Genomic DNA, 44,549 nt, shown 5'->3' with positions numbered 1-44,549 from the left:
GGTGGCAGGGGTGTGAGCGGCATGGATGCCGCGACCAAGCCCCCATGGTCGGGTTTACGGCGTCCCCTGCCACCGGATCCACCCCGCCATCCCACGCGAAGCCCGCTGTTGCTGTGGCAGTTGAAGTTGCTTGAGGCGGGTGCAGGGCGCAGCCCTGCCGATACCCTCCCCCCGCCCGGGCTGGCAGAATAGGGATCTCTGCCGTAGACCGAAGCCGACGATGCGCCTCTCCCAGTTCCACCTGCACACCACCAAGGAAACCCCCAGCGACGCGGAGCTGACCAGCCACCGCCTGATGCTGCGTGCGGGCATGATCCGCAAGCTCGCCTCCGGCCTGTACACCTGGTCGCCGCTGGGACTGCGCGTGCTGCGCAAGGTCGAACGCATCGTGCGGGAGGAAATGGATCGCGCCGGTGCCGTGGAGTTCCAGATTCCGACCATCCAGCCCAAGGAGCTGTGGGAGCAGACCGGCCGCTGGCAGAAGTTCGGGCCGCAGCTGCTGAAGATCAAGGATCGCAAGGACCAGGTGTTCTGCTACAGCCCGACCGCCGAGGAAGCCGCATGCGACTTCGCGCGCAGCGAACTGTCCAGCTACAAGCAGCTGCCGGTGAACTTCTATCAGATCCAGACCAAGTTCCGCGATGAGATCCGCCCGCGCTTCGGCGTGATGCGTGCACGCGAATTCCTGATGAAGGACGCCTATTCGTTCCACCTGCACGACGAGTGCCTGGTGCGCGAGTACGAGAACATGAAGGCCGCCTACAGCCGCATCTTCACCCGGCTGGGCCTGGACTTCCGCATGGTGCAGGCCGATTCCGGCGCGATCGGTGGCGACGCGTCGCAGGAATTCCATGTGATCGCCGATTCGGGCGAGGACGCGCTGGTGTTCTCCACCGGCTCGGACTACGCGGCCAACATGGAAGCGGCGATCGCCGCGGAACCGGCACCGCGCGCGGCAGCCGGCGAGACGATGCGCAAGGTCGAGACCCCCACCCAGAAGACCTGCGAGGACGTTGCCGCCCTGCTCGGCATCGCCCTGCAGCGCACGGTGAAGTCGGTGGCGCTGATGACCGCCGAAGGGTTCGTGCTGGTGCTGGTCCGTGGCGACCACGAGGTCAACGAGATCAAGCTGGGCAAGGTTGCCGGCCTGGAAGAGCAGCGCTTTGCCAGCGAAGCGGAGATCGCCGAGTACCTGGGCAGCGTGCCCGGCTTCCTCGGCCCGGTTTCACCGGCCAAGGCGATCCGCGTGGTGGCCGACCGCGAAGTGGCGGCGATGTCCGATTTCGTGGTCGGTGCCAATGAAGCAGGCTTCCACCTGGCTGGAGTCAACTGGGGCCGCGACCTGCCGGAACCGGAAGTGGTCGATATCCGCAACGTGCGTGCCGGTGACCGTGCGCTGGACGGCGGCGAGTTGAAGATCGCCCGTGGCATCGAAGTCGGCCACGTGTTCCAGCTTGGCCGCAAGTACGCCGAAGCGCTGGACGCGACCGTACTGGACGAGAACGGCAAGGCCGCAGTGATGGCAATGGGCTGCTACGGGATCGGCATCTCGCGCGTGGTCGCTGCCGCGATCGAACAGAATCATGACGATGCCGGCATCATCTGGCCGGACGCGATGGCGCCGTGGCAGGTGGTGGTGTGCGTCATCAACCCCAAGGGCGATGCCGCTGTGGCCGAAGCCGCTGCCGGCCTGCTGCAGGAACTGCGCGATGCCGGTCTCGATGCCGCGCTGGATGATCGCGGGCTGCGCCCGGGTGCGATGTTTGCCGACATGGAGTTGATCGGCATCCCGCATCGCGTGGTGGTCAGCGAGCGCGGCCTGGCGGCCGGCACGTACGAGTACCGCTCGCGACGTGCAAGCGAAGCCGAAAGCCTGGATAAGGCTACCCTGCTGCAACGCCTGCAGGGTTGAGTGACCGGACCGGGGCATGCCCCGGTCTTTTTCTTTGCACCGGCGGTGGGCCGGTGAATATGCAGCTGGACATAATCCGGTCAAAATGGTCACGATGCAGTCGGTCCATCGCCATACCCTGACCTGCATGATTTGTACTGGATTTAATTCATCATTATCCTGTGCGCCGACGCCACGGACCGGCTCGTCCCTGTCCCTTATTAGTTTCCGGAGTAACCGTAGATGAGCATCGACCTGACCGGCCTGTCGGCACGCGAGCTGGGCGCATTGATCCGCACCGCGAAAAAGCAGCAGACCATCGTCGCCAAGCGTCGCCCGATCGCCAAGGTGCGGGCCCAGCTGAGCAAGCTGGCCAAGACCGAGGGTTACACCATCGAGGAGTTGTTCGGTACCGCTACCACGGCTGCCAAGCCACGCGCCCGCAAGGCAGCGGCGCCGTCCAAGACCGCCGGCCGCAAGCTGGGCAAGGTCGCCCCGAAGTACCGCAACCCGGCCAACCCGAAGGAAACCTGGACCGGCCGTGGCAAGCAGCCGCGCTGGATGGCCGAGCTGACCGCCAAGGGCAGCAAGAAGCCGGAAGATTTCCTGATCAAGAAGGCCTGAGGCCGGATCGGAAAGAATGAAGAACGCCGGCGCAAGCCGGCGTTCTTCATTCCATCACAACGTCTTGCGCGCCGGCATCAACAGGTTGCCGAACAGCAGGCCCGCCACCAGCGCCATCACCACGTTGAGCACGGTCAGGAACACGCTCTGGCCGGCACCGACATCCTGCTGCTGGACGAGCGTCAGCACGCCACGCAGGCTGGTGCTGCCAGGGACCATCATGATGATGCCCGGCAGGCGGATGATCGCACCCGGACGCCCGGCCAGCCGACCGAACAGGTTGCCGCCGGCGGTCAGCACCATCGCCGACAGGAAGATGCCTGCCGGTGCCCCCCAGGCGTGCCCGCCAAACTTGGAAATGGCATAGCCGGCCACGGACGCGGCAATCACCCAGGGATAATCGCGACGGCTGGCCTTGAACAGCATCGCGAAGGCGAAGGCCGCGGTCAGCAGCGACCCCCACTCCACCCACGGTCCCTGCGGTCGCGAGGCACGGATCACCGGGTCCAGGCCCAGCACATCGGCCAGGGTCACCGCGATCATCGCGCCGACGCTCAGTTTCATGATCGTGGTCAGCGCACCGGCAAACCGCGCGGTGCCTGACACCCAGTGCTGGCTGGCCAGTTCGTTGACCGCATTGGTCAGCGACATGCCGGGCAGCAGCACCACCAGCGAGGCGATGATCACCGTGTTGAGGTTGAGCGCGCCGACAAACGAAGCGACCAAGGTGGCAACCAGGCCGGCCAGAAGCGCGGCCAGCGCCTCGGCGGCCTCGCGGGTCGCCGGGCGACGGTCGGTGACCATGCCGAGCAGGCCGATCATCAGGCCGATGACACCGGCGGTGGCGATGTCCAGCCAGGGCAGCTTCCACATGCCGGCGACACCGGCCGCGCCGAGCGTGAACGAGAGGATGGTGCGGAGCTTGCCGCGACGGCCGGGATCCTTGTCCAGCTGACGCAGCGCGGTGTGCCCCTGCGCGATGCTCATCCGCCCGTTGGCCACTTCCTCGGCGATCCGGTCGGCGACACTGAGCTTGTGCAGGTCGTTCTCGCCCGGTGCCAGGCGGATCACGCGGGTGATGTCGCTGGAGCCGATCGCCTGGGCCGGGTCGCTGAAGCTGAGGATGATGCCGGTGGGGTTAGACCACGGTTCACAATCGAGATCGAGCTGTTTTGCCAGTGCGACCACGGCCGTTTCCAGACGCTGGGCCGTGGTGCCGTAGCTGTGGAGGCGGCCGGCGATCTCGGAAACGAAGGCCACGCGCTGCGCGTAGGTGGCCTGGGGCGTGGGGATCGTGTGAGCGTCTGCGGACATGCGCCGTAGTATTACCTAGGCCGGGCCCCACCGGAGGAATTCATCCTGGTTCAACGCGAAGCACAATACAGAACGGTTATGCTGCGACCCGAATGGCCCATGTGACCCAGAACCTCGCCCCCCAGCTCGAACAGGACGCCCACGACCCCGGGCTGATCCGCCTGTCCGGCCACTGGACCTTGAAGACCGCGCTGGCCGCGGCCGAGGTGCTGCGCGCCGTTCCCGACAGACTGACCGGCATTGACGCCACGGGCATCGAGCAGCTCGATTCGGCCGGCGTACTGCAGCTGTTGCGCGTGGCCCATCGCGCCGACCTCGGTGAGGATGCGCTGCAGTTCCGGCCGGATCACCAGGCACTGGTGTGCACCATCGAGGAAGTGGCCGACGACCGGCCCAAGCCCAAGCGCGACTTCGGCGTGCTGGCCGCGCTGGAACGGCTGGGCGTCAGCATGCATGGCACCGGCCACAACATCGTAGCCCTGGCCAGCTTCCTCGGCGAGGCGATGGTCAAGACCGCTCGCCTGGTCAAGCAGCCGCGGCGCTTCCGCCTCACCGCCACCGTGCATCAGATGGAGCAGGTGGGCCTGGACGCCGTGCCGCTGGTGGCGCTGCTGTCCTACCTGGTCGGTGCGGTGATCGCGTTCCTGGGCTCGACCATCCTGCGCGACTTCGGCGCGGAGATCTACGTGGTCGAGCTGGTCAACATCGCCTTCCTGCGCGAGTTCGCCGTGCTGCTGACCGCGATCGTGCTGGCCGGCCGCACGGCAAGCGCGTTCACCGCGCAGATCGGCGCGATGAAGGCCCGCGAGGAGATCGATGCGATGCGCACGCTGGGCCTGGACCCGATCGATCTGCTGGTACTGCCGCGCCTGTTCGCGTTGCTGGTGACCCTGCCGCTGCTGACCTTCATCGCGATGATTGCCGGCCTGGCCGGCGGCATCACGGTCGGCGCGTTCGATCTGGACATTCCGCCGCAGATGTACATCGCGCGGATGCACGACACGATGGAGGTGCGGCACATGCTGGTCGGCCTGTCCAAGGCGCCCGTCTTCGCGGTGGTGATCGGCCTGATCGGCTGCCTGGAGGGACTGAAGGTGACCGGCACCGCGCAGTCGGTCGGCGAGCGCACCACATCCAGCGTGGTGCAGACCATCTCGCTGGTGATCATCATCGACGCCTTTGCGGCGTTGTGGTTCATGCATATGGACTGGTGACATGAACACGACCTCCGGTTCCGGCACCTTCAAGATGCGTGATGACGATGGCCATGACCTGGCCATCCGCGTGCGTGGGCTGGTCAACCGCTTCGGCAGCCAGACCGTCCATGAGGACCTCGACCTGGACGTGCGGCGCGGCGAGATCCTCGGCGTCGTCGGCGGCTCGGGCACCGGCAAGTCCGTGCTGATGCGCTCGATCCTGGGCCTGCGCGTGCCGGATGAAGGACAGATCGAAGTGCTCGGCCGCGATGCGCGTGCCGACGATGCCGAAAGCCGGCTGCATATCGAGCGCAACACCGGCGTGCTGTTCCAGGATGGCGCGCTGTTCTCCTCGCTGACCGTCGGCGAGAACGTGCAGGTTCCGCTGAAGGAGCATCATCGCGACCTTCCCGAACGCTGGCACTACGAGCTGGCACTGCTGAAGGTGAAGCTGGCCGGGCTACCCGCCGATGCGATCAACAAGCTGCCCTCGCAGCTGTCCGGCGGCATGCGCAAGCGTGCCGGCCTGGCCCGCGCGCTGGCACTGGACCCGCCGCTGCTGTTCCTGGACGAACCGACCGCCGGCCTGGACCCGATCGGCGCGGCGGCCTTCGACCGGCTGATCAAGACCCTGCAGGAAGCGCTGGGCCTGACCGTGTTCCTGATCACCCATGACCTGGACACGCTTTACGCCATCTGCGACCGCGTCGCCGTGCTGGCCGACCACAAGGTGATCGCCAACGCACCGCTTGCGGAAATCGAGAAACTGGATCATCCGTGGATCCAGGAATACTTCCACGGACCACGTGCGCGTGCCGCGCGTGGCGAACAGATCGAGAGTGCCTGAGCCATGGAAACCAAAGCCAACTACGTGCTGATCGGCGCGTTCACCCTGATCACCGGCCTGGCCCTGCTGGCCTTCGGCCTTTGGGCGGCCAAGTACTCATCCGACCGCACCTGGCAGGAATACCGCGTGGTGTTCCGCGAGGCGGTGACCGGCCTGTCGGTCGGCAGCCCGGTGCAGTACAACGGCATCGCGGTCGGCTCGATCATCGAGCTGAACCTGGTACCGGACGATCCGCGCCAGGTGGTGGCGCGCATCCGCCTGAACTCCACCACGCCGGTGAAGACCGATACCCGTGCCAAGCTGGCGATCACCAGCCTGACCGGTCCGTCGATCATCCAGCTCAGCGGCGGCACGCCGCAGTCGCCGGCACTGACCACGGTCAACAAGGACCCGGCGCCGATCATCCCGACCACGCCTTCGGCATTGCAGAACATCACCGATGTGGCCAACCGCATCGTCGAGCGCATGGACCAGATCCTCAGCGATCGCAACGTGGCGTCGATCAACGCGACCCTGGCCAACCTGGAAACCATCAGCGGCGGACTGGCCGACCGTGACCAGGGCACACAGGCGCTGCTGCTCAGCGCGCGCGATGCCGCACGCAGCCTGGACACCACGCTGAAGACCACCAACGGCACCATCGAGCGCCTCGACAGGAACCTGGTGCAGCAGCTGCCGGGCATCATCGACAAGCTCGACGCTACCCTGGTCAAGCTCGATTCGGCTGCCGGCAATGCCGATTCGATCCTTGGCGAGAACCGCGCCGCGATCAACAGCTTCGCCAATGACGGGCTCGGCCAGCTGGGCCCGACCCTGACCGAACTGCGTGGCCTGATCCGCGACCTGCGCCGGGTCAGCGACCGCCTCGAGAACAACCCCGCGCGCTATCTGCTCGGCCGCGATGCCCCGAAGGAGTTCGAACCCAAATGAGCCCGACCCTCTTCCCACGCCTGCTGCTGCCAGGCCTGGCCCTGGCGCTGCTGTCGGGCTGCTCGATCCTCGGCAGCGGCGACAAGAATCCCGTCACCCTGTACTCGCCTGCCGTGCAGGTGAAGGTCGATCCCAGCTGGCCCCAGGTCGCCTGGCAGCTGGTGCTGGCCAAACCCAGCGCGGCGCGCATGGTCGACAGCCCGCGCATCAACGTGCGTCCCACGCCGTCGGAGCTGGAGATCTACAGGGGTGCCAGCTGGGCCCAGCCGGCCACCGACATGATCGAGGACACGCTGCTGCGCGGTTTCGAGGACTCCGGCCGCATCAACGGCGTGGCCCGCACCGCCGCCGGTATCCGCGCCGATTACAAGCTGTCCACGGACATCCGTCGTTTCGAGTCGGACTACCAGGGCCAGGCCACGCCGACGGTGGTGATCGAACTCAATGCCAAGCTGATCCACGTGGCCGACCAGCGCGTGGTCGCTGATCGCACCTTCCGTCAGGCGCAGCCCGTTGGCAGTACCGATGTGCCGGCGGTTGCGGCGGCGTTCGAACGTGGCCTGCAGCAGATCGCGCAGGACGTGGTCGGCTGGACGCTGGTCAGTGGGCAGAACGACAGCGCCGCAGCACCGCGCTGATCCCTCGCTCAGCGCGGCGTGATCCAACGGAATGTCAGGTTGATCCGCTCGCCCTGGGCCCGCGCCATCTTCGGCAACGCGTGCTGATAGAAGCGCTGGGTGCTGCCGGCCATCAACAGCAGATCGCCATGGCCCAGCAGGAACTCCGCCTTGCGTGCCGGCTCGTCGCGTCGTCGCAGCAGGAAACGCCGCGCCGCACCCAGGCTCAGTGAAGCGATCACCGGCGCCGGTCCCAGTTCGGGTTCGTCGTCGCTGTGCCACCCCATGTAATCGCCACCATCGCGGTATCGATTGAGCAGCACGCTGTTGAACCGGCCGATACCCTCTTCCTGCAATCGCACGCGCAGCGCCTGCAAAGCCGGCAGCCAGGGCCGCGGGACGAACTCGGCGCCGGAATACCGGTAGCGCGCCTGCGGATCGCCGATCCAACTGCTCAGCCGCGGCGAATCCACCCAGTGACCGAACATCCGGATGCGGTGCACATCCCAGGCCACCTGTTCGCCCAGTGTCCGCTGCAGCGCATCCGCCCGATCCGGCAGCAGCCAGCCCGGAACATGACGGACGTCGGCATCGGGCAGCTCGTGTGGAAACAGCATCGGGATCGCCAGGCAGTGTCGGGGCGGCACGAGGCCGCCCCGCCGGACTCAGGCACGCCGGAACGGCACGCCGGTCTTTTCCTTCAGTTCGTCCTCGCCAACCCCCGGCGCGGTCTCCACCAGCACCAGACCGGCATCGGTCACGTCGAACACAGCCAGATCGGTGATGATGCGGTCGACCACGCCCACGCCGGTCAACGGCAGCGTGCATTCGGCCAGCACCTTGTGCTCGCCGTTCTTCGCGGTGTGCTCCATCAGCACCACCACGCGCTGCACGCCGGCCACCAGGTCCATCGCGCCGCCCATGCCCTTGACCATCTTGCCGGGCACCATCCAGTTCGCCAGATCGCCCTTGTCGGTCACCTGCATCGCGCCAAGAATGGCCAGATTGATGTGGCCGCCACGGATCATGGCGAAACTGTCATGGCTGCCGAAGTAGCTGGCACCGGCGCGCGCGGTCACGGTCTGCTTGCCGGCGTTGATCAGGTCGGCATCGACCTCGGCTTCGGTCGGGAACGGGCCGATGCCAAGCAGGCCGTTCTCGGATTGCAGCCACACGTCCACGCCCTCGGGAATGTGGTTGGCGACCAGGGTCGGCAGGCCGATGCCCAGGTTCACATAGGCACCGTCGGTCAGTTCACGGGCGGCGCGGGCCGCCATCTCATCGCGGGTCCACGCCATGTCAGTTGCCCTCCGCACGCACGGTGCGCTGCTCGATTCGCTTTTCAGGATGCGCGTTGTGCACGATGCGATGCACATAGATCCCCGGCAGATGCACCTGGTCCGGATCGATCGCACCGACCGGCACCACCTCTTCCACTTCGGCGATGCACACCTTGCCGGCCATCGCGCAGGCAGGATTGAAATTGCGCGCGGTCTTGCGGAACACCAGGTTGCCGGCTTCGTCGGCCTTCCACGCCTTCACCAGGGCAACGTCGGCACGCAGCGCGGTTTCCAGCACATAGTGCCTGCCGTCGAATTCGCGGGTCTCCTTGCCTTCGGCCACCACCGTGCCGTAGCCGGTGGCAGTGAAGAAGGCAGGAATTCCGGCGCCGCCGGCACGCAGGCGCTCGGCCAGGGTGCCCTGTGGATTGAATTCCAGCTCCAGCTCACCGGCCAGGAACTGGCGCTCGAACTCCTTGTTCTCGCCCACGTACGACGAAATCATCCTGCTGATCTGGCGTGTTTCCAGCAGTTGGCCCAGGCCGAAGCCATCGACGCCGGCGTTGTTGGAGATCACGGTCAGGCCCTTGACTCCACTGTCGCGCAAGGCTGCGATCAGTGCCTCGGGTATGCCACACAGGCCGAAGCCGCCGACGGCCAGCGTCTGGCCATCGGCGACCACGCCCTCCAGCGCCTGGGCCGCGCTGGCATAGCGCTTGCTGCGCTTGCCGCCGGTATTGGACTTGTCCATCGCTTTGCTGTCCCACACGGTAAGGATGCCCGCATTCTAGCGGCACACCCGCATCCGGCTGGGATGCGCCGCAGCAATTGCGGCGTGCCCTCAGCCGCGCGCGATCGCGGCCATGACCTGCTTCAGGCCGTCCTGCCACGGCGGCAGCACGATGCCCAGCGCCTGCTGCAGGGCGCTGTTGTCCAGCACCGACCAGGCCGGCCGCCGCGCCGGGGTCGGATACTCGGCACCCGGAATCGCTTCAACCACCGGCACCCTGTGCAGGACACCGGTTGCCAGCGCTTCGGCGAAGATCGCTTCAGCGAAGCCGTGCCAGCTGGTCTGGCCACTGGCGGTGAGGTGCCAGGTACCGGAGAGCGCGGCAGGATGCTGCAGCGCGAGCGCGGTGACATCGGCGATCAGCGCAGCCGGCGTCGGCGTGCCGATCTGGTCGGCCACCACACGCAGATGGTCGCGCTCTGCGGCCAGGCGCAGCATCGTGCGCAGGAAGTTCGCGCCGTGCTCGGCATACACCCATGCGGTACGGAAGATCAGGTGGCGGCCACCGGCAGCGCGCACGGCGTCTTCGCCATCGCGCTTGCTGGTGCCATACACACCCAGCGGCGCGGTCGGCTCGTCCTCGCGATAGGGCGCGGAACCTTCGCCGTCGAACACGTAGTCGGTGGAGTAATGCACGAACGGCACGCCCTGCGCCTGGCACCAGCGCGCGATCACGCCCGGGGCCTGCGCATTGGCGGCGAAGGCGGCCTCGATGTCCCGCTCGGCGCGATCCACGGCGGTATAGGCCGCCGCATTGACCACCACCGATGGCTGCACGCGATCCAGCAGCGCCGGCAGGCTCCCGGGCTGGCCGAAGTCCGCCGTCTCGCAGGGGCTGCCATCAGGCAGCCGGCCACTGCGGGTGGTGGCGACCACCGGCCCCAACGGCGCCAGCGCGCGCAGCAGCTCCTGGCCGACCTGGCCGTTGCCACCCAGCACGAGAACCGTCATGGCGCGAAGACCGGCAGACGTTCCTCGGCGATGTCCTTCAGGAACGGCGCATGTTCGTCCTTGGGCGAGAGCGTCGGTGCGCCCACCGGCCAGTCCACTGCGATGTCCGCGTCGTTCCAGCGCACTCCAGCATCGGCTTCCTTCACGTACACATCGGTACACAGGTAGTGGAACAGCGCGGTGTCGGACAGCACCGCAAATCCGTGCGCGAAGCCTTCCGGAATCCAGAACTGGCGCTTGTTCTGCGCGCTCAGCACCACCGCTTCCCATTGGCCGAAGGTGGGCGATCCGCGGCGGATATCGACGGCCACGTCGTACACCTCGCCTTCCAGCACGCTCACCAGCTTGCCCTGCGGTCGCGGCCACTGGTAATGCAGGCCGCGCAGCACGCCCTTGCTCGATGAGGAGACATTGCTCTGCACGAAGCGGTCGGGCAGGCCCAGCTGGCCGAATCGCGCCGCATTCCAGCCTTCGAAGAAGAAGCCGCGCTCGTCACCGAACACCGCCGGTTCAATCACCACACATCCCGGCAACCGGGTTTCAATCACTTTCACGGAACCACTCCACGCAATGCAAGTGTGTGCAGGTACTGGCCGTAGCCATTCTTGATCAACGGAGCGGCCAGCGCTTCCAGCTGCTCGGCATTGATCCAGCCCTGCCCGAACGCCACTTCTTCCGGACAGCAGACCTGCAGGCCCTGGCGCGTCTGGATGGTCTCGATGAAGTTGGACGCTTCCAGCAGCGACTGGTGAGTGCCGGTATCCAGCCATGCATAGCCACGCCCCAGCGCCTCCAGATGCAGGCTGCCCGCACCGAGATAGCGCTGGTTGAGATCGGTGATTTCCAGCTCGCCGCGCGGCGAAGGCCTCAGCTCGGCCGCATAATCGCTGGCGTTGCCATCATAGAAATACAGGCCGGTGACCGCGTAGTTGGAACGCGGGTTCTCCGGCTTTTCGACCAGGCCGACAACCCGGCCGTCCTTGTCGAATTCGGCCACGCCGTAACGCTCGGGATCGTTGACCCAGTAGCCGAACACGGTCGCGCCATCGGTGCGGGCGTCGGCCCGCCGGAGCACGTCGCGCAGGCCGTGGCCATGGAAGATGTTGTCGCCGAGGACCAGGCAGCTGGGCTTGCCGGCGACGAACTCGCGGCCGATCAGATACGCCTGCGCCAGCCCATCCGGACTGGGCTGCACGGCGTACTGGATGTCCATGCCCCACTGCGAGCCATCACCCAGCAGCTGCTGGAACAGGGCCTGCTCATGCGGGGTGTTGATGATCAGCACTTCCCGGATGCCGGCCAGCATCAGCACGCTGAGCGGGTAGTAGATCATCGGCTTGTCGTACACGGGCAACAGCTGCTTGCTGACGCCCTTGGTGATCGGATACAGCCGGGTGCCGGTTCCGCCGGCGAGGATGATGCCCTTGCGCTGGGTCATGACGTCTCCTGGGTTCAGGCCGTAGTGCCGATGCGCTGCAGGCGGTAGCTGCCGTCAAGCACGCCCTCGACCCAGTCCTGGTTCTCCAGGTACCAGTCAACAGTGAAGGCGATGCCCTGCTCGAACGTGTGCGCCGGCTGCCAGCCCAATTCGTTCTTCAGCTTGCTGGCATCGATCGCATAGCGACGGTCATGGCCGGGGCGATCGGCCACATGGGTGATCTGGCTGCTGCGCGGCTGCCCGTCAGCGCGCGGACGGCGCTGGTCCAGCAGAGCGCAGATCGCATGCACCACCTCGATGTTCTGCCGTTCCGAATTGCCGCCCACATTGTAGGTCTCGCCCACCCGGCCCTTGGCCAGCACGGTGCGGATCGCCTCGCAGTGATCGGACACGAACAGCCAGTCACGCACCTGCCTGCCGTCGCCGTACACCGGCAGCGGTTCGCCGGCCAGCGCCTTGGCGATCACCAGCGGGATGAGCTTTTCCGGGAAGTGGTAGGGGCCGTAGTTGTTGGAGCAGTTGGTGGTCAGCACCGGCAGCCCGTAGGTGTGGTGGAACGCACGCACCAGGTGATCGGACGCGGCCTTGGACGCCGAGTACGGCGAGTTCGGCGCGTACGGGGTGGTCTCGCTGAACGCGCCGGTCTCGCCCAGCGTGCCGTACACCTCGTCGGTGGACACATGCAGGAAGCGGAACGCTGCGCCGCGCTCGGCCGGCAACGCCTTCCAGTAGTCGCGCACCGCCTCGAGCAGGCCCAGGGTCCCCACCACATTGGTCTGGATGAAGGCCCCGGGGCCATCGATGGAGCGGTCGACGTGGCTCTCGGCCGCGAAGTTCAGCACCGCATCGGGCTGATGCTCGGCGAGCAGGCGGGCGACCCGCTCACGGTCGCCGATGTCCCCGTGCACGAACACGTGGTCCGGATTACCTTCCAGGCTGGACAGCGTCTGCAGGTTGCCGGCGTAGGTCAGTGCATCGAGGTTGACGACCTTGACGCCACGGGCCACGGCCTCGAGGACGAAATTGCCGCCAATGAACCCGGCGCCGCCGGTGACAATCCAAGTTGGCACTACCCGTTACTCCTGTTCGATCAAGGCTCCCGCGCCGCCTGGCAGTCGGGTGCAGCGCAGCAGGATACATCGGGCCCACCTTTACCACTGCCTCTGACGGGTGAACAGAGCCCCTTCCCTGAGAGAGCATTAGTGCGCCGCAGCACAACCATACGCATTCGCATGGTTGCCCCAAGCCAGCTAGAATCGGGATCCCACCCCCGAACCGGTTGCTGTCAGGACCGGACGTTCTCCCTGTTACTGAAGGACCCCGTACCAGATGAAAATCCTCGTCGCATACAAGCGCGTGGTGGACTACAACGTCCGCATTCAGGTCAAGCCGGACGGTTCCGGCGTGGTCACCGACGGCGTCAAGCTGTCTCCCAATCCTTTCGATGAAATCGCCCTGGAAGAAGCCCTGCGCCTGCGCGACAAGGGCATCGCCACGGAGGTGGTGGTGGCCACCATCGCCCCGGCCGACGCCCAGGCGCATCTGCGCAACGGCCTGGCCATGGGCGCCAACCGTGCCGTGCACGTGGTCACCGACCAGGCCATCCAGCCGCTGACCGCCGCGCGCACCCTGCTCAAGCTGGTCGAGAAGGAGCAGCCGGACCTGGTGATCCTCGGCAAGCAGGCCATCGACGATGACGCCAACCAGACCGGGCAGATGCTGGCCACGCTCTGGGGCCGCCCGCAGGCGACCTTCGCCAGCAAGCTGGACATCGCCGATGGCAAGGCCACGGTGACCCGTGAGGTCGACGCCGGCCTGGAAACACTGGAAGTGGATCTGCCGGCGGTCGTCACCACCGACCTGCGCCTGAACGAGCCGCGCTTCATCAAGCTGCCGGACATCATGAAGGCCAAGGCCAAGCCGCTGGAAACCCTGCAGCTGGCCGACCTCGGCGTTGAAGCCGCCGACACCTTCAAGACCACCCGGTACGCTGCGCCGTCCAAGCGCAGCAAGGGTGTAATGGTCAAGGACGCGGCCGAACTGGTGGCCGCACTCAAGCAGAAGGGGTTGCTGTAATGAGCAAGATTCTCGTCATCGCCGAGCACCACGACGGCAAGCTCAACGCCGCCACCGCCAAGACCGTCAGCGCCGCCGCTGCCATCAGCGGTGCCAGCATCGACGTGCTGGTGCTGGCCGCCGATCCGACGGCCGTCGCCGCCGAGGCCGCCAGGATCGCCGGCGTCGCCAAGGTCCTGACCGTGGCCAACGCCGCCAACGCACAGGCCCTGGCCCAGGTGCTGGCGCCGCAGATCGCACAGCTGGCCAAGGGCTACAGCCACGTGTTCGGCCCGTCCACCACCTTCGGCAAGGACCTGTTGCCGTGCGTGGCCGCCCTGCTGGGTGTCAACCAGGTCTCCGACCTGATGGCCGTGGAAGGCAGCCACACCTTCAAGCGCCCGATCTACGCCGGCAACGCCATCATCACTGTGGAAGCCCCGGCCGACCAGGTCGTGGTCGCCACCGTGCGTGCCGCGTCGTGGCCGGAAGCCGCGCAGGGCGGCAGCGCTGCCATCGAAGCGGCCAGCGTGGATGCGGCACTGCCGACCCACACCCGTTTCGTCGGCCTGGCCGCCGGTGCCAGCGACCGTCCGGACCTGCAGAGCGCCAAGCGCGTGGTCTCCGGTGGCCGTGGTGTCGGCTCGGAAGAGAACTTCAAGGTCGTCTTCCAGCTGGCCGACAAGCTCGGTGCCGCCGTCGGCGCCTCGCGCGCCGCCGTCGATGCCGGCTACGTGCCCAGCGACCTGCAGGTCGGCCAGACCGGCAAGATCATCGCGCCGGAGCTGTACGTGGCCGTCGGCATCAGCGGTGCGATCCAGCACCTGACCGGCATCAAGGATGCCGGCACGATCGTGGCGATCAACAAGGACGGCGATGCGCCGATCTTCGAGATTGCCGATATCGGCCTGGTCGGGGATCTGTTCACGATCCTGCCGGAACTCGAGGCCGCGCTGGGCTGAGCGCCCGCCCGGGGTGCCGCGTAATCAACAGGTTACGCGGCATTCCCTTCCTTCTGGGGCCCGCAGGGACGCTGGCCTGGCTCACCCGTCCTTGCAGTGCCTGTCGCTATAATCCGGGGTCAACCCGTGTAAGGACTGCATTGATGACGCTCCCGTGTTTCAAGGCCTATGACATCCGTGGCCGCGTTCCGGATGAACTGGATGAACGCCTTGCCCGCCGCATCGGCGCCGGCACTGCCGCGTTGCTGGGCCCGGGACCGGTGGTGGTGGGACACGATATCCGCCTGAGCAGCCCCGCCCTCCTGCAGGCCGCCATCGAAGGCCTGACCGCCAGCGGCCGCGATGTCATCGACATCGGCATGTGCGGTACCGAGGAGGTCTATTTCCAGACCTTCCACCGCAAGGCCGCCGGCGGCATCATGGTCACCGCCAGCCACAACCCGATGGACTACAACGGGATGAAGCTGGTGCGCGAGGAGTCCAAGCCGATCAGCGGCGATACCGGCCTGTTCGACATCCGCGACTTCGCCGCCTCGGAGGCGCCGCTGGGAACCGGTCAGGGCGAGGTCCGCCAGGACACCGACAAGTCCGCCTACATCCAGCACCTGCTCGGCTACGTCGACGTGGCCGGCCTGAAGCCGCTGAAGATCGTCACCAACCCCGGCAACGGTGGCGCTGGCCTGGTGATCGACGAACTGGCGCCGCACCTGCCGTTCGAGTTCATCCGCATCCAGCACGAGGCCGATGGCAGTTTCCCGAATGGCATCCCCAATCCGCTGCTGCCGGAGAACCGTGCGGCAACGCGCGATGCCGTGCGCGCGCACGGTGCCGATTTCGGCATCGCCTGGGACGGCGATTTCGATCGCTGCTTCTTCTTCGACGCCGACGGCAACTTCATCGAGGGCTACTACCTGGTCGGGCTGCTGGCGACGGCGCTGCTGGCCCGCCAGGCGGGCGGCAAGATCATCCACGACCCGCGCCTGACCTGGAACACCGTGGAAATGGTCGAGCAGGCCGGCGGCGTGCCGATCATGAGCAAGACCGGGCATGCGTTCATCAAGGAGCGCATGCGTGCCGAAGATGCCATCTACGGCGGCGAGATGAGCGCCCACCATTACTTCCGCGAGTTCGCCTACTGCGACTCGGGCATGATCCCGTGGCTGCTGATCGCGCAGCTGGTCTCCACGACCGGCAAGTCACTGGGCGAGCTGGTGGCCGATCGCATGAAGGCCTATCCGTGCAGCGGCGAGATCAACTTCCGTGTCGACGATGCCAAGGCGACCGTGGCGCGCGTGCTGGCGCATTTCCAGCAACAGCAGCCGGTACTGGACCACACCGATGGCGTCAGCGCGGATTTCGCCGACTGGCGCTTCAACCTGCGCAGCTCCAACACCGAGCCGCTGCTGCGCCTGAACATCGAAACCCGTGGCAATGACGCCCTGCTGCGCGAACGCATCGCCGAGCTGACCGCCCTGATCGGCGGCACGCCGGCAAACCATTAACCGAAGGACGCACCATGAATCCCATCGTTCCCGTCATTCTCTCCGGCGGCTCTGGCACGCGTCTGTGGCCGCTGTCGCGCGAAGCGTATCCGAAGCAGTTCCTGCCGCTGGTCGGCAACGACACGATGCTGCAGGCGACCTGGAAACGCGTTGCGTCGATTGCCGGCGCGGCACCGATCGTGGTCGCCAACCAGGAACACCGTTTCATGGCGGCCGAACAGCTGCGCGAATGCAAGGTGCTGCCGCAGGCGCTGATCCTCGAGCCGGTCGGCCGTAATACCGCGCCGGCGATCGCCATCGCCGCGCTGCAGGCACTGTCGGCCGGCGATGACGCGCTGCTGCTGGTGCTGCCGTCGGACCACGTGGTCCGCAACGAGGCGGCGTTCCATGCCGCGGTCAAGCAGGCCGCCGTCGCGGCCGAATCCGGCAAGCTGGTCACCTTCGGCATCGTGCCGACGGCGCCGGAGACCGGCTACGGCTACATCAAGGCCGCCACGGGTGAAGGCGTGCGTGCCGTCGACCGCTTCGTCGAGAAGCCCGACCTGGCCACCGCCGAACAGTACGTGGCATCCGGCGAGTACTTCTGGAACAGCGGCATGTTCCTGTTCAAGGCCTCGCGCTACCTGAAGGAACTGGAGACGCTGCAGCCGGCGATCCTCGCCGCCTGCCGCAATGCGCTCGACAAGGCCGCACGCGACAACGACTTCATCCGTCTCGACGCCGAGGCCTTCGCTGCCAGCCCGAACGACTCGATCGACTACGCGGTGATGGAAAAGACCGCCGATGCCGCCGTCGTACCGCTCGACGCGGAATGGAATGACGTCGGCTCGTGGTCGGCATTGTGGGAAGTGTCCGACAAGGATGCCGACGGCAACGCCTGCCATGGCGATGTCATCGCCCTGGACTGCAAGGACAGCTATGCCTATGGCAACCGCCTGATCGCGATGGTCGGCCTGCAGGACGTGGTGGTCGTGGAGACCGACGACGCCGTGTTCGTCGGCCACAAGGACCGCGTGCAGGACGTCAAGGAGATTGTCGGCCGGATCAAGCGCGAGGGCCGCAGTGAAGCTGCCGCGCACCGCAAGGTGTACCGTCCGTGGGGCGCCTACGATTCCATCGACAACGGCGACCGCTTCCAGGTCAAGCGCATCACCGTCAAGCCGGGCGCGACCCTGAGCCTGCAGATGCATCACCACCGCGCCGAGCACTGGATCGTGGTCAGCGGCACGGCCGAGGTGACCCGGGGCGACGAGGTCATCCTGCTGTCGGAAAACCAGAGCACGTACATCCCGCTGGGCGTCACCCATCGCCTGAAGAACCCGGGCAAGCTGCCGCTGGAGTTGATCGAAGTGCAGTCGGGCAGCTACCTGGGCGAGGACGATATCGTTCGTTTCGAAGACCAGTACGGCCGCGCGGGAGGCTGATCGGTGAGTGCTTCGGGTGCCGGCCGTTCGAGGCCGTTGTGTGTTGATCTGGACGGCACCCTGCTGCGCAGCGACCTGTTGTACGAGACCTTCCTGAGGATGCTGGCACGGCAGCCCTGGATGCTGTTCGTGCTGCCGTTCTGGCTGCTGCGTGGCAAGGCGCACCTGAAGCACCAGCTGGCAGTCCACGGTGCCGGTGATCCGGCACTGCTGCCGTACGACCCGCGCGTGGTCGAACTGCTGCGGACCAGCAGTGATCGCAGGCGGGTACTGTGCACGGCATCGGACGCGGCACTGGTGGAGCCCATCGCGCGCCATCTGGGCGTGTTCGACGACGTGTTCTGCAGCGATGGACACACCAATCTTGCCGGCCATCGCAAGGCCGATCTGCTGGTGGAGCAGTTCGGCGAGCGCGGTTTCGACTACATGGGCAACGCGCGGGTCGATCTGGCCATCTGGAAGCACGCGCATTCGGCCTGGGTGGTCAACGCCGGTGCCGGCGTCGCCCGCGCTGCGGCGCACTGTTCGGAGCTTGCCGCCCACTGGCCCCGCGAAGGCGGCGGCCCACGCGCCTGGCTCAAGGCGATGCGTGTCCACCAGTGGCTGAAGAACGTGCTGGTATTCGTGCCATTGCTGGCGAGTCATCGTTTCCTGGAGCTGGAGACCACGCTCAACGCGGTGCTGGCGTTCATCGCCTTCGGGCTGTGCGCATCCGGCGTGTATCTGTTCAATGATCTGCTGGACCTCGACTCGGACCGGCAGCATCCGCGCAAGCGCAAGCGCCCGTTCGCCTGTGGCCGGCTGGATCTGCGTTCGGGGCTGCTGGCCACGCCGGTACTGACCCTGGCCGGCTTCCTGCTGGCGGCCATTGTCGCCCCTGCGTTCCTGCTGGTACTGGCCATCTATTTCTGCCTCACCCTGGCCTATTCGCTGCGGATGAAGCAGGTGGTGATGATCGATGTGGTGATGCTGGCCGCCCTCTACACCATCCGCATCGTCGGCGGTGCCGCGGCAATCGACGTCACGCTTTCGTTCTGGCTGCTGACCTTCTCGATGTTCATCTTCCTCAGCCTGGCCATGCTCAAGCGCTACACCGAACTGCGCATGACGCTGGCCAGCGGCAAGGAGAAGCCCAGCGGGCGTGGCTACCACGTCGAGGACCTGGGACTGGTACAGGCCCTGGGTACCGCGTCGGGCATGGCGTCGGTACTGGTGCTGTGCCTGTACATCAACGCGCCGGAAAGCCAGGAGCTCTACGGGCATCCGCTGTTCCTGCGGCTGCTGTGCCCGGTCCTGCTCTACTGGATCTGCCGCACCTGGCTGCTGGCCCACCGTGGACAGATGCACGACGACCCGGTCGTGTTCGCAGTGAAGGATCCCGGCAGCCTGATCACGGTGCTGGTGGGTGGCCTGTCGGTACTGGCGGCGATCTGAATCAGGCACATCACGGCTGCGCCACCGGCGCGCAGCCGTCATTCGAGCGCGGGGAATGACGGTGCCGTCGCTGCCCGCAGGCAGCGCTGGCAACCCGGCCAGGTGGGATCAGGCCGGACGCTCGGGCCCGGTGCGATCCAGCAGCATGGCTTCCTGCAGGTCGTAGAAGCGCCGCAGCGGATAGGCCTGCAGTGCCTGTGCGCGTACCTCGGCACGGCTTGCCGCATCGCGGCTGGCCATCAGGCGCAGCATCGCTGCCGCCAGTGCCGGTGCATCGCCGACCGGCACCACTTCGCCATTGCCGGTGTTCTGCACGATGGTGCGCACGCCCGGCAGGTTCGACGCGATCACCCGTGAACCACTGAGCATCGCCTCCAGCTGCACCATGCCGAACGCTTCATAGCGGTTGACGCTGGGCAGTACCAGCACATCGAGCTGCGCATAGAACGCCTGCAGTTCCTGTTCGCTGACGCGACCGCGCACGTCGACCGCATCCCCCAGCGCGGCGATGCTGCCGTGGATGGCATCCATGATGCCGCCGCCGGCGATGTTGTGGGTATCCCCGACCAGCACCAGGCGGACACGGTCGCCATGCAGGGCATGGACCTGGCTGAAGGCCTCCAGCAGGACAGGCAGGCCTTTCTCGGCGACGAAGCGGCCCACGAAACCAAAGCGGAACACCCCGTCGGTACTCGCCGGGCGATCCTGCCAGGGCATCGCCTTCATCGGCGCCAGCACTTCATGCTGCTTGTGGCGGATACCGGACAACCAGGCCGAAGAGCTCGCGTAATCGTGGGTGAGCACCCCGACATCACGGGCGCGCCGCGTGGCCAGCCAGCAGGACACACGGGTGACGTTCACCGCCAGCCGGTCCAGCAGTCCACCCACCACGGCCATGTCGCACTGGTAGTTCACCACCAGCTTGCGGGCGGGGACCAGCAATGACAGCAGGCCCGATTCCAGCATCGGCATATGCAGGTTGACCACATCATGCTGCCGCGCCAGTCGGCGGAACCAGGTGATGAACTTCCAGCTCAGGACGCCTTTGTGCATGCGGGCGAACACCGGTGCGCGCACCACGCGCACGCCGTTGATGGTCTCTTCCACCGGCAGGGATGCATCGTGCTGGGTGGTGAGCACGGTGACCTCGTGGCGATGGGACAGGTCCTCGGCGAGCATCCGCGCGAATTCAGTCACCCCGCTCATGTAGGGCGTGTAGTAGGTCAGAACGATCAGGATCTTCATGCTCAGCTCGCGCTCACCAGTACCACGCCCAGCACGATCAGGCCGATTCCGGCCATGCGCAGTGGGCCGATGTGCTCGCCCAGGAACAGCACGGCAAGCACCGGTGTCACCACGTAGGTCAGGGCGATCATCGGCTGCAGCTTGGTCAGTGGCATGTACTTGAGCAGCACCACCCACGACACCAGCGGGATCATCTGCAGGATGAAGCCGGTCACCAGTGGCAGGTTGAACGCAGACGACAGCATGGGCAGGAGGCCGTCGGAATAGGTGACACGCCCTGCCCCGACCTTCAGCAGGACGGTTCCACAGGCGCCGAGGATGACCAGGCCGAAGACGATCAGGAGTTGCATGGGAGACCTCTTGCGCCGTGGCCGTGGCCCGACGCTGTTCGATGGATGATTGCGAAGACCGTCATTCTGCCGGCTCGGCAGGCACGCCGCAGCTGATGCGGGCGTGGGACACGTTGGCGAACAGAGGCCGGGGATCGGTTGATAGACCCAACGCCTGCGGCGACGCAACCGGCCAATCCGGCGCGAGGACGACCACCGAGCTGCCGCCGGCCAGCGACAAACTGACCTCGCCCTGGTGCCCGTCGACGGTTGCTGCTTCCACACCGTTGACGGTCACATGGATACGTCCCTCGGCGGGTGGCTGCAGCAGATCCAGATCAACCTGCAGTCGTGCGCCCGCACATCCTTTGGGCACGAAGGTTTCAAGGCTGAAGGCGCCGCGGGTCCAGCAGTGATCCTGTTCGCAGGTGTGCCAGCCCGTACCCGCCTGGGCCAGCGGCAACTGACCGGACTGCAGCGAGAACAATGCGAATGTGGGATCTTCCAGGAGCGGGGCAGTACCCGGCGGCAGCGCTGGGCCCGTTCCGGGCTGCCTGAGTACCAGCAGCCAATCGGGTGATTCGGCACCGCGCAGGCTGTCATTGAGCAGGGCATCGCTGTACCCCACCGGAGCGTCGCCACGGTCGGCAATGCGCGCGCGCACCCCGCGCCGATGCAGCTCCAGCACAGCAAAGTCCTGCTTGACGTAGCGCTCCGGCCCGTTGACCCCGGACGTGTCGATGACAACCTCATCTCCCTTCTGCGGCAGCCTGATCGCTTCCGAGAGGGCATGGGTGATACCCGAAGGCACATGCGAGACCAGGATTGATCGCGAACGCACGGCGTAGGCCGCCGACAGCGCCCCCAGCGTCGCCATCAGCAGCAGTACCACACCTGTGCGGCCGCGACGGCGCGCATGGCGCAGCAGAAGCCAGCTCAACAGCGCCACCCATGCCGGCCCGAGCACCTGCACCAGCTTGTGCTCGCCGTACTGATAGCCATGGCTCTGCACATAGGCAACCAGCACCATGCTGGCTGCCAGCAAGCCGACGAAGAACCGCCAGCGTCCTTCCCGGATGGAAAGCCATGCAGTGGACGCCATCAGCACCAGCCCGAGCATGATGGCTTCCGGATTCACGGCAGGCTCGCCGGTCATCAACAGGCCGGCGAAGGGAGCCGACAGCCACCAACCCCAGAAGGGCTGCCGGATGTACCAGCTGGGCCACGACGACTGCGCGACGATGCCACTGACCTGGGCATAGGATGCCATCAGCTCGGGCAGCATCCGGTTGAGGACGATCGCGCAGGCCAGCATCGCCAGCAGGCCGCCCAGCAGGAACACCCGCCAGGAACGCAGCCACATGGCCGTCACCAGTACGGCCAGGGCCACGATCATGCACGCATGCACCGCCGCTTCGCCGTATGCCATGCCGGTACAGCCCGCGGCTGCACCCAGCATGATCCACTTTGCACCCAGCGACTGCATCGGCGTAAGCGCCCACAGCACGATCATCATCAGCAGGGCGCCCGCCATCGCCGTACCGATGTTCTCGTTGACCACCGCAAGCATCATGCCGGTACCCAGCATGCACAGTACCGCCAGCAGGAAGGCCACCGCGGTTCCCCGCGGCCAGCGACGCGCGCCGCCGAAGCGGCCTGCCATCGAGGGCAGCATGCCGAGCACCGGGAACAGTGCGGCGGTGCCGATCATCGCCCGCACCTGGTTCGGGCCTGCCTCCGGCACGAAGCTGGACGCCAGTGCCAACAGGCTGTACGCCCCATTGCGCTGCACGATGCAGCCGTTGCCGATGAACTGCATGCCCTGACCGCATTGCCCCAGCGCCCACTCGCGGGCCACCGTGGCCTGCTCGACCCAGAGCGGGTGTTGCATGGCCCATTTGGCACCGCCGTAGAAGAACACCAGATCATGGTTGGTGCCTTCAAGCATCCACAGATGCCGGGAGGCGAACATGAGATTCCACCATGCGACCAGCAGAACGCCCGCAAGCAGACTGATCGTGAACGCCCAGATCGACGCATGGGCGAGCGGATCGGCGAAGCCACGGCGAAGCGCCACGAGGGCTCCCACGGCCCCGCTGATCAGGAAACAGGGAAACACCACGTAGCCGGGCAGCCACGCATTGGCATTCATCAGCAGGGCCAGTACGCACACGCTTGCAAGCAGCAACGCCTGGACCGGCCCGATCCGCCGCAGATGCGGGCTCACGCGGATGCCGGCGACGGCCAGCAGGGTCGAGCTGCCGATGACAGCAAGACACATCGCCAATACCGGCGCAATCAGTTGCCAGACATAATGCACTGCGTGTTCTCCCTGCACTGAAGGCGGGATCCGCCGAAGCGGACCCCGCGCTCTTTCAGGCCTCCGCGCGGGCCTGATACATCCAACGAAGCGTCTCGCCCAGATCGAAGTCCGGCAATGAGCCGACCGCGGCCCGCAGCTTGCCGTTGTCACCACGCAGCGACTTGACCTCGTTGGCGCGGACGAAGGCGGGATTCACTTTCACTTCGATGTCGCGGCCGGAGATGCCACGCATGCGTTCGATGACCTCATGCAGCGAATGCTCCTGGCCGGAGCAGACGTTGTAGGTCTGGCCATTGCCCGGTAGTGCCAGCAGGCCTTCGTAGGCAGCGGCCACGCCCCGCACGTCATTGAAATCGCGCGAGACATCGGTGTTGCCCAGCTCGATCACATCGGCACCGCGGCGGAAGTGCGCCACGATCTTCGGAATCAGGAACTTCTCGTCCTGGCCCACGCCGGTGTAGTTGAATGGACGCACCAGGGTCAGCGGAAGCTGATCGATCCACAGCGCCGCCATGGCCTCCATCGCCATCTTGCTGACCGCGTAGTCGTTCTGCGGCGAAAGCGGCGCCTGCTCGTCGAGCACGCCGGACGCGTTGCCGTAGACATTGGCACTGCTGGCCAGCAGTACATTGCTCGGCGCCTCGTCCAGAGACGCCAGCGCTTCCAGCAGATTGCGCGTACCCACCACGTTGACCCGGTAGATCTCGTCGGCATCACCGTGGGCGACGAACGAGATCGCAGCCAGATGGACCACGCGCTGCGGACGCACTCTGGCGACGTGCTGCTTGAGCGCAGCACGGTCGAGCAGATTGACCGACGTTGCGGTGTCGCCGGAATGCAGATCATGCACATCGCAACCGGCAGCACGCAGGCGCTCGATCACGTAGCGCCCGGTGAACCCGGACGCCCCCGTGACCAGCACGCGCTGGCCTGACAACTCAGAACGAGAAGCCACGCTCGTTCCTCTTGAGGTCAGCCTCGACCATCATCTGGCACAGCTGTTCCAGGCTGGTCTGCGGCTTCCAGCCAAGGATGCGCTCGGCCTTTTCCGGGTTGCCGATCAGCAGATCGACTTCGGCCGGGCGGTGGAACTTCGGATTGATGCGCATCACGGTCTTGCCGGTGGCGGTGTCCACCGCGACTTCGTCCACGTCCTTGCCCTTGAACTCGACATCGATGCCGGCGCCCTTGAACGCCATCGCCACGAAGTCGCGCACGGTCTCGGTACGGTTGGTGGCCAGCACGAAGGTGTCCGGCTGCTCGGCCTGCAGCATGCGCCACATGCCTTCCACGTATTCCTTGGCGAAGCCCCAGTCACGCTTGGCGTCCAGGTTGCCCAGTTCCAGGACGTCCAGCTGGCCCAGCTTGATCTTGGCAACCGAGTCGGTGATCTTGCGGGTCACGAACTCGCGCCCGCGCAGCGGGCTTTCGTGGTTGAACAGGATGCCGCTGGAACCGAAGATGTCGTAGCTCTCGCGGTAGTTGACAGTGATCCAGTGCGCGTAGAGCTTGGCCACGCCGTACGGGCTGCGCGGGTAGAACGGGGTGTCCTCCACCTGCGGCACGGCCTGCACCTTGCCGAACATTTCCGAGGTCGACGCCTGGTAGAAGCGGATCTTCGGATTGACCAGGCGGATCGCTTCCAGCAGGTTCAGTGCACCCACACCGGTGATCTGCGCGGTGGTGGTCGGCTGGTCGAAGCTGACGCCGACGAAGCTCTGTGCGGCCAGGTTGTAGATCTCGTCCGGCTGGATCTTCTGCACCATCGCCAGCGACGTGCCGAGGTCGGTCAGGTCGTACTCCACCAGGTGCAGGTTCGGGTGGTTGGTCACGCCCAGCTCATCCAGGCGCCAGAAATTGACCGAGCTGGTGCGGCGGTAGGTGCCGTGCACTTCATAGCCCTTCTCCAGCAGCAGCTGGGTGAGATAGGCGCCGTCCTGACCCGTGATGCCTGTGATGATTGCCTTCTTCATTGCTTCTCGTCCTGATGATTGAGTGTATTTGCAGCCAGAACCTGCCGACGCGTGCGGAGGATCTGTCGAGCCATGGAGTCCAGACGGCGGGCCAGCGCAGGATACCGGTGTTCGGCGCGCCATTGTGCGGCACGCTGCTGCACTTCGGCCAACACTGGATCGCCGTCACGGCTGGCACGCAGCAGTTGCCGCAGACCGGCCGCAAGATCGGCCGGGGAGGTCCCGGGCAGACGGTGAACGACGTCGCCGACGTTGTCGAAGATCGCCAGCGGCGTGACGGCCACCGGGCGGCCTGAGGCCAGCCCGTAGCGGACTGCCGCGCTGGAGGATTCGCCGGTGCCCTGGTATGGGAACACCACCACATCGGCCTGCACCAGCTCCTGCATGCTCTCCTGGTCACGCAGGAAACGGGTCACCATCCGCACACGCGACTGCAGGCCGTGCTGCACGACGCGCGCCACCGCCTGGTCGATCTGCTGCCGCGAGACATCCACCGGATACTCGGCATTGATCATCGCCAGTTCGACGTCCACGCCCTGGGCGACCATCAACGCAACAGCGTCGATCAGTTCCAGCAACCCCTTGTGCGGCAGGAAGAAACCGTAGGAAACGACGCGCAGGCGTGCGCCCGTGTTTGCCGCCGCCGGCTCAGCCGGTTCCAGGATGCCGTGCGGGAACATCGCGGTGTTGCGCTCCACGCCGATGTCCTTGAGACGGTTGAGGTCGTGTACGGAGTGCACCAGCACGCGATCGCAGCCGGCCAGTGCCGGCCCCAGGTCGCGCAGCCGCTTGCGCGGATTCTCCGCGGCATCAACGGTTGCATGCATCATCACGATCAGGCCCCTGCCGGCCGCCTGCTGCCGCTCAAGGAAGGCCGAGAACGCGGGGAAGTCAAAGAAGCCGTACTGGAACTGGATGATCAGCGTGTCCAGCTTCAGGCGCTCGATCTGCTGTTCCAGCCGCTCGAGCATGTCGCCTTCGCCCTGCCGCCAGCAGCGGACAACCTCTGGCCCATCGCGGAACGTGCGGTCATCGGCCTCGGCCGCCAGGATCGCCACCGGCGTTCCGCCGCTCTCCACGAGATAGCTGGCGTAACTGGCCACGCCGCAGCGCGTATTCCAGGTCGTGATCCAGCCGACGCGCGCATCGGGCAGCGTCGGCTGCGCCGCGAACGCGCGTACGTCCTGCTCCAGTCTCCGCGCGGCATCGGACCACGTGAAGCGCGACTTCAGAAGTCGCCGCGCGGCCTCGACCTTGTCCCGCACACGCGCCGGATCGGCGCCGTGCACCTCACGCATTGCGGCGGCCAGCGCGTCGACATCGGGTTCGGCCCAGACCGAATTGCGCAGATTGAAGTGGGTCTGCGCCGGAACGAAGCGGTAATCCACCATCCAGGCGGTTTCTTCGCTGCAGAAATCCAGCTGCCCCCCCCAGTTGGTGGTGATCACCGGCAGGCCGCCCAGCATCGCTTCGGCCAATGGCAGGCCAAAGCCTTCAGCCCGGCTCGGCGCCAGCAGCGCGTTGCAGCTTGCGTACAGATGCTTGAGCTGGGCGTCGCTCACGTCCTCCTCGATGATGCGCACGTCCGGATAATCCGGGTTGTCGCGGCGTGCGCCAGCCAGCCAGCGATGCACTTCATTGTGTGGATTGGCGAAGGTCTTGATGACGAGGCTGACATCGTCGGCGGCGCTGAACGCCTTGCCATAGGCCAGAAGCATCGCGTCCACGCCCTTGCGCGGGAAGCACGAGGACACGTGGAGGAAGCGGAACCCCCTGCCCGGCACCGGATACGTCGCATCGGCAACAATCTGCTCCCAGTGATCCACGCCGTTCCAGCAGACGCCAAGGGGAACCGACACGCCGTTATCCACCATGATCTTCTCGACATGATGCGAAACGCAGGAGATTCCCTGCAGGCTGTCATTGAACTCCTCGACCCACTCCTGCGGAAAACCGCTCTCCTCCCAGGGATAGGCGTGCAGCAGATTCATCCTTGCGCGTGCATCGGCAACCCGTGGCGGATACAGCAGCCGGCTGGTCACATCGGCCTGGTCGGCCGGGATCGCGGCCACGGCAGCATGCAGCGCCGCCACGCGCGGATTGCGCGCAAGGAACTGCGGTGACGGATCGAAATCACCCGGGCCCTCGGTCGAATGCAGACCCACGCGGTGGCCACGATCGGCCAATGCTTCCGCGAGGCAACGGTTCACCAGGGCCAGGCTGTAGCTGCTGTCGAATGGCCCTTCCACGCGCCAAGACAGCGATGCGGGCAGCTCACCGCCGCGTGCGAGCGCCTCGTTGGCCGCCATTCCGGAGGAGATCAGCGCTGCCGCCTGCTGCAGTTCGAAGGGTTCCGGCTCGCAGCCGACGTCCAGCCCACCCACCGCCTGGACCAGGGTGCGGTAGCCGGCGTCGAGTGCAGGCGACGCGGCGACCCAGCGGCGATCGCGTGGCTCACGACGCGATGCGACCGCTTCCATGGCCTGCAGCGCGGCCTTGGCCGAATTGTCCCACGAGAACTTCGCCGCCTGTCGGGGAGCATGGGCACGCAGGGAATCGGCGAATGCGGTGTCAGTCAGGACGTTCTGCATGGAGCGGGCGATCGAAGCAGGCTCCGTTGGATCGAACAACGCATCTTCACGACCGATCACCTCGGGGATGCTGGTCGTGCCTGAGCCAATGGTCGGTGCTCCGCAGGACATGGCCTCCAGCGCGGGCAGGCCAAAGCCTTCATGCAACGAGGGGAACACGAAGGCCGCCGTCGCGCTGTACAGCGCAATCAGCTCTTCGTCGGTGATATAGCCGGTGAACACCACCTGGTTGCTGACTCCGAGCTGCGCTGCCAGCGCATCGAAATTGCGGCGGTCGTGCTCGGACACTTTGCCGGCGATGACCAGCTGCGTCGACGCACGTACGGCAGGATCCATCAGGGAGAATGCCCGCAGCAGACCCTCTGCATTCTTGCGCGGCTCCATTGCCCCGCTGTACATCACGTAGCGGCCACGCAGGCCGAAGCGCTCGCGGAACAGGGTCTGCTCGCGTTCGCCGATGACCATCGGCACGAAGTGCGGCGAGATTGCCGAGGAGATGTTGACCACACGCGCCGGATCGATATCCAACGCCTGCAATGCCTCCTGCCGCGCGTGCTGGGAGATCGACAGCAGCAGGTCGGCGCGCTTGAGCGACTCGACCTTGTCCATGTACCAGGACCGGACCCAGTCCGATGCCAGATAGACGTCGGGATTGAGCAGCGGAATCAGGTCATAAAGGGTCAGCGCAGTCGCCGCCCGTACGCCCGGCAACTTGCCGATCGAGCCGACCGCACCGCCCTGGGAACCTTCGAACAGGCTGGATACGTGGATGAAGTCGGGCTGGAGGCCATCCAGGAACGCTTCCCACATCAGCTCGGATGCACCACGCCGCCACGCATCCGCGGCGTTCGGCCAGCCTACCCGGCTGAAGGTATCGAACTGACGGATCCGTTCCTGCGGGACCAGGCCATCCAGGGCCTGGCGGATGTCGCCGATGCCATCGGGGAAGGTGCCGTTGACCGCCACCCAGATCTCATGGTCGCCCGCATTGCGGGCCATCGCTTGCGCCAGCGAGGTCGAATAGCGCCCGATGCCCCGGAATCGGCTCTCGGTCTGTGCACCCTGCAGGTCAATCAGCACTCTCATCGGGCAGCCCTTTCATTCCTTGAACGCTTCAGGTCTTCCAGCACGCGCCGGGCCCGTCGATCCAGATGGACGACAGTGACTTCGTGCTCGTTGCCCTCCATTGCAGCCAATCGCGCCCGCTCGATCTCGAACAGCTGTTCGCTGATGGCGATCTTCTGCAGGCGCTGGTGAAGGAAGGGAATGCGCGTAACCAGGGGCTTGGCCAGGCGTCGCAGCCACGGTGCGGCCATGGCGACCTTCAGCGCGCGCACGACCGCCGGCCGCAGCGCACGTTTCATGCGGCCCAGCACGCTGGACGACAGGCGTCGGCGCACTGCCCGGAACGGCCGCGTGAGCTGCCACGAACGGCTGCGTTCGATCGCATCCAGCTGCGCGCGCAGCTGCTCATGCGCCAACCACCAACGATGGGCCTCGTGCTTGCCCTTGGTGACCTGCTCAGTCAGCTCGTGCAGTTCGGTCAGCGCCTTCCTGTCGAGCAGGCTGCGCTCACGCTCATGCTTGCTCACCAGTTCCCGCTGGGCCACTGCCATCGCACGGACCGCGCCTTCGTGCTCGCTGCGCAGCCTTTCCATTGCCCGGGCGTTGTGCTCGGTTGCCTCGGCGGATTCTTCCTGCGCCCGCTGCAGTGCCGCGTCCAGAACCTGGATCCGCTCGTTCAGTTCGACCTCGCGTCGATCCGCCAGCGTCTGCAGTTCGTGATAGGCCAGGTTGATCTGCGAGCAGAACTGCGAGCCCGAACTCAGACTGAAATCATCGAACACATTGGGTCCGCTCTCGAATGCCGCATCCAGTTCGGGATGCTGCGCACTGGCGTAGAACCGGTTGAGGCCGTCGAAATAGACGAACCGGTACCCCTTGTCGAGCAGGATCGGTTCCCAGCTCTGGTGGGATTGTTCCGAACTCAGCGGACGCGTGCTTTCCACCACGACCAGCCAGGGCAAGCGGGTATCGCGCTGCCAGCCGCGCAGCACCAGTTCCTCTGCGCCCTCGACGTCGACCTTCAACCAGTGGATGTCAGTGGCTGGCACCTGCTCCAGCACGGTGTCCAGCGTCAGCGCCGGCACACGCACGTCGGAGACGTTGAAGCCCGCCTCCCGATGTTCGGCAGCGATGGCCGGATCCGTGGTGCTCAGGCCGGTATCGGCGATGTTGAAGAACTGCAGTATCCCGGGTTGATCGCTTACGGCAACCTGCAGCACCACCTCATCCGGCCGGCGATCGCGCAGCAGGTTGGCATACTGCGGCGTGGGCTCCACGTGCACGCCGCGCCAGCCATGCTCGTAGAACATCCGGCTTACCGAGTCGGTATCGGGGCTCTGTGCGCCCACATCGACATAGCAGCCATTGACCACATGTGACAGCGCGCGCCAGAGCATGACGTCTTCGAAATTCTGCGCGTAGGAAATCAGCTTTGACATGGTTGTCCGTCAGTCCGCCTGCACACCATCGGCCGATGCGCGGCTGCGTTCGACGCTGAAGGCAGCATCGAGCCAGTTCGATCCGATGAACGTGGTCCTGTCGGCATTCATCACGTCGAACACCAGCAGGTTGTCCACCCACTCGAAGTTGTCGACCATGTGCGTTTCGGTGCTGACCAGCGCCGGCGACACCGAGTAGGAACCCGGGCCCAGCGTACAGGTGAAGTCCAGGTGGTAGACCACCTGTTCTCCGCCCCGTACATCACGCTGGACCTGACCGGTATGCCAGGTATTGCTGCCCCAGATGATGTGGCCCTGCTTGTCGCGCAGCATGAACCCCAGTACCAGGCTGGGCAGGTCGGCACTGACCTGTGCCTTCAGTTCAAGCCGGAGCTTCTGGCCAACGGTTGCCAGCTTGACCTCCTGGCTGCTTTCGCCATCGAGCAGTCGCAGCGATTCCACGCGGGCCTGGCCGGTCCCGCTCCGGGTAGTCACCCAGCCGGATTTGCCACGGCGCTGCTCGACCGCAAGCGTCTCGTTTTCCTTCTTCGCGATCAGCGCGTTGTAGAAATCGATGACCTCGTCCGGCTCGCCATCCTTCAGCACTCGTCCCTTGTCCAGCAGGATAGCGCGGTCGCACAGTGCCTTCACGTCGCTGAGGCTGTGCGAGACCAGCATGATCGACGTGCCCTCCTCGCGGAAGCGACGCATGCGGTCGAAGCTCTTGTGCTGGAAATAGCTGTCACCGACCGACAGGGCCTCGTCGACGATCAGCAGGTCCGGGGTGAACGCAGTGGCGACGGCGAACGCCACGCGCACCTGCATGCCGCTGGAATAGGTACGCACGGGCTGATCGAAATACTCGCCTACTTCGGCGAAGGCCTCGATCTCCGGCATCGCGGCTTCGATCTGCTCCTGCGAGTAGCCCATCAGGCCTGCGGAGTGGAACGCGTTCTGGCGACCGGTGAGGTCGGGGTTGAAGCCCATGCCCAGCTCGAGAATCGCCGCAACGCGGCCGGTCCGCGTCACCTGGCCCTCGGTGGGCTGGGCGGTTCCGGTGATGAGCTTGAGCAGGGTGCTCTTGCCCGCGCCGTTCTGGCCGATCACGCCCACGGCTTCGCCGGGCGCGATGGTGAAAGACACATTGCGCAGCACCCAGTTCTCTTCCTTGGGCCGCGTCGGCACACCGAACCAGCGGGCCGCGCGCAGCCACTCACTCGTCCAGACACGATACGCCTTGCCGACGTTGTCGACCTTCAGTTCACCACTCATAGCGCATCCACCATTTCCGGGCTGGCACGACGGAACATCACCAGCGAAGCCAATGCCAGCACCACCGTGGCGATCATCAGCCACAACAGGTCACCCCAGACCGGCGGCTTGTCGAACAGCAGCACGTTCTGGTAGCTGGTAACCAGCGGCAGCAACGGGTTGAGCCGGAAGATGGCCTGCACGCGCTCGGGCAGAATGGTGATGTGGTAGACGATGGGGGTCAGCCAGAACAATGCCTGCAGGACCACCGGGACGACCTGGCCGATATCGCGCATGAACACGTTGAGCACGCCCAGCAGCAGGCCCAGCGCCATCGAGAAACCCAGCGTCAGCAGCATCAGCGCCGGCAGCCACAGGGCCTCGGCAGTTGGCATGTGGCCCATCACCGCGAACACCGCGAAGATCGCCACCAGCAGCAGCACGTTGTTGACCAGCATCGTGCCACCGGCGATGAACGGCAGGCAGATGCGGGGGAACGACATCTTCTTCATCAGGTTGCCGCTGTCGACGAACAGGTTCACCGACTTGCCGATGGTCTCGGAGAACATCGTCCAGCACAGGGTGCCGGACATCAGGTACAGCGCGTAACCGTACTTGTCATCGATGCCCGGCAGCTTGGCGGCCAGCACCTCGGACAGGATCGTGGCGAAGATCAGCACCTGCATCAGCGGGTGGATGATCATCCACAAGGCGCCCAGGCGGCTGCGGATGAAGCGCAGCCGCAGCTCGTTCTTGATCGAGGAAAAAATGAAGTAGCGGTAGTTCCACAGGGCTTTCAGCATACCCAGCATGTCGAATCCTCGTGCCCGGTGGTGGTGGTTCTTGGGTTCATCGGTCGTGTCGTTCCAAAGACTGCAATCGAGCGCGCATGGCCGTTGCGGCGGCCTGCAGGCTCATGGTTTCCAGGATGTCGCTGCGTGCCTGCACGCCGATCCGCTGCGCCAGGCCCGGTTCACGGGCGAGCCGGCGCATCCACGCTGCCGCGGCCGGCACGTCGGCCTCGGCCCAGGTGCCGCCATCGGCGAAGGGATACTCCCCCGGGCGGATCGGCACCGTGCGGAACGGCACCAGGCAGCTGTTGCCCTCGTTCATGAAATCGAGATTGCCCGACCAGGCGGTGGCGATCACCGGCTTGCCACGGGCCATGCTCTCGGCCAGTCCGAGCCCCAGCCCTTCCGCGCGGTGCAGCGAGACATAGGCATCGGCAGTTTCCTGCAATGCGTGCAGCTGCGCATCGTCGAGCACCTGGTCGCGTACCAGGATGCGCGGATCGCCGGCAGCCTGCTGCATCAGCTCGCGCAGCCGCTGCGGATGGCGGAAGCCGTTGCTGCACTTCATCACCAGCTGCACGTTGTCCGGTGCGCCATCGAAGGCCGCGCGGAACGCCGCCAGCACCGCCCACGGATTCTTGCGGTGGATCGACGAATTGAAGTCGAAGCTGCACAGGAACACGAACGCGTCATCGTCCAGGCCGAAGCTGGACCGGGACAGGTCCGCGCCGGGCTGCGGCACGATCGGATGCGGAATGCGCACCACCGGCTTGCCGGTCGCGCGCCGGAAGGCATCCTCGACGAAGCGGGTGGAGACCCAGACTTCGTCGACCTGCTCCAGCGTTCGCTGCCATGCGGCCGGCACGGTATCCAGTTCCCAGAACCAGAACGCGATGGTGTAGGTATCGCGCGGCAGGCGGGGCGCCAGTTCACCGAACAGGTCCGGATTCACGAATACCAGGTTGAAGGGATACGGCGCGCCCCGTCCAAGCTGACCGGACAGGCTGTGGTCATTGCACGCGTGCGGGATGCGGAGGGCGGCATCGTTCACCGCAACCGGATATCCCTCACCCAGCAGGGCACGGGCATACATCCGTGCCGCCTGCCCCAGGCCGAACTGGCCGTGGATGTAGCCGTACAGATTGACGCCCGGCCCCAGGGTGGGATCGGTCGGCGGGAAGACCAGCGCTTCACCGCGCGCGTCGCCAGCGGCCGGTGCGGGCAGCGCGGGGAAACGCGCCTGCTCCAGTCCGCGGGCAAGCCACCAACGGCGCAGCCCGCCCAGGCGGGCGCGCAGGGCGTGGACGATGCGACGTGGCGCCCGCGTCCCTCCCCGGCTTTCGTCGTTGCTGGCCATGGTGCGGCTCAACCCAGCGCCCGTTCCAGGTCCAACTGCAGGTCGCCCAGGTCTTCCACCCCCACGCTCAGGCGCACCAGCGCATCGCTGATGCCCAGCTGCTCGCGGCGCGCGACCGGGATCGACGCATGGGTCATCACGGCAGGATGGTTGACCAGGCTCTCCACGCCGCCAAGCGATTCGGCCAGGGTGAACAGCTCGGTCTTCTCGCAGAAGCGCTTGGCCGCCTCGAAACCACCCTTGAGGACGATCGAGACGATGCCGCCGTAGCCGCTCATCTGGCGGGTCGCCAGGTCATGCTGCGGGTGCGAGGCCAGGCCGGGGTAGATCACCTTATCCACCGCCGGGTGCTTTTCCAGCCATTGGGCCAGGGCCAGCGCATTGGCGCAGTGCGCCTTCATGCGCAGCGGCAGGGTCTTCAGGCCACGCAGGGCCAGGAAGCTGTCGAACGGCCCCTGCACGCCCCCCACCGAGTTCTGCAGGAACGCCATCTGCTCGGCCAGTTCGGCGTTGTCGCCGACCACGACCATGCCGCCGACCATGTCCGAATGCCCGTTGAGGTACTTCGTGGCCGAGTGCAGGACCAGATCCGCACCCAGTTCCAGCGGACGCTGCAGCATCGGTGAGGCGAATGTGTTGTCCACCACCACGATCAGGCCGTGGCGCTTGGCGATGGCGGCGACCGCGGCGATGTCCACGATCTTCAGCATCGGGTTGGTCGGGGTTTCGATCCACACCATGCGCGTGGCCGGCGTGATCGCAGCCTCGAACGCGGCCAGGTCGGTCAGATCGACGAAGCTGAAGTCCAGCCCGGCGGTACGACGGCGCACGCGCTCGAACAGGCGGAAGCTGCCGCCATAGATGTCATCCATCGCCACCACGTGGCTGCCGGCGTCCAGCAGTTCGATCACGGTCGAGCTGGCGGCCATGCCGGAAGCAAAGGCGAAACCGCGGGTTCCCCCCTCCAGCGAGGCGACGCAGCGCTCATAGGCAAAGCGGGTCGGATTGTGCGTACGCGAGTATTCGAAGCCCTGGTGCTCGCCCGGGCTGGACTGCGCGTAGGTCGAGGTGGCGTAGATCGGCGGCATCACCGCACCGGTGCTCGGATCGGGCGACTGGCCGCCGTGGATGGCCAGGGTGGCCAGGGCGAGCGCGCGATCCTGGGAAGAAGCGTTGGACATGTTGATTCCTGATGGGCACCGGTGGACGGTGCCGTCGAAGGAGCGGAAGTCTATCAGCGCGGCCTTAACAACCTTTGACGCGAATAAACGTGGATTCAGCTGCGATCGTCTGCGATCTTCGCTTTACTGAACGCGACGCCGCAGGTAGTTGAGCAGATCGATCCGGGTGATCAGGCCAAGGAAGGCATTGCCGTCCATGACGATCGCCACCTGGCCACGGTCGAACACGGGCAGCAGGGCTTCGATCGGCGACTTCACGTCCAGCCGGTCCAGCTTGCTGACCATGGCCGTGGCCACCGGATCCCGGAAGCGCGCCTCGTCGCCGTAGACATGCAGCAGTACGTCGCTTTCATCGACGATGCCGACCAGCTGGTCGCCCTCCATCACCGGCAGCTGCGAGACGTCGTACAGCTTCATCCGCTGGTAGGCGGTGGTCAACAGATCATTCGGGCCGATCACGACGGTGTCGCGCTGGCCGTACGGGCGCAGGATCAGGTCGCGCAGGTCGCCGTGCTGCGGGCGCTCGAGGAAGCCGTTGTCCAGCATCCAGTAGTCGTTGTACATCTTCGACAGGTACTTGTTGCCGGTGTCGCACACCAGCACCAGCACCTTCTTCGGCGTGGTCTGCTCGCGGCAGTACTTCAGTGCGGCGGCGAGCAGGGTACCCGTGGAGGAGCCACCGAGGATGCCTTCCTTGCCCAGCAGTTCGCGTGCGGTGTGGAAGCTCTCGGCGTCGCTGATGGCATAGGCCCTGGTGACACGGCTGAAATCGGAGATCGAGGGCAGGAAATCCTCGCCGATGCCTTCCACCAGCCAGCTGCCCGACTTGTCATTGAGCACGCCATCGTTGATGTACTCGGCCAGGATCGACCCGACCGGGTCGGCCAGCACCAGCTCGGTCTTCGGCGACAGCGTGGCGAAGGCGCGCGACAGGCCGGTCATGGTGCCCGAGCTGCCGCAGCCGAACACGATGGCGTCCAGATCGCCGCCCATCTGCTCCAGGATCTCCGGGCCGGTGCCGAATTCGTGGGCGGCCGGATTGTCGGGGTTGCCGAACTGGTTGATGAAGTAGGCGCCCGGCGTCTGCTCGGCGATGGTCTTTGCCAGATCCTGGTAGTACTCCGGGTGGCCCTTGGCCACGTCCGAGCGGGTCAGACGCACTTCAGCGCCCATCGCCTTCAGATTGAAGATCTTTTCCCGGCTCATCTTGTCGGGAACGACCAGGATCAACTTGTAGCCCTTCTGCTGGGCGACCAGGGCCAGGCCCAGTCCGGTGTTGCCCGCGGTGCCCTCGACCAGCGTCGCGCCCGGCTTCAGGTCCCCGCGCTTCTCCGCTGCCTCGATCATCGACAGGCCGATGCGATCCTTGATCGATCCACCCGGGTTGGCGTTCTCGAGCTTCAGATAGAGCTCGCAGACACCGGTGTCCAGGCGCTGGGCCTTGACGATCGGGGTCTGGCCAATGAGTTCGAGGACGGAAGAATGGATGGGCATTCGCAGGACTTTCGGTTCGCGCCACACAGGGCCGGACAGACGATTATCCGACGGATGGCGCTGAAAGTCAGGTCAGTCCGGGCATGGGCGCGACGCTGCCGGAAAAGGGATGCGGACGGCCCCGGATCGACGAGGAGACCGGTACCGTCCGCATCGATGAGACAGGGACGTGCGGGCCAAGGCACCACCGCCTGTGGTGCCTTGGCGCGGCCGCCGTCATCGGCGGTACCGCGACGCCAGGGCGCGAGCGCCTGGCCGGGCCTTCTGTGGCCGGATCACGCCGTTCCGGGCGTGACGAGGTGCGTCACAGCGTGGCGGACGTCGTTGGGAGCGGTGTTTCGTACATTCGCAGAAGTCGTTGCTTGGCCAGCAGCTTCTCACGCTTCATGCGACCCAGGGTGACATCATCGATCGGGAGTACACCCAACTCCGCGTCCATGCACTTCTTGTTCAACTTGCGGTGCTGGTCATGGAGTGCCCTGAACTCCGGATCACGCGCGCGACGTGCGTCGATCTCGCTCTGGGGCTGATCTTCAAACATGATGGACCTCCTTCGACAGATACGCGAACGCCCCGGCCGCAAGGCACGGGGCGTTGTTCATGGAGGAGCGCCGTTCGATGGCTGCATGGGTGCGCACAACGACCTGCGGCACTGGCCTGCGCACGTCGGTCTGCTGCGGTTCGCGCCCTGCTTGCATCGGCCCGGCCCTCCCATCGTCCGGTCCGCGGCATTGCGTCCCGGACGATTGACCCTACGCCTGCTCCGGGCGGGGTACAAGACCCCTGCGACAAAAAGACCGAACCCCGCCGGGGCGGGGTTCAGGCTGAATGCTCAACGCAACGAAAAACAAACAATATCAATCAATTACGGGGCGATGATGACCTCGGCCGAGCGCGCCCGGGTCGACGCCGCCTTCTTGCCGCTGATCTGGATGCGGTTGCTGGCGACACCGCCCGCCACCAGTGCATCACGCAGCGCCTCGGCGCGCTTCTGCCCGACGCCGTTGGCGCTGTCGTAGGCCTCGATGCGCAGCCGGCCCTTCTTGCCGATGTTCAGGTACTCGGCCAACGCCTTGGCCTGGTTGCGCGCCCCGGCGGACAGACTGGAGCCGCCCGCTCCGAAAGCATCACCGGCGAAGGTGAAGACCTCGCCGCGTCCGTCGAACTTCGAGCCCGGCAGCTTCTGCCCGGACACCAGCTCGGCCTCCTCGCGGGCCAGTTTCGCCGCATTCTGCTGGGCCGCGCTCAATCGCTGCTGCTGCTTGCCGGCCACGCTGGTCAGGGCGTTCTCGGCGTCCTGCCGTGCCAGCGTCTCGGCCTCGGCAGCCTGACGCAGGCGTTCAGCTTCCTCGGCCTGCATCTGCGCCTGCATGCGCAGCTGTTCGGCCTCCTGGCGGGCGCGGGCGGCATCGCGGCGGCTCGCCTCGATCAGCAGGTCACTGCGGGTCCGCTCGAGCCGATCGACCTCACGGGCGGCCAGGGCCGCGCGTACGGCGGTCTCGGCGATCTCGACCCGGCGCTGGGCCAGGTAGGTCGCCAACTCCTGGTCGCGGCGCTTGGCCTTGTCCAGGGTGGCAATGGCCTGCTGGGCCTGCATGCGCTCGAAGGCGCCCAGTTCGGCGGTGTCCGGATTGGCCTGGATGGCCATCAGGCGCTGGCTCAGCTGGGCCACCACGGGGTTGTCGGCCGCCAGGGCAAGGGTCGGCAGAGCCAGCAGTACGGCCAGGGTTACGGCGTTCACGGGTTTCACCGGCGGTCCTCCCCGGTCGAGAGCTGGCGCTGCAGCTGGTTCACCTCGTTGCGGCGCAGCTGCAGCTGCGCGGTGGCAGTGGCCTCCTCGCTGCGGGCGCGGGCCAGGTCGGCATCGGCCGCCGCGCGCAGGGCCATGGCCGGGGCGTTCTTGCGTTCGCGGCGATCGCCAGCGGCGCGCTGCGCCTGCTCCAGGCCCTGCCGGGCCAGATCGATCAGGTCCGGGGCGTACTGGTCGGCATCGGCCTGGGTGGCCTTGTCCACCGCCTGCCGGGCCTGGGCCAGTTCCAGCGCACCGTCCTGCGCCCAGGCGGGGGCAGACAGTGCGAATGCAAACGCCATCACATACAGGCCGTGGCGCATTCGTGCGAAGCTAGGTCGTTTCATTGGGGAGGCCGTACCGGTTGTCGGTTCACGGCCATTGTCGTCAAGCCAGCGCCGTGCTTGCAACGGGCGCCGGCAGTTTCGTTGGGGAAAATTCGCGATGGATATCGGCTACTTCCTGAAGCTGATGACCGAAAAGAACGCCTCGGACATGTTCCTGACCACCGGAGCACCGGTCTACATCAAGATCGAGGGGAAGCTTTACCCGCTGGGCAACACCGGCCTGCCGCCCGGCATGGTCAAGAAGATCGCCTATTCGCTGATGGACGAGGGCCAGGTGCCGCAGTTCGAGCGCGAGCTGGAGCTCAACATGGCCATCGCCCTGGCCGATGCCGGCCGTTTCCGGGTGAACGTGTTCAAGCAGCGGGGCGAGGTCGGCATGGTCATCCGCGCCATCCGCAGCCGGATCCCGAGCATCGAGGAGCTGAACCTGCCGCAGGTGCTGAAGGACGTCATCATGACCCCGCGCGGGCTGGTGCTGGTGGTGGGGTCCACCGGTTCCGGCAAATCGACCTCGCTGGCGTCGATGATCGACCATCGCAACAGCACCACGACCGGACACATCCTCACCATCGAGGATCCGATCGAGTACCTGCACAAGCACAAGATGTCCATCGTCAACCAGCGTGAAGTGGGGCTGGACACCCATGCCTTCCACAATGCGCTGAAGAACGCGATGCGCGAGGCACCGGACGTCATCCTGATCGGCGAGATCCTGGATGCCGAGACGATGGAAGCGGCCATCGCCTTCGCCGAGACCGGCCATCTGTGCCTGGCCACGCTGCATTCCAACAATGCCGACCAGACCATCGAGCGGATCCTCAACTTCTTCCCGGAAAGCGCGCACAAGAACGTGCTGATGAACCTGGCGCTGAACCTGCGTGCGGTGATCAGCCAGCGCCTGGTGAAGAACAAGGACGGCCGCCGTCTTCCAGCCACCGAGGTGCTGATCAACACCCCGATGATCCGCGACCTGCTGCGACGCGGCCAGGTGCACGAGATCAAGGCCGCGATGGAAGCCTCGCTGGAAGAAGGCATGGAGAGCTTCGACCAATGCCTGTTCCGGCTCGCCAAGTCCGGCGTGATCGAGCAGGAGGAAGCCTTGCGCGCTGCCGATTCGCGCGACGGCCTGGCGCTGAAGTTCCGCCTCTCCGAAGGCAGCAGCGGCGAGCACGACCCGTACGCCGACTATTCAGCAGGCCAGCCGAGCATCACCCACGGCTTCTGATCCACCCCCGCCGGGCCATGCCCGGCGGCAGATCCTGAAGAGTTCAGGGGCTGTCTCATCCAATGAGACAGCCCCTGCGTAGCGTGCCGTCATGGACACCCTCCGCAAGCTGGCCATTCTTGCCGACGCCGCCAAATACGACGCCTCCTGTGCTTCCAGCGGGTCCGGCAAGCGCGACTCCCGGACCAGCGGTGGCATCGGCAGCACCGAGGGCATGGGCATCTGCCACAGCTACACGCCGGACGGCCGCTGCGTGTCCCTGCTGAAGATCCTGCTCACCAACTTCTGCGTCTACGACTGTGCGTACTGCATCAACCGCGTCTCCAGCAACGTGCCACGCGCGCGTTTCAGTGTGGATGAGGTGGTCGCGCTGACCCTGGACTTCTACAAGCGCAACTACATCGAGGGCCTGTTCCTTTCCAGCGGAATCATCCGCAATGCGGATTACACGATGGAGCGCCTGGTGGAAGTCGCCCGCCGGCTGCGCGAGGAACATCGCTTCGCCGGCTACATCCACCTCAAGACCATTCCCGAAGCATCGCCGGAACTGCTGGCAGCGGCCGGCCGGCACGCCGACCGTCTTTCGATCAATGTCGAACTGCCCACCGAGGCCGGACTGACGAAACTGGCTCCGGAGAAGACCGTCGGCTCGATCCGCGGCGCCATGGGCGAGCTGCGCTGGCGCATCGAGGAAGCGAAGGAGGCCGGCAAGGCATCGCGCGCGATCACCGCGGGCGCGCCGCGCCGGACGCGAGCGAAAGCCCCGCGCTTCGCACCGGCGGGGCAGAGCACGCAGATGATCGTCGGTGCCGATGGCGCCAGCGACAGGCAGATCCTCTGCAGTGCCGACAATCTGTACGGCAGCTACCGGATGCGCCGCGTCTACTACTCGGCGTTCAGCCCCATTCCCGACGCCAGTCTGCAGTTGCCGGTACAGCCGCCGCCACTGCAGCGCGAGCATCGGCTGTACCAGGCGGACTGGCTGCTGCGCTTCTATGGCTACGGCGTGGAAGAGATCACCGACACCGCGCAGGGGGGCATGCTGGATCTGGACATCGATCCGAAGATGGCCTGGGCGATCCGCCATCCCGAGCGCTTCCCCGTCGACCTCAACCGTGCGCCGAAGGAACTGCTGCTGCGGGTTCCCGGGCTCGGCGTTCGCAACGTGAAGCGCGTGTTGATGGCGCGCCGCCATGGCCGGCTGCGGGTGGCGGACATTGCGAGGCTGAAGGCACCGATGGGCAAGCTGCTGCCGTTCGTGCTGCTGGCTGACCACCAGCCACGCAAGGCGCTGGAGGATCCTGTGGCATTGCGCGCGCGCCTGGCCCCGCCGCCCCGCCAGGGATCGCTGTTCGATGCATCGCCGGCAGCCTGACGCCCAGCGCTGGTCGCTGCGGGTCGATCCCCCGTGGTCGCTCGATGCCTGGCGGGATGCAGCGCGCGAAGCGCTGCTGCGCGGGCTCTCGCCCGAGCAGCTGGACTGGCTGGAAAGCGGCGCCGGGTCGTTGCTGGACGCTCCAGCAGCGACCCAGGCCCCGCTGCTGGAAACGCCCCCCGTACCGCATGTGCCGAGTGCGTTTCTTGAGCTGGCCTCCACCTGCCTGTGCCATGCCGATGCGCAGCCGATGCCACTGCTGTACCGGCTGCTGTGGCGGATCGTGCACGGCGAGCGCGCGCTGCTCTCCAATCCAACCGACGCCGATGTGCTGCGCGCGATGACGATGGCGCAGGCGGTCCGCCGCGACACGCACAAGATGAAGGCGTTCGTGCGCTTCCGCGAGATCCCCGGCGAGCAGGATGCCTTCATCGCATGGTTCGAGCCGCAGCATCGGATCGTCGACCGGGTCGCGGCGTTCTTCGCACGCCGCTTCGCTGGCATGCGCTGGGCCATCCTCACCCCCTACCGGAGCGTGCACTGGGATGGCCAGGCGCTGTCCTTCGGCGCTGGCGGGCACCGCGAGCAGGCGCCGGCGGAGGACGCACGCGAGACGCTCTGGCAGACCTACTACGCAAGCATCTTCAATCCCGCACGCCTCAACACGCGGATGATGCAGCAGGAGATGCCTGCCCGGTACTGGCGGCACCTGCCCGAGGCGCAGCTGCTGCCCGGGCTGATCCGCGATGCTGGCGACCGCGTGCAGGCCATGCACGATCGTCCGGCGCAGCCACCCCAGCGGCGGATTCCATCACGGCAGGCGACATCCCCGGTCCCCTCACCCTCCAGTGATCTGGCTACCCTGCAGCGCCAGGCAGCGGGCTGCCGGCAGTGCCCCCTGTGGGAGTCCACCACCCAGGTGGTGTTCGGTGAAGGGCCTGGCGATGCACGGGTGATGCTGGTCGGCGAACAGCCGGGCGACACCGAGGACCTGTGCGGACGCCCCTTCGCGGGACCTGCCGGCGCGCTGCTGGACCGTGCCCTCTCCGAGCTGGGTATCGCCCGCTCCACGCTGTACCTGACCAACGCAGTGAAGCATTTCCACCACGAGAGGCGCGGCAAGGTGCGCCTGCACAAACGTCCGCAGGGCCGCCATGTGCAGGCCTGCCGTCCGTGGCTGCTCGGCGAGATCGAGCGGGTGCGGCCGGAGATCATCGTGTGCCTGGGCGCAACGGCGGCGTCGGCGGTGTTCGGCAGCTATTTCAGCCTGACGCGTGATCGCGCCCGTTGGCACACCCTGCCGGATGGCACCCGTGGCTCTGCCACGGTGCATCCCGCATGGGTGTTGCGGCAGGCCGACGAGGTCCGTCGAGAAGACGCCTACCGGCTGTTCCGCGATGACCTGCGGCAGTTGCTCATCGGGGATGCGGAATCCACCGGGCGTCGCCCCGCGCTGCCACCGACCAGCGAGGGGTAGCGCCGGACCATGCCCGGCGATCGCAGCGGCAATCAGGCCGCGTCGACCTGGTTTTCGGGGCGCGCACGCTCGAATGCGTCCAGCGCCTGGCAGGCGGCTTCGATGCGGCGCAGGGTCGGATACGGCGACAGATCCAGACCAAAGCGATGTGCGTTGTACACCTGCGGCAGCAGGCAGATGTCGGCCAGGCCGGGCCGGTCGCCATGGCAGAAGGTGCCGGTGTCGCTGCTCCCGGCCAGCAGGGTTTCCAGGGCCGCAAAGCCTTCGGCGATCCACTGCAGCGTCCACTGGGTGCGGACATCGGCGGACAGGTGCAGGCCGCGTTCCAGATGCTGCATCACCCGGAGGTTGTTCAGCGGATGGATGTCGCAGGCGACCAACTGCGCCAGCGCACGGACGCGGGCGCGGCCGGCCGCATCGGCCGGCAGCAGCGGCATCTGCGGAAAACGTTCGTCCAGATACTCCAGGATCGCCAGTGACTGGGTCAGCACCTGCCCCTCGTGCAGCAGGGTCGGCACCCGCTCCTGCGGATTGAGTGCGCGATAGGCTTCGCCGTGCTGTTCACCACCGTCGCGCAGCAGATGAACCGGGCGCGCCTCCCAGCGCAGGCCCTTCAGCTCCAGGCCGATGCGCACGCGGTAGGCGGCGCTGGATCGCCAGTAGGTGTACAGCACGATGCCGTCGTCGACCGGGATCTCCATCGCCGCGTCCATCCTCAGGGCCTGGCCGCCTGCTCGATGCGCTGCTCGATCGCACCGAAGATGCTGTTGCCGGCGGCGTCGAACATTTCAATCCGCACCACGTCGCCGAACGACATGAACGGTGTGCTCGGCTTGCCGTCGCGCAGGGTTTCCACGGTGCGCTGCTCGGCAAAGCACGAAGCGCCCTTGCTGGTGTCCTCGTTGGCGATGGTGCCCGATCCCACGATGGTGCCGGCGCCCAGCGGACGGGTCCTGGCCGCATGCGCCACCAGCTGGGCGAAGTTGAACTGCATGTCCACGCCTGCCTCCGGCGCACCGAACCACGCACCATTGATGTGGGTGACCAGCGGCAGGTGCACCTTGCTGTCCTGCCAGGCGTCACCCAGTTCGTCAGGGGTGACGAACACCGGCGACAGTGCCGAGCGCGGCTTGGACTGCAGGAAGCCGAAGCCCTTGGCCAGCTCGCCCGGAATCAGGTTGCGCAGCGAAACGTCGTTGACCAGACCCACCAGCTGGATGTGGCCGGCGGCCTGCTGCGGGGTGACCGCCATCGGCACGTCGTCGGTGATGACCACCAGTTCGGCCTCCAGATCGATGCCGTACTCCTCGCTGACCACCTTCACCGCGTCGCGCGGGCCGTAGAAACCGGCACTGGTGGCCTGGTACATCAGCGGGTCGGTGTAGAAGCTTTCCGGAACCTCGGCCCCGCGGGCGCGGCGGACGCGCTCGACGTGCGGCAGGTAGGCGCTGCCATCAACGAATTCATAGGCGCGCGGCAGGGGCGCCGCCAGCGTCTGCGGGTCCAGGTCGAACACGCCATCGGCGTCACCGGCGTTCAGTGATTCGTAGAGCGCATTAAGGCGCGGTGCGACACGGCTCCAGTCCTCCAGGGCCTGCTGCAGGGTGGCCGCGATGCCGGTGGCGCGGACGCCGTGGCGCAGATCACGCGAGACGACGATCAGGGTGCCGTCGCGGCCGCCTTCCTTCAAAGAACCAAGCTTCATGGGTGGGTGTCCGGAGTCGTGGGCAAACAAGTTTCAAGTGTAATCAAATATGCGGCGGCGCCAAGCTGCAGCGCCGCATCGCTCCACCCTACCGTAGCGGGGGTCAGGCAGGGCTGCGCCCTGCACCTGCTTCAAGCCAGGGCAACGTCAATGGCAACAGCCGGCTCTGGGTTGTCTGCGGATTTGGCGGGGCGGTGTGGGCGGGCAGGACACGCCGTAAACCCATCCCTGGGGGCTCGATGGCGCCATCCATGGCGCCAACGGTCCTGCCCGCCCACACCGCCCCACCTTTGACAGTTTCCCGGTGACGGTCGGTAGATCCACGCCACGCGTGGAT

39 protein-coding genes are annotated in these 44,549 nt (G+C 66.2%); 14 read left to right on the top strand and 25 right to left on the bottom strand.

Features of this window, described 5'->3' with window-relative positions:
- Nucleotides 1-220 precede the first annotated feature (220 nt).
- Nucleotides 221-1,912, top strand: a complete 1,692-nt coding sequence (locus tag N7367_RS13735; protein ID WP_053516953.1) for a proline--tRNA ligase — start codon at nt 221-223, stop codon at nt 1,910-1,912.
- A gap of 222 nt (nt 1,913-2,134) precedes the next feature.
- Nucleotides 2,135-2,515 carry an H-NS histone family protein gene (locus N7367_RS13730; RefSeq protein ID WP_053516955.1) on the top strand — a complete coding sequence of 127 codons (381 nt, stop codon included), beginning with the start codon at nt 2,135-2,137 and terminating at the stop codon, nt 2,513-2,515.
- A 54-nt stretch (nt 2,516-2,569) separates the two neighbouring features.
- Here the strand turns inward: N7367_RS13730 and N7367_RS13725 are convergent, their stop codons facing one another.
- Nucleotides 2,570-3,829 carry a threonine/serine exporter family protein gene (locus N7367_RS13725; RefSeq protein WP_053516956.1) on the bottom strand — a complete coding sequence of 420 codons (1,260 nt, stop codon included), beginning with the start codon at nt 3,827-3,829 and terminating at the stop codon, nt 2,570-2,572.
- Nucleotides 3,830-3,921: 92 nt separating this feature from the next.
- Between N7367_RS13725 and N7367_RS13720 the strand changes: the two genes are divergently transcribed.
- From N7367_RS13720 to N7367_RS13705, 4 genes are read left to right on the top strand one after another with little or no spacing between them, the layout of a single operon-like run.
- Nucleotides 3,922-5,043 (top strand): ABC transporter permease, encoded by a 1,122-nt coding sequence (locus tag N7367_RS13720; RefSeq protein ID WP_279942589.1) that lies wholly within the window; start codon nt 3,922-3,924, stop codon nt 5,041-5,043.
- Between the two features lies 1 nt (nt 5,044).
- On the top strand, nt 5,045-5,872 hold the full coding sequence (locus tag N7367_RS13715) for an ABC transporter ATP-binding protein (protein ID WP_279942588.1): 828 nt from the start codon (nt 5,045-5,047) through the stop codon (nt 5,870-5,872).
- Between the two features lie 3 nt (nt 5,873-5,875).
- Nucleotides 5,876-6,802: an MlaD family protein gene (locus tag N7367_RS13710; RefSeq protein ID WP_053516959.1), complete on the top strand. Its 927-nt coding sequence runs from the start codon at nt 5,876-5,878 to the stop codon at nt 6,800-6,802.
- Complete coding sequence (locus tag N7367_RS13705) at nt 6,799-7,440, top strand: ABC-type transport auxiliary lipoprotein family protein (RefSeq protein ID WP_180875770.1); 642 nt, start codon at nt 6,799-6,801, stop codon at nt 7,438-7,440. Before N7367_RS13710 ends, N7367_RS13705 begins: the two co-directional genes overlap by 4 nt.
- An 8-nt stretch (nt 7,441-7,448) precedes the next feature.
- Here N7367_RS13705 and N7367_RS13700 read toward each other — a convergent pair whose 3' ends face one another.
- From N7367_RS13700 to rfbB, 7 genes are all read right to left on the bottom strand, one after another.
- Nucleotides 7,449-8,036, bottom strand: a complete 588-nt coding sequence (locus N7367_RS13700; protein WP_053516962.1) for an alpha-ketoglutarate-dependent dioxygenase AlkB — start codon at nt 8,034-8,036, stop codon at nt 7,449-7,451.
- A 48-nt stretch (nt 8,037-8,084) separates the two neighbouring features.
- Entirely contained in the window at nt 8,085-8,717 is a 633-nt protein-coding gene (locus tag N7367_RS13695; protein WP_053516963.1) for a CoA transferase subunit B, read from the bottom strand.
- Between the two features lies 1 nt (nt 8,718).
- Nucleotides 8,719-9,450, bottom strand: coding sequence for a CoA transferase subunit A (locus N7367_RS13690; protein WP_053516964.1), 732 nt, complete (start codon nt 9,448-9,450; stop codon nt 8,719-8,721).
- A gap of 90 nt (nt 9,451-9,540) precedes the next feature.
- Entirely contained in the window at nt 9,541-10,440 is a 900-nt protein-coding gene (rfbD, locus tag N7367_RS13685) for a dTDP-4-dehydrorhamnose reductase (protein ID WP_279942587.1), read from the bottom strand.
- Nucleotides 10,437-10,994, bottom strand: a complete 558-nt coding sequence (gene rfbC / locus N7367_RS13680; RefSeq protein ID WP_053516966.1) for a dTDP-4-dehydrorhamnose 3,5-epimerase — start codon at nt 10,992-10,994, stop codon at nt 10,437-10,439. The genes rfbD and rfbC overlap by 4 nt, the downstream gene beginning before the upstream one ends.
- Complete coding sequence (gene rfbA / locus N7367_RS13675) at nt 10,991-11,878, bottom strand: glucose-1-phosphate thymidylyltransferase RfbA (protein WP_197600664.1); 888 nt, start codon at nt 11,876-11,878, stop codon at nt 10,991-10,993. The genes rfbC and rfbA overlap by 4 nt, the downstream gene beginning before the upstream one ends.
- 14 nt (nt 11,879-11,892) lie before the next feature.
- Nucleotides 11,893-12,948 (bottom strand): dTDP-glucose 4,6-dehydratase, encoded by a 1,056-nt coding sequence (rfbB, locus tag N7367_RS13670; RefSeq protein ID WP_065175347.1) that lies wholly within the window; start codon nt 12,946-12,948, stop codon nt 11,893-11,895.
- Nucleotides 12,949-13,207: 259 nt separating this feature from the next.
- On the opposite strand from rfbB, the gene N7367_RS13665 reads away from it, so the two are divergent.
- The 5 genes from N7367_RS13665 to N7367_RS13645 all read left to right on the top strand — a co-directional run bounded on the left by N7367_RS13665 (nt 13,208) and on the right by N7367_RS13645 (nt 19,255).
- Nucleotides 13,208-13,954 (top strand): electron transfer flavoprotein subunit beta/FixA family protein, encoded by a 747-nt coding sequence (locus N7367_RS13665; protein ID WP_053516970.1) that lies wholly within the window; start codon nt 13,208-13,210, stop codon nt 13,952-13,954.
- Nucleotides 13,954-14,895, top strand: coding sequence for an electron transfer flavoprotein subunit alpha/FixB family protein (locus N7367_RS13660; protein ID WP_279942586.1), 942 nt, complete (start codon nt 13,954-13,956; stop codon nt 14,893-14,895). Before N7367_RS13665 ends, N7367_RS13660 begins: the two co-directional genes overlap by 1 nt.
- Nucleotides 14,896-15,038: 143 nt before the next feature.
- Nucleotides 15,039-16,397, top strand: coding sequence for a phosphomannomutase (locus N7367_RS13655; protein WP_279942585.1), 1,359 nt, complete (start codon nt 15,039-15,041; stop codon nt 16,395-16,397).
- Nucleotides 16,398-16,411: 14 nt separating this feature from the next.
- Nucleotides 16,412-17,821, top strand: coding sequence for a mannose-1-phosphate guanylyltransferase/mannose-6-phosphate isomerase (locus N7367_RS13650; protein ID WP_065175349.1), 1,410 nt, complete (start codon nt 16,412-16,414; stop codon nt 17,819-17,821).
- A gap of 3 nt (nt 17,822-17,824) precedes the next feature.
- On the top strand, nt 17,825-19,255 hold the full coding sequence (locus tag N7367_RS13645) for a UbiA family prenyltransferase (RefSeq protein WP_279942584.1): 1,431 nt from the start codon (nt 17,825-17,827) through the stop codon (nt 19,253-19,255).
- 108 nt (nt 19,256-19,363) lie between these two features.
- On the opposite strand, the gene N7367_RS13640 is transcribed toward N7367_RS13645, so the two are convergent.
- The 15 genes from N7367_RS13640 to N7367_RS13570 all read right to left on the bottom strand — a co-directional run bounded on the left by N7367_RS13640 (nt 19,364) and on the right by N7367_RS13570 (nt 38,406).
- Nucleotides 19,364-20,500, bottom strand: coding sequence for a glycosyltransferase family 4 protein (locus tag N7367_RS13640; RefSeq protein ID WP_111186688.1), 1,137 nt, complete (start codon nt 20,498-20,500; stop codon nt 19,364-19,366).
- A gap of 2 nt (nt 20,501-20,502) precedes the next feature.
- Complete coding sequence (locus N7367_RS13635) at nt 20,503-20,850, bottom strand: EamA family transporter (protein WP_053516976.1); 348 nt, start codon at nt 20,848-20,850, stop codon at nt 20,503-20,505.
- Between the two features lie 61 nt (nt 20,851-20,911).
- Nucleotides 20,912-23,110: a hypothetical protein gene (locus N7367_RS13630; RefSeq protein WP_279942583.1), complete on the bottom strand. Its 2,199-nt coding sequence runs from the start codon at nt 23,108-23,110 to the stop codon at nt 20,912-20,914.
- A 94-nt stretch (nt 23,111-23,204) separates the two neighbouring features.
- Nucleotides 23,205-24,107, bottom strand: coding sequence for a GDP-mannose 4,6-dehydratase (locus tag N7367_RS13625; protein ID WP_053516979.1), 903 nt, complete (start codon nt 24,105-24,107; stop codon nt 23,205-23,207).
- Nucleotides 24,091-25,125, bottom strand: a complete 1,035-nt coding sequence (gmd, locus tag N7367_RS13620) for a GDP-mannose 4,6-dehydratase (RefSeq protein ID WP_053516980.1) — start codon at nt 25,123-25,125, stop codon at nt 24,091-24,093. Before gmd ends, N7367_RS13625 begins: the two co-directional genes overlap by 17 nt.
- Nucleotides 25,122-28,802: a glycosyltransferase gene (locus N7367_RS13615; protein ID WP_279942582.1), complete on the bottom strand. Its 3,681-nt coding sequence runs from the start codon at nt 28,800-28,802 to the stop codon at nt 25,122-25,124. The genes gmd and N7367_RS13615 overlap by 4 nt, the downstream gene beginning before the upstream one ends.
- On the bottom strand, nt 28,799-30,220 hold the full coding sequence (locus N7367_RS13610) for an FkbM family methyltransferase (protein WP_279942581.1): 1,422 nt from the start codon (nt 30,218-30,220) through the stop codon (nt 28,799-28,801). The genes N7367_RS13615 and N7367_RS13610 overlap by 4 nt, the downstream gene beginning before the upstream one ends.
- A 9-nt stretch (nt 30,221-30,229) precedes the next feature.
- The gene (locus tag N7367_RS13605) at nt 30,230-31,492 is read right to left on the bottom strand and encodes an ABC transporter ATP-binding protein (protein ID WP_053516984.1); all 1,263 of its coding nucleotides are present in this window, start codon (nt 31,490-31,492) and stop codon (nt 30,230-30,232) included.
- Nucleotides 31,489-32,283 (bottom strand): ABC transporter permease, encoded by a 795-nt coding sequence (locus tag N7367_RS13600; RefSeq protein WP_279942580.1) that lies wholly within the window; start codon nt 32,281-32,283, stop codon nt 31,489-31,491. The genes N7367_RS13605 and N7367_RS13600 overlap by 4 nt, the downstream gene beginning before the upstream one ends.
- A gap of 37 nt (nt 32,284-32,320) precedes the next feature.
- Nucleotides 32,321-33,619, bottom strand: a complete 1,299-nt coding sequence (locus N7367_RS13595) for a glycosyltransferase family 4 protein (protein ID WP_258391186.1) — start codon at nt 33,617-33,619, stop codon at nt 32,321-32,323.
- An 8-nt stretch (nt 33,620-33,627) separates the two neighbouring features.
- Complete coding sequence (locus tag N7367_RS13590) at nt 33,628-34,800, bottom strand: cystathionine gamma-synthase (RefSeq protein WP_180875779.1); 1,173 nt, start codon at nt 34,798-34,800, stop codon at nt 33,628-33,630.
- Between the two features lie 123 nt (nt 34,801-34,923).
- On the bottom strand, nt 34,924-36,294 hold the full coding sequence (locus tag N7367_RS13585; RefSeq protein ID WP_279942579.1) for a pyridoxal-phosphate dependent enzyme: 1,371 nt from the start codon (nt 36,292-36,294) through the stop codon (nt 34,924-34,926).
- A gap of 304 nt (nt 36,295-36,598) precedes the next feature.
- Complete coding sequence (locus N7367_RS13580) at nt 36,599-36,835, bottom strand: YdcH family protein (RefSeq protein ID WP_053516987.1); 237 nt, start codon at nt 36,833-36,835, stop codon at nt 36,599-36,601.
- Nucleotides 36,836-37,159: 324 nt separating this feature from the next.
- Entirely contained in the window at nt 37,160-38,044 is an 885-nt protein-coding gene (locus N7367_RS13575) for an OmpA family protein (RefSeq protein WP_065182509.1), read from the bottom strand.
- On the bottom strand, nt 38,041-38,406 hold the full coding sequence (locus N7367_RS13570; protein ID WP_053516990.1) for a DUF4398 domain-containing protein: 366 nt from the start codon (nt 38,404-38,406) through the stop codon (nt 38,041-38,043). The genes N7367_RS13575 and N7367_RS13570 overlap by 4 nt, the downstream gene beginning before the upstream one ends.
- A gap of 121 nt (nt 38,407-38,527) precedes the next feature.
- Between N7367_RS13570 and N7367_RS13565 the strand changes: the two genes are divergently transcribed.
- The 3 genes from N7367_RS13565 to N7367_RS13555 all read left to right on the top strand — a co-directional run bounded on the left by N7367_RS13565 (nt 38,528) and on the right by N7367_RS13555 (nt 42,507).
- A complete protein-coding gene (locus N7367_RS13565) occupies nt 38,528-39,655 on the top strand; it encodes a PilT/PilU family type 4a pilus ATPase (protein WP_053516991.1) in 1,128 nt (375 codons plus the stop codon).
- Nucleotides 39,656-39,746: 91 nt separating this feature from the next.
- Nucleotides 39,747-41,030 carry a putative DNA modification/repair radical SAM protein gene (locus tag N7367_RS13560; RefSeq protein WP_279942578.1) on the top strand — a complete coding sequence of 428 codons (1,284 nt, stop codon included), beginning with the start codon at nt 39,747-39,749 and terminating at the stop codon, nt 41,028-41,030.
- Nucleotides 41,011-42,507, top strand: a complete 1,497-nt coding sequence (locus N7367_RS13555) for a UdgX family uracil-DNA binding protein (RefSeq protein ID WP_279942577.1) — start codon at nt 41,011-41,013, stop codon at nt 42,505-42,507. Before N7367_RS13560 ends, N7367_RS13555 begins: the two co-directional genes overlap by 20 nt.
- Nucleotides 42,508-42,539: 32 nt before the next feature.
- Here N7367_RS13555 and maiA read toward each other — a convergent pair whose 3' ends face one another.
- Together maiA and N7367_RS13545 are read right to left on the bottom strand one after the other, a co-directional pair.
- On the bottom strand, nt 42,540-43,220 hold the full coding sequence (gene maiA / locus N7367_RS13550) for a maleylacetoacetate isomerase (RefSeq protein WP_279942576.1): 681 nt from the start codon (nt 43,218-43,220) through the stop codon (nt 42,540-42,542).
- 2 nt (nt 43,221-43,222) lie between these two features.
- A complete protein-coding gene (locus N7367_RS13545) occupies nt 43,223-44,212 on the bottom strand; it encodes a fumarylacetoacetate hydrolase family protein (protein WP_065175362.1) in 990 nt (329 codons plus the stop codon).
- Between the last annotated feature and the right edge of the window lie 337 nt (nt 44,213-44,549).

Origin of the sequence: Stenotrophomonas sp. GD04145, from assembly GCF_029835135.1 — a bacterium.
Classification (GTDB): domain Bacteria; phylum Pseudomonadota; class Gammaproteobacteria; order Xanthomonadales; family Xanthomonadaceae; genus Stenotrophomonas; species Stenotrophomonas maltophilia_P.
Note: the sequence above shows the minus strand (reverse complement) of the source record. Positions and strands in the feature narration are given on the sequence as shown.

Excerpts from the sequence above, each read along its gene's own strand:
- N7367_RS13700 (WP_053516962.1), bottom strand. The coding sequence starts at position 8,036 with ATGCTGTTTCCACACGAGCTGCCCGATGCCGACGTCCGTCATGTTCCG.
- N7367_RS13730 (WP_053516955.1), top strand. The coding sequence starts at position 2,135 with ATGAGCATCGACCTGACCGGCCTGTCGGCACGCGAGCTGGGCGCATTG.
- N7367_RS13630 (WP_279942583.1), bottom strand. The coding sequence starts at position 23,110 with ATGTGTCTTGCTGTCATCGGCAGCTCGACCCTGCTGGCCGTCGCCGGC.
- maiA (WP_279942576.1), bottom strand. The coding sequence starts at position 43,220 with ATGGACGCGGCGATGGAGATCCCGGTCGACGACGGCATCGTGCTGTAC.
- N7367_RS13705 (WP_180875770.1), top strand. The coding sequence starts at position 6,799 with ATGAGCCCGACCCTCTTCCCACGCCTGCTGCTGCCAGGCCTGGCCCTG.
- N7367_RS13665 (WP_053516970.1), top strand. The coding sequence starts at position 13,208 with ATGAAAATCCTCGTCGCATACAAGCGCGTGGTGGACTACAACGTCCGC.
- N7367_RS13615 (WP_279942582.1), bottom strand. The coding sequence starts at position 28,802 with ATGAGAGTGCTGATTGACCTGCAGGGTGCACAGACCGAGAGCCGATTC.
- N7367_RS13565 (WP_053516991.1), top strand. The coding sequence starts at position 38,528 with ATGGATATCGGCTACTTCCTGAAGCTGATGACCGAAAAGAACGCCTCG.
- N7367_RS13545 (WP_065175362.1), bottom strand. The coding sequence starts at position 44,212 with ATGAAGCTTGGTTCTTTGAAGGAAGGCGGCCGCGACGGCACCCTGATC.
- rfbA (WP_197600664.1), bottom strand. The coding sequence starts at position 11,878 with ATGACCCAGCGCAAGGGCATCATCCTCGCCGGCGGAACCGGCACCCGG.
- N7367_RS13595 (WP_258391186.1), bottom strand. The coding sequence starts at position 33,619 with ATGGCCAGCAACGACGAAAGCCGGGGAGGGACGCGGGCGCCACGTCGC.
- N7367_RS13560 (WP_279942578.1), top strand. The coding sequence starts at position 39,747 with ATGGACACCCTCCGCAAGCTGGCCATTCTTGCCGACGCCGCCAAATAC.
- N7367_RS13635 (WP_053516976.1), bottom strand. The coding sequence starts at position 20,850 with ATGCAACTCCTGATCGTCTTCGGCCTGGTCATCCTCGGCGCCTGTGGA.
- N7367_RS13640 (WP_111186688.1), bottom strand. The coding sequence starts at position 20,500 with ATGAAGATCCTGATCGTTCTGACCTACTACACGCCCTACATGAGCGGG.
- N7367_RS13605 (WP_053516984.1), bottom strand. The coding sequence starts at position 31,492 with ATGAGTGGTGAACTGAAGGTCGACAACGTCGGCAAGGCGTATCGTGTC.
- N7367_RS13590 (WP_180875779.1), bottom strand. The coding sequence starts at position 34,800 with ATGTCCAACGCTTCTTCCCAGGATCGCGCGCTCGCCCTGGCCACCCTG.
- N7367_RS13610 (WP_279942581.1), bottom strand. The coding sequence starts at position 30,220 with ATGTCAAAGCTGATTTCCTACGCGCAGAATTTCGAAGACGTCATGCTC.
- N7367_RS13690 (WP_053516964.1), bottom strand. The coding sequence starts at position 9,450 with ATGGACAAGTCCAATACCGGCGGCAAGCGCAGCAAGCGCTATGCCAGC.
- N7367_RS13580 (WP_053516987.1), bottom strand. The coding sequence starts at position 36,835 with ATGTTTGAAGATCAGCCCCAGAGCGAGATCGACGCACGTCGCGCGCGT.
- N7367_RS13585 (WP_279942579.1), bottom strand. The coding sequence starts at position 36,294 with ATGCCCATCCATTCTTCCGTCCTCGAACTCATTGGCCAGACCCCGATC.
- rfbD (WP_279942587.1), bottom strand. The coding sequence starts at position 10,440 with ATGACGGTTCTCGTGCTGGGTGGCAACGGCCAGGTCGGCCAGGAGCTG.
- N7367_RS13710 (WP_053516959.1), top strand. The coding sequence starts at position 5,876 with ATGGAAACCAAAGCCAACTACGTGCTGATCGGCGCGTTCACCCTGATC.
- N7367_RS13650 (WP_065175349.1), top strand. The coding sequence starts at position 16,412 with ATGAATCCCATCGTTCCCGTCATTCTCTCCGGCGGCTCTGGCACGCGT.
- N7367_RS13655 (WP_279942585.1), top strand. The coding sequence starts at position 15,039 with ATGACGCTCCCGTGTTTCAAGGCCTATGACATCCGTGGCCGCGTTCCG.
- N7367_RS13715 (WP_279942588.1), top strand. The coding sequence starts at position 5,045 with ATGAACACGACCTCCGGTTCCGGCACCTTCAAGATGCGTGATGACGAT.
- N7367_RS13695 (WP_053516963.1), bottom strand. The coding sequence starts at position 8,717 with ATGGCGTGGACCCGCGATGAGATGGCGGCCCGCGCCGCCCGTGAACTG.
- N7367_RS13555 (WP_279942577.1), top strand. The coding sequence starts at position 41,011 with ATGCATCGCCGGCAGCCTGACGCCCAGCGCTGGTCGCTGCGGGTCGAT.
- N7367_RS13725 (WP_053516956.1), bottom strand. The coding sequence starts at position 3,829 with ATGTCCGCAGACGCTCACACGATCCCCACGCCCCAGGCCACCTACGCG.
- N7367_RS13720 (WP_279942589.1), top strand. The coding sequence starts at position 3,922 with ATGGCCCATGTGACCCAGAACCTCGCCCCCCAGCTCGAACAGGACGCC.
- N7367_RS13600 (WP_279942580.1), bottom strand. The coding sequence starts at position 32,283 with ATGCTGGGTATGCTGAAAGCCCTGTGGAACTACCGCTACTTCATTTTT.
- N7367_RS13570 (WP_053516990.1), bottom strand. The coding sequence starts at position 38,406 with ATGCGCCACGGCCTGTATGTGATGGCGTTTGCATTCGCACTGTCTGCC.
- N7367_RS13735 (WP_053516953.1), top strand. The coding sequence starts at position 221 with ATGCGCCTCTCCCAGTTCCACCTGCACACCACCAAGGAAACCCCCAGC.
- N7367_RS13660 (WP_279942586.1), top strand. The coding sequence starts at position 13,954 with ATGAGCAAGATTCTCGTCATCGCCGAGCACCACGACGGCAAGCTCAAC.
- gmd (WP_053516980.1), bottom strand. The coding sequence starts at position 25,125 with ATGAAGAAGGCAATCATCACAGGCATCACGGGTCAGGACGGCGCCTAT.